Origin of the sequence: Microvirga sp. ACRRW (genome assembly GCF_022346925.1) — a bacterium.
GTDB lineage: Bacteria > Pseudomonadota > Alphaproteobacteria > Rhizobiales > Beijerinckiaceae > Microvirga.
In genome coordinates this window covers 173,015-230,341 of record NZ_JAKRNJ010000002.1, presented here as the reverse complement: position 1 = coordinate 230,341, position 57,327 = coordinate 173,015, and the positions used below count along the sequence as shown (strand labels likewise).

The window sequence follows — 57,327 nt, the reverse complement described above, 5'->3', positions numbered from 1 at the left end:
CGCGCGCGTGTTGGGCGAGAACGTGGACGTCGCCCTCGACGTGCTGGGCGACATTCTCATCAACTCCGCTTACGACGAAGCGGAGCTTGCCCGCGAAAAGAGCGTGATCCTGCAGGAATACGCCGCTGTCGAGGATACGCCCGACGATCTGATCTACGACGCCTTCATGGAAACGGCCTTCGCGGCCCAGCCCGTCGGCCGTCCGATCCTCGGCACGCCGGACACGATCAAGAGCTTCGACCAGGATACGATCCGCGCGTTTCTCGCCCGCGAATACATTCCATCGAAGATGGTGCTCGCCGCTGCGGGCAATGTCGATCACGCGCAGATCGTGGAGACGGCGGAGCGCCTTTTCGGCGCGATGCCCGCCGCCGACATCCGTGAGCCGGAATCGGGACATTACACGGGCGGCGAGCGGCGCATCCAGCGCAAGCTCGAACAGGCCAACATCGTGCTCGGCCTGCCGGGCCTGTCGTTCAAGGACCCTGGCTATTACGGCGCGCATCTCTTTGCTCATATCCTCGGCGGCGGCCTCACGTCGCGCCTGTGGCACGAAGTGCGCGAGACGCGTGGCCTCGCCTATTCCATCGATTCCTTCCACTGGCCCTTCTCCGATTGCGGCCTGTTCGGCATCGGCGCGGGCACGGCCGGATCGGATGTGAAGGAACTCGCCAAAGTCACCCTCGACTGCATGCGTCAGGCCACGACCGACATCAGCGAGATCGAGATGATCCGCGCCAAGGCGCAGATGAAGGTGGCCCTGCTGACGGCGCTTGAGACACCCGGCGGACGGATCGAGCGCATGGCGCGCCAGCTCCTGTCCTGGGGCCGCATCGTCGGCAGCGACGAGATCGTCAAGAAGGTGGACGCTCTCGACCAGGAGCATGTGCGCGAAGCAGGCCGCCGCCTCCTGCAAGGGGCGCCGACCGTCGCGGCCATCGGCCCCATCAAGGGCCTGCCCTCCCTCGATGCCATTACGGCGGGCCTGCGCGGCTGATTTGAGCCCGCGCATTCCGCTACGTTATGTCCATTTCTCCTCAATCCCGCCGCAAAGGGCCTCCATGCGCGTGGTTAACGATAAAAACTGAGTCATGCGGACAAGTGGGGGCTGGTTAAGGCTTCGGCTTGCCCTCAAGCTCCCTGACCGGTACCAATTCGCCTTCGACTTTTGGACCGGACGAAAGAACCGAAGCGGTGCGTATCGTATCTTTCGCCATAGCCTTCCTTCTGGCGGCGTTTTTGGGGCTGGCCTTGCCAACGAGCGGCTGGGCGGTGGAATCCGTGCGCGTCGACCCCAAGGTGAAGGCCATCGACCTCACGCCCGCCATCGAGCGCTACAAGTCGGACGGCGACGAAATCCGCATCTCCACGGCTCCGGGCCGCGACGGCATCGTCCGCCGCATCGCCGTGAAGGCACGCGAATCCGGCACCCGTCCGGACTGGATCGTCTTCGCACTCACCAACGACACCGACGAGCAGGTGGACCGCCTCCTGGTCGCCCCGCATTTCCGGCTCACCAGCTCCGGCGTCATCTGGCCCGACCTCGGCGCTTCGCGCCTCGCCGCCATCACGGCGAGCCAGGGCATTCGCCCCGAACGCGATGACAGCCCGGACGCGGACGTGTTCCTCATCACGCTCGATCCCGGCACCACCGTCACCTTCGTGGCCGAGCTGCGCACCGACAACCTGCCCCAGCTCCATCTCTGGGACGGAGACGCCTACAAGGAGCGCGTGAACGGGCTGACGCTCTACAAGGGCATCATCATCGGCATCGCGGGCCTGCTCGCTCTGTTCCTCACCATCGTGTTCGTGGTGAAGGGCGCCCTCATCTTCCCCGCAGCCGCAGCCCTGGCCTGGGCGGTTCTGGCCTATGCCAGCATCGATTTCGGCTTCTTCCAGCGCGTATTTCCGATCTCCGAGGTCACCGAACAGATCTATCGCGCGGGTGCAGAGGCGGTGCTCGCGGCAACGCTGCTCGTGTTCCTCTTCGCCTATCTCAACCTGAACCGCTGGCATGTGCGCTACAGCCATGTGACAGCCTTCTGGCTCGCCTTCCTGGGCGCGCTCCTGATGCTCGCCATCGTCGATGCATCTGTGGCTTCCGGCGTGGCGCGCATGTCGATTGCTGCGGTGGCAGGCATCGGCTTCGTGCTCGTGATTCATCTGGCGACCCACGGCTATGACCGCGCCATCATGCTCGTGCCCACCTGGCTTCTGCTGATCGCATGGACGGTGGCGGCGAGCTTCACGGTGATCGGCCAGCTGTCCTCCGACCTCGTGCCCCCTGCCCTCGTCGGCGGCCTCGTGCTCATCGTCATGCTCATCGGTTTCACCGTGATGCAGCATGCCTTTGCCGGCGGCGGTTTCGCTCGCGGCTTCGTCAACGACACCGAGCGCCGGGCGCTGGCCCTCGCAGGCGCGGGCGACATCGTGTTCGATTGGGACGTGGTCTCCGACAACATCTTCGTCAGCCCCGAGATCGAGCATCAGCTCGCCCTGAAGCGCGGCGCGCTCGAAGGTCCCGCCTCCGCATGGCTCGACCTGATCCACCCCTTCGACAAGGACCGCTACCGGCTCGCTCTCGACACCGTCATCGAGCAGCGCCGTGGCCGCCTCGTGCAGGATTTCCGACTGCGCTCCTCCTCGAACGCACATCACTGGTTCCGCCTGAAGGCACGCCCCGTCATCGGCTCCGACGGCGAAGTCATCCGCATCGTCGGCACGCTGGCCGATGTGACGACCAGCAAGAACGCCGAAGAGCGCCTGCTGCACGATGCCGTGCACGACAACCTCACGAGCCTGCCGAACCGCCAGCTCTTCTACGACCGCCTCGAGGCCGCGCTGACCTTCGCAAGCCAGGACGATTCTTTGCGTCCGACCGTACTCGTGATCGACATCGACAAGTTCAAGGAAGCTAACGAGCAATCCGGCTATGCCGCCGGCGACTCGATCCTGCTCACGCTCTCGCGCCGTCTCAGCCGCCTGCTGAAGCCGCAGGACACATTGGCGCGCATCGCGGGCGACGAGTTCGCGATCATACTGCTCTCCGAGCGCGAGCCGGACCGCATCATCGCCTTCGCAGATATGGTTCGTCGCATCGTGACGACACCTGTGACTTACTCCGAGCGCGAGATCTTCCTCACCGCCTCTATCGGCATTGCCTTGCATGATCCGCAGATCGCGGCGCGGCGCGAAGAGGTTCTGCGCAACGCGGAGATCGCCATGGCGCATGCGCGCCGTCACGGCGGCGACCGCATCGAGGTATTCCGTCCTACCATGCGCTCGGATCGCAGCGACCATTTCACCATGGAAAGCGATCTGCGCCATGCGCTCGAGCGTGGCGAGATGAAGGTGCTGTTCAAGCCCATCGTGCGCCTCGAAGACCGCACCATCGCCGGTTTCGAATCCATGCTGCGCTGGGATCATCCGCGCCTGGGCCGCATCTCGCCCGACGACTTCATGTCGATTGCCGAAGAGACTGGCCTCATCGTCAAGCTCAGCGTGTTCCTGCTGGAGCAGACCGCGCGGGAACTCGCCATCTGGCAGAGCGCCCTGGAGGTCGAGCCGCCGATCTTCGCCAGCGTGAACATGTCGAGCCATCACCTCCTGCGCCACGATCTGCTGCAGGATGTGAAGACCGTGATCGCCCGTACACGCGTTCTGCCTGGTTCGCTGAAGATCGAGATGACGGAAAATCTCGTGATGGAGAACCCGGAATATTCGGCACAGATGCTGGCGCGCCTGCGCGATCTCGGCGCCGGGCTCTCCCTCGACGATTTCGGCACCGGCTATTCCGCCCTCTCCTATCTGCTGCGCTTCCCGTTCGACACGCTGAAGGTCGACGAATCCTTCGTGCGCCAGATGGCTTCAGGCAACCCGGTCATCCTGCGTTCCATCATCAAGATGGCGCATGAGCTCGGCATGGAGATCGTCGCGGAAGGAGCGGAGAGCGAGTCGGAAGCCATCGAGCTCTACCAGCTCGGGTGCGAATATGCGCAAGGCCCCGTCTTCGGTGAGCCGATGTCGGTCGCGCAGGCCCGTCAGCTCGTGGGCGCCACAACCACGGAAGCCGCGTAAAATCTCAGGCGTGGCCCGCTTCCATGGACAGCATTGCGGGCTCGATGCCGATGCGCCGCAAAGCCATCTCGTAACGGATATCGGCAGGCGTGGTGAAGATCAGCTCCGCATCGGCGGGGCAGTTCAGCCAGCCATTGGCCTGGAGCTCCATTTCGAGCTGGCCCGCACCCCAACCCGCATAGCCGAGGGCGAGCACGGCCTCCCGGGGGCCGCGTCCCTGAGCGATGGCGCGCAGGATGTCGATGGTCGCGGTCAGGCACACGCCGTCATCGATGGGCAGGGTCGATTGCGCGATATGGTAATCGGGCGAGTGCAGCACGAAGCCACGGCTCGTCTCCACCGGGCCGCCCATGAGAACCTGCATGCGCCCCACCTGTTGCGGCAGGTGGATGCGGTCCATCTCGGGCACGATCTCGAGCTGCACCAGGAGGTCCGGCATGTTCACGTTTGCGGCAGGGCGATTGAGAATGATACCCATGGCCCCTTCCGGAGAGTGGGCGCAGACATAGATCACCGCACGGGCGAAGCGCTCGTCCGCCATGCCGGGCATTGCCACGAGCAATTGCCCATCGAGGAACGGGGAGCCGGCGCCATAGGGATCTTGTTGAAAGCTCATATCTCGCAATCTGCCTTGCTGCTGGGCTAAGCCAACCCGATCACGGGATCGTGGATGGCGGACCCGAATAGAAAACGCATAAAGGAAGCGCCTCAGGGAGGCGTCAGTTCCATGACAACGACATTTCGCATTGCCGCATCAGCCATTTTCGTGATCCTGTCCTCCTTCTCCGCGTTTGGACAGTCCTCTCCCGCGTCGACCTCGGCGCAGGGGTTCCATTCGCAGGTGCGGCTTTTGTCCGGCGGCAGGCAGGGCGAAAGCTGGCTTTCCGGCATCGAGATCAAGCTCGACCAGGGTTTCAAGACCTATTGGCGCAACCCAGGCGAATCCGGCCTGCCGCCAAGCTTCGACTGGTCGGCCTCGGAGAATGTCGCCTCCGTGGAGGTGCAATGGCCCGCCCCCAAGCGCCATGAGGATGCGGCGGGCGTGGCCTATGTCTATAGCCGCGATGTCGTCCTGCCAGTTCTGGTGAAGCCCAAGGACACCGGCAAGCCGATCAAGCTGGCGCTCGCCGTCGATTACGGGATCTGCAAGGACATCTGCATCCCGGCTCATGCGGATCTGAGCGTGGCGCTCACGGAATCAGCGCCCCAGCGCGCTGTCATCGAGCAGGCCATGGCCAAGGTTCCACGGCGGCAGGGGCTTGGCGAGCAGGCAGATCTCTCCATCCTCTCGGCTGTTTCGCCCGCTGCGGGCACAACGCATTTCGTCGTCACGGTCCGCGCGCCGGCAGGCACGTCTCCCGCGCTCTTCACGGAAGGGCCGGAGAACTGGTATTTCTCGACCTCCAAGGTCGGCCCCGAGAGCAGCGCCGTGACAACGACACGCTTCTTCACCGTGACGGTGGAAGAAAAGCCGAAGGATGCATCCGGCCCAATTCCCCTCACCCTCACGCTTGTTGCGGGCGAGAAGGCGGTCGAGACGCAAGTGAGTCTCGACGCAGGCAATTCATCGCGCTAGTGAAGGCCATCATATCCTGACGGATGAGCTTCGGAGAATCATGCATGCCTATCCAGGTTGGAGACCGCCTTCCCCAGATCACCTTCCGCGTGATGACCGCGGAAGGGCCCGTCGCCAAGACGACGGACGATCTCTTCAAAGGACGTAAAGTCGTGCTCGTGGCGGTTCCCGGCGCCTTCACGCCCACCTGCCACCGCAATCACCTGCCCGGCTACGTGCAGCGCGCCGAGGAGATCAAAGCGAAGGGCGTGGATTCCATCCTCGTGACCGCCGTCAACGACGTGTTCGTCATGGACGCCTGGGCCAAGTCCTCCGGCGCAGAGGGCATCGAGTTCCTGTCGGACGGCAACGGTGATTTCGCCAAGGCGATCAAGCTGACCATGGACGGCACGGGCTTCGGCCTTGGCGTCCGCTCGCAGCGTTATTCCATGGTGGTGGAAGACGGCGTCGTGAAGGCGATCAACGTGGAAGACACGCCGTCGAAGGCGCAGGTGTCGGGCGCTGAGAACATCCTGAAGGATCTCTGATCCTTCTCAAATCGCAGAACATCAAGCCCTGCTCGCTTGAACGCGAGCGGGGCTTCTTTTTTAAGCTCGCCTCTTCTTGAAGGGCTGCATGGCGGCCACCGCCAGCTCGTCGACGCGAATGTTGATGGGATCGTCAGCGTGGCCCTTCACCCAATGCCACGCCACGTCGTGACGGGATGCGGCCTCGTCGAGCTCGCGCCAGAGATCCTCGTTCTTCACGGGCTTGTTGTCGGCGGTGCGCCAGCCGCGGCGCTTCCAGTTGTGCATCCATTGCGTGATGCCCTGGCGCACATATTGGGAATCCGTGAACAGGTCGACCGCGCAGGAACGCTTGAGCGCGTTGAGTCCCTCGATCGCGGCGCGGATTTCCATGCGGTTGTTGGTGGTGTGAGCCTCGCCGCCGGAGACTTCCTTCTCACTTCCCTTGAAGAACAGGATCGCGCCCCAGCCGCCCGGCCCGGGATTTCCCGAGCAGGCGCCGTCGGTATAAATCAGAACGCGTTCAGCATCGCTCATGCCAGGATCACTCATGCCTCGAGTCCATATTCGCGGGCGTGCTTCACATGGCGATGGAAGTGGAGCTTGCGGTCGTATTCCAGCGGGTCCTTCGGCTTCACGAGCGCGCCCGGCGGCACGTTGAGCCAGTCCACCAGACGCGTCAGCATGAAGCGCATGGCGGAGCCCCGGCACAGAACCGGCAATGCTTCGATCTCCTCAGGCGTCAAACGGCGAACGGCCTGATAGCCCGCAAGTAGCGCCTGGCCCTTCGTGAGATTGAACGACCCGTCCTGCTCGAAGCACCAGGCATTGAGGCAGATGGCGACGTCGTAGGCGAAGGAATCCGTGCAGGCGAAATAGAAGTCGATCAGCCCCGACACTTCGGAGCCGATGAAGAACACGTTGTCCGTGAAAAGATCGGCATGGATGATGCCCGACGGCAGGTCCTTCGGCCATGCACCCTGCAGATGATCGAGCTCGCGCTTTGTGCGCTCCGCCAAGCCGCCGGAAACCGTATCGGCCTGCGCTTCAGCCTGCGCGAAAAGCGGCGCCCATGCATCGAGCGAAAGCGCATTCGGCCGGTTCATCGCGAAATCCTGACCGGCGAGATGCAGCTGCGCGAGCGCTCGGCCTAGAGACTCGCAATGCTTCGCCGTGGGACGGCGCATGGCGATGCCTTCAAGGAAGGTGATGATGACGGCGGGACGGCCCGCGATCCGGCCGAGAGGCTTTCCCTCACGGTTGTTGACCGGCAGCGGGCAGTTCAGGCCTTTGTTCGCCAGATGCTGCATGAGCCCAAGGAAGAAGGGCAGATCGCCTTCCCTCACCCGCTTCTCGTACAGCGTGAGGATGTAGGAACCTTGCGTGGTGTGGAGGAAATAGTTGGTGTTCTCCACGCCCTCGGCGATGCCCTTATAGGAGAGTACCGTGCCGATATCGTAGGTTTCGAGAAAGCTTGCGAGCTCCTCGTCGCTGACTTCCGTATAGACTGCCACTGTTTACTCCGCCGCCTGCTCACGCAACTCGCGCGGCAAAGGAAAGAACACGCTCTCGTCCGCTGTCGACACGCTCTCCACCGACACCGCGTAGCGCTCGGCGAAAGCGTCGATGATCTCTTCCACCAGGATCTCCGGCGCGGAGGCGCCTGCGGTGATGCCGAGGCGGCGGATGTTTCCGAACAGCGACCAGTCGATATCGTCGGCGCGCAGGATCAGGCGCACCACGGGGCAGCCTTCCCGCTCGGCCACTTCGCGCAGGCGCTGCGAGTTGGAGGAATTGGGCGAGCCCACCACGATCATGGCATCGACCTGCGGCGCCACGCGCTTGACCGCGCCCTGGCGGTTCGTGGTGGCGTAGCAGATGTCTTCCTTGTGCGGGCCGACGATGGAAGGAAAGCGCTGCTTCAGGGCCTCCACCATGTCCTGGGTGTCGTCGACGGAGAGGGTCGTCTGCGTGACGAAGGCCAGGTTCTCCGGGTCAGCAGGCTGGAGGCGGGCAATGTCGTCCACGGTCTCGACCAGGGTCGCCGCCCCTGCGGGCAGCTGGCCCATGGTGCCGATCACTTCCGGATGGCCCGTATGGCCGATCAGGATGATGTGACGGCCACGCTTGTGGTGGACCTGCGCCTCCCGGTGGACCTTGGTCACCAGGGGGCATGTGGCGTCGATGGCGAAGAAATTCCGGGCCTGGGCCGCCTCCGGCACCGATTTGGGAACCCCGTGGGCCGAGAAGATGACGGGGGCGTTGGTATCGGGGATCTCGTCGAGCTCCCGCACGAAGACCGCGCCCTTCCGCTTCAGGTTTTCCACCACGTATTTGTTATGTACGATCTCGTGGCGCACATAGACCGGCGCCCCATGGATCGCCAGCGCCTTCTCGACGGCGTCGATGGCGCGGACGACCCCGGCGCAGAAACCGCGCGGGGCGCAGAGCAGGATGTCGAGGGCTGGCTTCGTCATGATCCCGCGATGTGGCGAGACGAGGCGCCTCCTGTCAAGCGGGAGCGACGGTTATTCGCGGGTTGGCTGCTTTGCCTCATTCAGAGAGTGCGACAGCCCTACAGTGTCATTCCCGGCCGGAGCGCAGCGGAGGGGAAGGGAATCCATAGCGCAGCGCTTGAACGTGGATCCCCTTCCCTCGCTGACGCTCGCCGGGGATGACACAACTGGTCTCGGCGCTCCCCTGTCAGACCATCCCTCCCGCAAGGGAGAAGGAATAGCGGCAAGATGCGCCAAGAAAGGCTCGCCCTCGTGGAAAAGACTCCCTAGAAAGGGTGTAACCCCCTCACGAGATTTCGATTGCCCGATGGCCAGCAGCGCAGCCTCCCACGTCAGCTTTCTTCCTCCCATCCTGACCTTCTGCGGGGCGGCGGTGATCGCCGTGCCCGTTTTCCGGTTCCTCGGCCTCTCCGCCGTCCTCGGCTATCTGGCGGCTGGGGTCGCCATCGGCCCCTCGGGCTTAAGTCTGGTCGAGGACCCTCAAACCATTGCCACGGTCGCGGAGCTTGGCGTCGTCCTGCTGCTCTTCATCATCGGGCTTGAGCTGAAGCTGTCCCACCTCTGGTCCATGAAGCGGGACATTTTCGGCTTAGGCTTTGCCCAGTTGGCCATCACCGCGCTCTGCCTCGGTGGGGCATCGCTTGCCGTGGGCCTCAGCCCCAACGCCGCTTTCGTCACGGGCATCGCGGTGGCGCTCTCGGCTACCGCCATCGCCCTTCAGATGCTGGGAGAGCGCAACGATCTCCAGACCGCTTACGGGCAGCGTTCCTTCGCCATTCTGCTGTTCCAGGACCTTTCCGTCGTCCCCATTCTCGCGATCCTGCCGCTTCTCGCCTCCGGCACGGCGGTCGAGGGAGGCTCGGTTACGGACAGGCTCCTGGCCGCCGCTGAAGCCCTTGCCGCCATCGCAGCCGTGGTTCTGGTCGGCCGATACGGGCTGAACCCGTTCTTCCGCATCCTGGCGCGCACCGGCTCCCGCGAGGTGATGACCGCATCGGCGCTGCTGGTGGTGCTGGGCGCTGCACTGCTGATGCAGGAAGTCGGCCTGTCCATGGCCATGGGCGCGTTCCTCGCCGGACTGCTGCTGGCGGAGTCGAACTTCCGGCACCAGCTGGAGGCGGATATCGAGCCCTTTCGCGGCATGCTGCTCGGCCTGTTCTTCATGAGCGTGGGCATGTCCATCGATCTGGCGCTCGTGCGTCAGCAATGGGTGCTGCTGGCAATTGCCGCCCCTGTCGTGATCATCGGCAAGACGCTTCTGATCACCATTCTCTCGCGCCTGTTCGGCGCCACATGGCGCGAAGGGCTGCGGTCCGGCACGTTGCTTTGCACCGCGGGCGAGTTCGCCTTCGTGCTCCTGCCCGTCGCCATGGCCGCAGGACTGATGTCTTCCAGCGAAGCGCAGACCGTGACGGCGCTTGCCGCCATCACCATGCTGCTCGGCCCGATCTTCTCGACCCTGGTCGAGAAGGCCCTTCTCTCGCGGCCGGAGCGCGCGGACGAACATGGCATGGACGATCTTCTCGGGCAGGAAGGCGAAATTTCGAGCCGCGTTCTCGTCATCGGCTTCGGCCGCTTCGGGCAGATCGTGAATCAAGTGCTGCTGTCGCAGAACATCAACGCAACCGTCATCGACAACAATGTGGAGCGTGTGCGCGACGCGGCCCGCTTCGGCCTGAAGATTTATTATGGCGATGGAACCCGTCTCGATGTGCTGCGCGCGGCAGGCGCCGAGAAAGCGGAAATGATCTGCGTCTGCACGGACGAGCCCGAGACTATCGGGAAGATCGCCGAGATTCTTCGCGAGAACTTTCCCAATGCCCGCAGTTTCGTGCGCGCCTTCGACCGCATTCATGCGGTCGAACTCCTGAAGATCGGCGTCGACTATCAGCTTCGCGAAACCTTCGAATCCGCCATCGTCTTCGGCCGCTCGGCCCTCGAGGAACTTGGGATCGAGGCGGAACTCGCCGCCAATTCCGCGCAGGATGTGCGCAAGCGCGATATTGCGCGTCTCTTCCTGCAGAAGGAAATCGGCAGCATGGGCGGTGCCGAACTTGTGGTGGGCGCCAAGATCGCACCCGAACCTCTCACTTCACCGACAGGCAAAGCCAAGGCATTGAGCCCGGAAACGCGCGACATCCTCGGCGAGGGAGTCGTCTGATGGACGCACAATCCGCGGAGCAGACGGCGAAGGCGCGCTCCGAGACACCGGTTTTCGTGCAAGGCTCGACCATGCGCCATGTGCTCGTGATGACCAGCACGGGCGCTGCCGGTCTGGTCGCCATCTTCATCGTCGATCTGGTATCGCTGCTCTACATCTCATGGCTCAACGATCCGAGCATGACAGCAGGCGTGGGCATCGCAACTGTCGTGATGTTCTTCTCGGTCTCCATCAATGTGGGCCTGATGATCCCCATCGGCGCGCTCGTCTCGCGCGCGCTCGGTGCGCGCCATTATGACGATGCGCGGCGGCTTGCGACCTCGGGCAGTCTCCTCATGGCTGCCATCGGCTTAGGTGTCAGCCTGATCGTTCTGCCTTTCCTGCCTCAGATCCTGGGAGCGATGGGTGCGAGCGGCAAGACCTTTCAGGTCGCGCACAGCTTCCTCTGGATTGCGCTGCCGACGAATGTGCTGATGGCAGGCGGCATGGCGTTCTCCACGATCCTGCGCGCGGCAGGCGACGCCAAGCGCAGCATGTACGCGACGCTCTCGGTTGCGGTCGTCACGGTTTTTCTCGACCCGATCCTGATCTTCGGCATGGGATTGAATTCGGACGGCGCCGCGATCAGCATCAATCTCGCGCGAGTGGCTTATCTCGGCGTCGGCTATCTTTATGTCACGCGCGCACACCGGCTGCTTGCAAGGCCCAGCCTGCAATCCGTGCTGCGCGATACGCGGCCCTTCTTCGCCATCGCCGTTCCCGCGATCCTCACCAATCTCGCGGCGCCTGCGGCGAACGCCTTCTTCACCGGCATCATGTCGCAGTTCGGCGATGAGGCGATTGCCGCTTCCGCTATCATCGACCGTGTGGTTCCGGTTTCCTTCGCGGGCGTCTTCGCATTGGCGGGCGCCATCGGCCCCGTTCTGGGACAGAACTGGGGCGCCGGACGCTATGACCGCATGCGGCAGACATTGAAGGACTCGCTGACCTTCATGGTCCTCTATGTCCTGGGCGTCTGGCTGCTGCTGTTCCTGCTGCAGACGCCTATCGTCATCGCCTTCAACGCGCCGCCGCTCACCGCCGAGCTTGTGCGCTTCTTCTGCCAGCTGAGCGGTTTCATCTGGCTTTTCATCAGCCTGGTGTTCGTGGCCAACGCCTCATTCAACAATCTCGGCTATCCCCTGCTCTCTACCTTCTTCAACTGGGGGCGGGCGACGCTGGGCATGATTCCGTTTGCCTATTTCGGCGCTCAGATCGGCGGCCCGAAAGGCGCGCTGCTCGGCATCGGCGCCGGGTCCATCGTATTCGGGATCGCAGCCATCATTACTGCGTTCTGGACAATTCGACGGTTGCAGAGGCAAGCTGTCGTTATCCCCTAGAGGGGTCGAGTGAAACGCCAAGCATTCGAGGAGCCTGCCATGTTCAACTGGTTCGATCTGATGCGACAGGCACAGACCCAAACGGGCTTCGAGGCTCTGGCTCGGCAGTTCCAGCTCACGGGCGATCAGCAGCAGAGAGCCATGGCGGCCCTTATGCCGGCCTTCATCATGGGTCTCCAGCACGCCATGACCGCCAACGACCCCAACCGCTTCCTGCAATCCCTGATGAGCGGCGGCTATCAGAACTTCTGGCAGATGGCGGGACGCGCCTTCACTCCGCAAGCTGAGCAGGAAGGCCGGAGGCTGCTCGACCAGCTCTTCGGCTCCGATGAAGCAAGCAGGCGCGTTGCGCATCAAGCTGCGGATTTCGCCGGCATCGGCGTCGAGACCATGCAGCAGATCCTGCCCCTTTACGCGGGCCTTGTTGCGGGCGGGTTATCGCATTGGATGATGGCGCAATCCCAGGCCGCCCAAACCTTCACGTCGCAAGGCTCAGGCGAGAAGCCCAAACAGGATGCGTCCAATCCCTGGATGGAATTGTGGGGCGGCTGGATGAAGGCCCCGGAGCCGGAGCGCAAGCCTGCCGCCAATCCCTTTCAGGACATGATGACGAGCTTCATGCAAATGCCCCGGCCCGAGAAGCCGCAGGAGCCCGCGCCTTCGTCATCATGGAATGAGATGACGGAAAAGGGACATGAGATGCAGATGCAATATCTCAAGTCCCTTCAAGCAATCCTCAACGAGGCCTGGGGAACCGGCTCCAAGAAAGCCTGAGTAGTCTCAAGCCCGGCTCACAAGGCGAACCACCGGTCGTGTCTGACGTACGGCCTCGGCTCGCGGGGCTAGCGGCGCACGGCGGACACATCGAACCAACACCCAGGACGGCTGGTGGTGAAGCGGCTCCGCGAGCGCGCTCACCACATCGTCCCGCGTGAGGCCGATATCCTTGAGCATGCGCTCATCGAACTCGGCAAGGTTCATGACCTCTCGACGATCCTTGAAAGCTTTCGCGAGGGAGATGAGCGCGCGCGCGAACTGACCCAGAACGGAGGTTCCGGGGAAGGTCGTGGCGGGTGCTGCAGACCGGGTCATGTCGGGTCTCCTATCGCTCTCGAGAGGCTTTCACGATCATTCAGAAAAGCCGGTGAACATTCCAAAAAGTGCCAGAGAAATGCCAAAGATCTTCCATCGATCTTCCACTGGCATTCCACCTTAAGCACTTGATATTATTAGGAAAAATATTTTCTCCTTTACAACCTATACCATTCCCCTTTCATCACTTGAAACGATTGTTTGAGATATGTATCATCATTGAAATTGATAGGGAGGAAGAAGCCATGCATTTGCTCGATATCGACCAGCTCCGGACCTTCGTGGCGATTGCCGATACGGGGTCTTTCACCCGTGCGGCGGAGATCGTGCACAAGACCCAGAGCGCGGTGTCCATGCAGATGAAGCGGCTGGAGGACCGGGTCGGCAAGACCATCTTCGAGCGCGACGGGCGTCTCTCCAAGCTCACGGACGAAGGCGAGCGGCTGCTCGATTACGCGCGCCGGATCGTGCGGCTGAACGCGGAGTGCATGGCCTCCTTCACCGACCACGAGCTGACGGGCCGCGTGCGTCTCGGCCTCCCCGACGATTACGCCGACCGTTACCTGCCGGAGATCCTGGCGCGGTTTTCGCGCTCCAATCCGAAGGCCGAGGTGACGGTGATGTGCGAGCCCACGCACAACCTGATCGAGCGCGTGCAGCACGGCGACATCGACCTTGCCATCATCACGCATGTAGACCGGCGCGGCCCGTCCGAAATCGTCCGCATCGAGCAGCTTCTCTGGGTCACGTCTGCCCGTCACGGCGTGCACGAGGAGACCCCGATTCCGCTTGCGCTAGGCCGCCCCAACTGCGACTGGCGCCACTCGGCCACGGAAGCGCTGGAGAGCGCCGACCGGGCCTTCCGCGTGGCTTATGTGAGCTATCATTCGACGGCTGTCGGCGCTGCGGTTCTCGCGGGCCTTGCGGTCTCGGTTCTGCCGGAAAGCGCCGTGCGTCCCGGCATGCGGATTCTCGGCCCCTCGGACGGCTTCCCCGCCCTGCCCTCGTGCAAGATCGGCCTCATCCGCGCGCGCGGCGAGGAGAACCCGCTCGCGGATGCACTCGGCTTCCACATCAAGCAGTCGCTCGACAATCTCGGCTCGACGCGACCCGTGTACGGTGTCGCCGCCGAGTAAGCGCTACTTCCCGGCGGGCTTTCGTAGCACCAGCACGTTGCCGATGAGCGCGAACACCACGCCGACACCGGCCAGCAGCGTCCACTGATAGCCTTCGAGCAAAGTGGACACGGCAAGCGCGATGATCGGGAACAGCACCGTCGCATAGCCTGCGCGCGCGGCGCCCAGGCGGCGCAGCAGCGTGAGATAGGCCATGAAGGCCAGCACCGACGCGCCGATGGCGAGATAGAGCAGCGAGCCGACATATTTCAGGGTCGGCTCGATGATGAAGGCATTGCCGCGCACGAGATTTAGCGTCAGCAGCACCGCGCAGCCATAGGTCATGCCCCAGGCAGTGGCGGACAGAAGCGGCACGCCGCGGCGCTGCACGACCGTCGAGATCATGTTGCCGGAGCAGAAGAACAGCGTGCCCATCACGCAGAGTCCAAGCCCCTTCAGCGCAGCCGCGTTGAAGCCCGCGCCCGTGATCTCCGGCCAGAACAGGAGCCCGATGCCGGCAACGCCGATCACGCCGCCCAGCGCCACGCGCGGTTCCACCTTCTGCCGGAAGACGATGAAGGCGAGCACCAGGTTGAACACGGAAGCGAGCGAGAACACCACGGAGAGCAGGCCCGACGGCACGCTCAATCCGCCGTAATAGAACGAGATGAAGTTGAACGAGAACAGGCAGCAGCCCACGGCCGCGAAGCGCAGGTGATCGGCAAGCGGAAAGCGCACCTGATGGCCGCTGACGAGCACCCAGCCCCACATGAGCACGGCCGAGAGCAGGAAGCGCCACAGCACCGACATTTCCGGCGCGACGACGCCGAGCTGCGCGCGAATGCCGATCCAGCTGACGCCCCACAGAAAGACGGTGGCGGCATAAAGCCCGAGGGTGGTTCCATCGAAGCGCTTGGCGTCCGGCGCGGACAGCGTGGCAGTGGCCTGGGTCATGGCAATATCTCGAAGAGTCTCAAGCTGCTTCGATTACGCCCGATGGGTCATTCGCACAAATGATGAAATGTCATCGGTTTCTGCCGGAACGGTGATGAAACGTTCCATGAAACGCCCCGGCTCACCCCTGAAACTGCTTGAAAACGGCATGAAACGGCGTTTCAACATTGCCCCGTCACCCGGCAGCGGGTGAGATAGTAAGTCTCCCCCGCCAGAAACTCGCCCCACACTCTCCAACCCACATAGCGGCTGGTCGGCGTAGGCGAAGGCTCCGCCTCGATCCCGAGATGCCGTGCAATCGCCATGGCCCGACGCATGTGCAACGGATCGCTGACGATCAGCACGCGCTTGATCCCGTGCTGCCGTAGAAGCGGCAGCGCGAAGGCCAGATTTTCCTGCGTGGTGCGAGAGGCCTCCTCCAGCAGGATCGCTTCACGCGGCACACCCTGCCCCATGCTCCATTCCCGCGCAGCCTGCGCTTCCGTCAACCGGTCGCCCGGGCCACGCCCACCGGTCATCACGAGCAGACGCACATGCCCCGCACGAAAAAGGTTCACCGCATGGCGGATGCGCTCCTCGAACACAGGCGATGGCCTGTCCGTATAGACCGCAGCGCCCAGCACGATAGCTGCATCCGCCGGCCCATCGCTGGTGCGGGTGGAATAGAGCGCGATTTCCGCCATGGCGCCGATCCCGGCAACCATGAGCAGCGCTGGAACGAGCACCACCGCTCTCTTCAGTCTCCGAAAACGCATTGGCCTCTTTCTTGTCGCATCCGCCCATGATCGCAGGCACTCCCCGACACGTCACCTCGAACCTTGACTGTTTCCTCACATACGGCATAATGTTCTTCTTTTGTTCTTATCGTGATTGCCATGCCCTTTCATTCATCCCTCTCCCCTTTTGAAACCGACGCCCCTGCGAAGACCTCGAGGGGTTCCCGCGAGAAGCTTCCCACTGCCTGCGTTGCCGCCATGCGCGAACTCGTGGAGGGGACCACGTGGCCCTATAAGCGCATCGCCGGGGAGATCGGCGTCTCGATCACCACAATCTCGCGGTATGTGACGCAGGAAGGTTGGCGGCGTCCGCCGGGCGCTGCGGTTCCGGCCCGCACAGGCAGCTATCGCGAGCGGGTCACGCAGAAGCTCTGGAGGCTTACCGAGCGCCATGCGGACGCCCTCGAAGACATGCCTGTGGAACTCACTCAACGCTCTCTCCAACCGCTGGCCCGTCTCACCCGCGTGCTGGGCGATATCGAAAAGCACAACCCGCCGCCCGCGCCGCAACCGCAGCGCATGGAATCCGCCTACGACGAGGACGAACCGCCGCCGCGCACGCTCCACGAATTGCGTGACGAACTCCAAGCCCATCTCGACCGCATCATGGAAGAGGAAGGCTATGGCTGGGAGGTGCGGGAATGGTGGTTTGAGAGCGGCGGAGGTATCTAGCTTTTTATCCCCTGTTTGCATCCTCAGAATCTCTGCAGACCGCTCGCAGCTTGTAAGTCTAGCTCGGCATTCGAACAGTGCATGGCCTGTTGTTGCATCGCTGAATATATGGTAATAATGTTATGTAAAATTATAGGCTTCGCGGGGCTATATCGTGCGTCGTTGGATAATCTTTCCGGTTCTGTTGGCGTTTGGCGCCTCGTTCTCACCTTCCATCGCTGAAGAGCGAGCCATCAATAAAACCGTGGTTTCGGGGAAAACCCTGAAAGTCACGGCCGCATATTTTGTCAACCCTGATTGCTCATCGCCCGAACGCCCAGACATAAGGTTCATCTCGAGTCCATCCGGCGGCACGATTTCACTTAAAAAATCGATCGACTTTCCGAGATTCCCGGAATCCAATCTTCGGTTTCGCTGCAACACGAAGAAGGTTTCTTCCCATCAAATATTCTATCAGCCGGCGCGCGGGTTCATTGGGAAAGACCGCTTTTCATTCAAAGTCATCTATCCGGACGGGCATGTTGTCACCAACAATGCCACGATAGACGTTATTGAATAGAATCCGCGATGGGGAAGCGGGAGACTGAAAGTGACTCCCCTTTGCCAAGCTCTGAATCGCACAAACCTTCTAGCTTATTGATCCGAAGGACGAGCTGCGCTGGGGTTGGGAAAGACTGCTCACGCCGATGACTCAGAAATGAAATGTGTCCTAATTGTCGGATGCCCTGGGCCGGGCGCTTGGTTGCGCTATTCCCACAGCATCGTCTCAAGGCCGAGAGCTTAAGACCTCATCTATCGTCCCGGCAATCGGGACCAACCCTAAGGTTTGTGCTGTGCGCGACTGGCTGGCAGCAGAAATTCGGCATTTTCTCGCCGGTGCCGTTCCTTGATCATCTCGGAAACCGAGCGGCAGATATCCGCGACGGCGCTGTTCCGAAGGAGACCAGAAGCATCTGCACAAGCATGGGATGCGCTTATGAGGTGCACTGAGATTCTGACGTCATCCTGCCAGGAGAAAGATGCCGCCTCCCGCCAAGGCAAGGCTCCAGAGAATATCCAGGTTGATCCAGCCCCGTCTTAAGAATGCGAGCCCTTGATCATAGACGATTAGGCTGACGCCTCCGATGACCGCCATCATTGCTCCCGTGTGAACAGCGAGCGCCGCGAATGAGATCGGAACTGAGGGCGAGGCGGCAAGTTCGACGCCAGTCCCCGGCGTAACGCATAGCGACAGAAGCGCGGGGATCAGCATGAAGCCGGCCCCGTGAGCACTGGCCATCATGAAAGACCACAAGGCCAGACCGGCCAGGCCCGTCTGCATCCCGATGCGGAGAGGAGTGCGGTGGCCGGTGAGAAGGTGTGTCATCGCCCAGACGATGAGAATGATTCCCGCGCCGCGGCCGAGAAACGTCGCATCCACGACCGTTCCGAAGACGATCACCGCCAGCAGAACCGCGCCCACCGCGAGAGCATGACCGAGGGCGATGGGCACAAGGGCCATCAACACAAGTCCCCGGCTTCGCCGATGAAGACCTAGCGCGGCGACGAACAGCCAACCCATGGCTGGATTCAAACCATGGAACGCGCCGAGCCCCGCAAGGGCCAGCCAGGGCCAGAGAGCGGACGAGATCGTGTTCATCCCATGTCACATGTCAGAGGTGCGGCGCCCTTTACGGGTAACAATAAGAATCCGATGAGCAGTCGCCGCCTTCAAGGCGGACCTGGTGCGGCCGGTGCCCCTTGGGCCACTCGATGAAGAAGTCCTCATCGAACGAGATGCCGCCCTCCGGGTCCGCATTCAGCTTCACCATCCAGCCCTCGAAGCCGCGATGATAGAACTGCGTGTCGATGGGACCGTAGAGCGAGTTGGTAAAATACACCCGCCTTCCGTCCCGGCTGATTTCAACCATCTGCGGGCCACCTGTCAGATGTCCGTTCCTGGCCTTGGGATGAGAGGCGCGCGACACGATCCCGCCGATCCGCACTTTGCCGGTGAGCTTGGGGTTCAACGGGTCGGAGACGTCATATTGCTGGAGATCGCCCGTGCCCCAGCATGACACATAGAGAAACCGGTCATCCATAGAGAGGTCGATGTCGGTCACGAGCGGCGGCACCGCGCCGAATCCCTTCAGTATGTCCGGCAAGTCATCCGCGCTGGCGGGCTCGGCCGGGATGGTGATGATCTTCTTGACCGCCCACCGATCGCCCTCACGATACCAGGTCCAGATCGAGGAGGAGAGATCCTTCAGGCTGATCACGCAGTTGACGAACCCGTAGGCCTTCGTCGGGTCATGCGCCGGGCGGAGCTCGAACACGAGCTGATGCTCCTCGCCGAAGTCGATTTCCTGCAGATGCTTGCGCTTCAAGAGATCCCAGAAGTGGAGACGCCGGCCATATCGGGAGCCGAGCAGAACTTCCGGCACGAGGCCGTTCTCGAAGGTGTCCGGCGTTCCCCACTCACTCGTCACCAGCGTGTCGTATCCCAGATGCCACCAGCCGTCATAGGCAAGCTGTTGCGGTCCCCGATCAACTTCCCAGCGCCCGAGCGGTTCAAAGCTCTCGTGATCCATGATGAAGATACCGCCGGGCGCCTTGCCCTCGGCGTTGCCCAGGGCCGTGACGTAGATGCCGTCCGGCCCGCAATGGATCGTGTGCGGCCGGGTATAACCGGTCCGTTCGGCAATCACCTCGGGCTCAATCACCTTCACGATGGTGGGGTTGCGCGGATCGGGTTTGGTATCGAGGATGTGGATGCGCGACGAGCGCAAGCCCGGCACCACCAGGTAGCGCCTTTCCACATGCGGGTGAGGCATGTTGGGGCAGAGACACGACGAACAGGCATTCCATCCGAAGTGATGCAGTTCATCGCCGGTGTTGGGCATGGCGACTGATCCGACAATCTGCGCATAGGACGGAGACGCCGGATCGAGATCGACGACGGCAATGCCGTCGGGTTGCTGCCGATCCGGATCGAACATGGCCACATAGGCCAGCGTCTCGGGCGGCGCCTTCTCGGCCAGGCGCGGGGATGGATAGAAACTCGGATCTGGCTGCCAACGCATCACGACACCCTCCCTGATCGCCCCTGGGTCGACGGCAAGTGTCTTTATCCAAGTATCCTTATTATTGTGCGGATCTCGACATCATATCCCATCCCACAGCATGTGTCGCGTCCAACCTCGGCAACTCCTACGCCGGTTGCGCCAATCTTCCGATGACGCGAAGCAAGGATTGAACCGATACACCGGCCCTACACTCACTCCACCGTCACCTGATCCTTGATCTTCTCGTAGACCGAGCGGCGAACGATCTGGCGCTTGACCAAATCCTCCACCGAGGCGTAGGGGCGGCTTCGAATGATGGCGCGACCGAGCGCGCCTGCGTTGCGCAAAGAATTGAGCTCTTCGAGCGATCCCTTGTTGAGGTCGACGAGATCGCTGTCCGCAGCGGGTTCGGTGGCGGTGCTTGCCACATTCACGGCGCCGGTCATTTCAGGGTGAGACGGCTCGGCTGCAACAGCCTGTCCCGCGACGGATGTTTCCACATCGCTGTTCGGAGCGGCACTTGCGGTATCACGCAGGGATCCAGGCGCGCTTTCCTGCACGGGCGCTTCCGGGACACCGGCGGAAGCCGGTGCGGCTGCGGATGAATCCGCGCTTACAACCTGTACAGATGAGGCCTGATCCGGATGGTCGACGGAAAGTGGCGCGGTTGCATTGTCGTTGTGCTCAAGGGCCGCAAGGGTTTTCTGCGCGACACTGGGATCTTCCACGGATAGGGACAGAGCATAGCCGCCTGCCGCGGCGAAAACGACGACGATGACAGCGCGCAGCAACTGAAAAGCAACGATGCCTCGTGACTTGATGGGCGCTCGAGAGAGATTGCCGATCTGCATGTTTCACACCCGCATATTGTTGCGTCGACGAGCGACGAAGGCAAAACGCTATTCATGCGATATGGCGGATCGGTGGCAAACAATTCTCAGGTTATAGCGTTGGCGCACATGACTTTAAGGGCGATTGAGCCAATAGTTCTGCAGCTCGCGTTCGCTGTCCTTGTCGAACCTGTCCCTGCGCTCCTCCGCGAAGACGGGCGCACCGCGCAGCTGCTCTTCCGTGATGTCGGTGTGATAACCTTCGAGCTCCTTGTCGTAGGTGAGCTTGTCCCACGGAATGGTGTGATGATGGGCGCCCATGCCGAAAAGGCCGCCGAAGGTCACATCCACATAAAGCACGCGCCCGCTCGCCTTCTCGATGATGAGTCGCTTGATGGTGCCGATCTGCTCGTTGGTAGGGCCATAGACCGCCGTTCCCTCCACACGGTCGCTCTCGATGACGGACCGGGGTGGTGCCTGCTTGAGAGGGCCTGAGAGATAGAAGCCGTTCTCCAGGATGCCGGCGGCGACCACCGCGCGGCTGACATCGAGGTTCCATTCTTCGTTCGGACCGATCTCTCGGGCCAGGATCCAGGGGCCGTATTCGGCCGGGAACATCGAGGCCCTCGGCTCGTCGGTATAACCGCGCAATCCGGGCATGCTCGCGGCCTGGAAGACGAAATAAGTTCGCATGACGGCCTCCCTGCGCAAGGTGCGCGGCTTTTGATTCCCTCACACCTTCCGCTAATGCGCGAGATCGGGCCAAGGTTCGCTCCTCACCCGTTTTCCCTTTTCCGCAAGCGATTTACGGCCAAGCCACAGCTCGGCGGGAGGCGGCCCTCAGGGCCCGCCATTGACCTTGCTCCCGGATCGCCTAGCCTGACCCCACGACACAGGAGATCCATCAATGCGGCAAGGATGGCGGCTTTTTCTGTTCGCGGCATTTGCTTGGCTGGCGGCGCAGGCACCGGCTTTTGCTCAAGGGGCTACGACCCTGCGGGTCGGGCATTTTCCCAACATCACCCATGTGCAGGCCCTCGTAGCCCGTGCCATGGAACGGCAGGGCAAGGGCTGGTTCGCGGAACGGCTCGGTCCCAACGTCAAGATCGAATGGTATGTCTACAATGCTGGCCCGAGCGCCATGGAGGCGATTTTCGCCAAGTCACTCGATCTCACCTATGTGGGCCCGAACCCGGCGCTGAACGCCTATGCGCGCTCGCGCGGCGATGAAGTGCGCGTGGTGGCGGGCGCGGTGAACGGCGGCTCGGCGCTCGTGGTGCAAGGCGATTCCACGCTCGCGAAGCCTGCCGACTTCAAGGGGAAGCGTATCGCCACGCCGCAATTCGGCAACACGCAGGATGTGGCCGCTCGCGCCTGGCTTGTCGCGGGTGGCTTGCGCATCACGCAGACGGGCGGCGACGCGCAGGTCGTGCCCACCAGCAATCCCGATCAGCTCTCCCTGTTCCGCAACAAGCAGCTCGATGCAGTGTGGACCGTGGAGCCGTGGGTATCGCGGCTCGAATCGGAAGCAGGCGGCAAGGTTCTGGTGGAGGAGAAGGATGCGATCACCACCGTCCTCGTATCGAGCGCGGAATTCCTGTCCAAGAACCGCGATCTCGCCAAGCGTTTCGTCGCAGCACACCGAGAGCTGACCGAATGGATCAAGCAGAATCCCGACGAAGCGCAGCGCCTTGCGCGCGAGGAGCTGGAGGCTACCTTCAAAGTGGGCATGCCCCCCGAGCTCGTGGCCCGCGCGTGGTCGCGCATGAACATCACGCCAGACGTGACGCTTCAGGCCTTCCAATCCTTCGTCACGAGCGCGCAGGCAGTGGGGTTTCTGCGCGGCACGCCGGACCTCGGCCGCATGATAGAGGCGCCTTGATGGAGGCACCCGCAATTGTCTCAAGCGAAACGCGCCCGGCCAAGATCGTTATCGAGGGCGTGTCGAAATGGTTCACGCCCAAGCGCAATGTCGTGCAGGCGCTCGATAACGTGTCGCTCACTGTTACGAAGGGCGAGTTCGTCTGCCTGCTTGGCCCCAGCGGCTGCGGAAAATCCACTCTGCTCGACATCATCGCGGGTCTGACCAAACCGGATGAGGGCCGCGTGCTCTCAGACGGCAAGGTGATTGAGGGACCCGGCCGGCAGCGCCTCGTGATGTTCCAGGAATCCGCATTGTTTCCGTGGCTCGATGCGCTCGGCAATGTGATGTTCGGCCTCAAGCTCAGGCCCGATCTCACCAATGCGGAGCGCAAGAAGATAGCGAACGAGTATCTCGATCTCGTGGGCCTGGAGAAGTTCAAGCATGCCCATGTGCATGAACTCTCGGGCGGCATGAAGCAGCGCGTGGCGTTGGCGCGCGCACTCGCCCCCGACCCGCATGTGCTGTTGATGGACGAGCCCTTCGCCGCGCTCGACGCCATGACGCGGGACCAGCTCTACGACGATATTCAGCGCATCTGGATGGAAAGCCGCAAGACTATCGTGTTCGTCACGCACAACGTGCGCGAGGCAGTGTGCTTAGGGGACCGCATCGTTCTCATGACGCCCTCGCCGGGGCGTATCTCGCAGATCTTCGACATTCCCCTGCCCCGTCCGCGCGACATCAACAGCCCCGAGCTTGCCACCTATTCCTCGAAGATCGCGGCAGCCTTAAAAGGCACCGCAACCGGAGCGGCGGACGAATGAAGCGTTTTGCCGTGGCTCTTCTTTTCTTCGCCGTCCTTATCGGCGTGTGGGAGCTTGCCGTGCGAAGCGGGCGCTGGTCCGCCGTATTGCTGCCCTCGCCCATCTATGTGGCGGAATATATCTGGTTCGCGCTGCTGGACGGCACACTCATCGAATCCACGTGGGTGACGCTGAAGCGCCTGCTCGTCGGCTATACCGTTGGCGTGCTCATCGGCCTGCCGCTCGGGCTTCTCATGAGCACGTCGCAGTTTCTGGAAGACACCATCGGCGCGCTGGCGCTCGGATTCCAGACGCTGCCCAGCGTGTGCTGGGTCCCGCTCGCGCTCGTATGGTTCGGGCAAACGGAGGGCGCGATGCTGTTCGTCGTGATCATGGGCACCGTATGGTCCGTGATCATCGCCACCGACCACGGCGCGCGCAACATCCCGCCGATTTATGCGCGCGCCGCGCGCACCATGGGTTCGGTAGGTTTTCACAAATGGACGCGGGTCATCCTGCCCGCATCATTGCCGTTTCTCGTCAGCGGCATGAAGCAGGGCTGGGCCTTTGCCTGGCGTTCGCTGATGGCGGCTGAGATCTATGTCACGATTCTCACCGGCTTCGGCCTCGGCCACCTCCTGCATTATGGGCGCGAGCTCAACGCCATGGAGCAGGTGATCGGCATCATGATCGTGATCGTAGTGATCGGCCTTCTGGTGGATCGCCTGCTGTTCTCGCCGTGGGAACGCTTTCTGCACCGGCGCTGGGGCACGAACGTGAAGGAGACCTAGATCGGCCTCACCCGCGCGGGAGCGCCGATCTCGCAGTCGAGAGCCTTGCGATCCCATTTCGCCGCATCGGCGGCGGCGGAATAAGTCGTTTTCAGGAAGTCGAGCAGCACCGCATCCGGATCGCTGGCCTTGCGCAACGTGTCGTAAGGAAGAATGAACTCGCTGAGCGCCTGATCGAAGAATGCGCCTTCCGCCACTTTCGCATCGCGAAAGCCCGGCGGTTCGGGATAGGCGTATGAGTAGAACGCCGCATGCGGATAGGCATCGTTGCCCGGCCAGAATCCAGCACTGCTCACTTCGTCAGAATAGGCTTCCTGAGTCACGTCATCCGGCAATCCCGGCACGCCGCCTGGATGGAGCGGCGCCCTACGCCCCGAAAAGCGCGTAACGGCGAGATCGAAGCTGCCCCAGAAGAAATGCGATGGCGATGCCTTGCCGAGAAACGACGAGCGGAAAAGCTTGAAGACGCGATCCGTCTGCATGAGCACGCGCCAGAAGCGATAGGCCGCATCCGCATCGTAGCTGGCATGGGTGCGGTCCTGCGAGAAACGGATCGGATCCGGCACCTCGTTCGGCATCTCATTGATGGTGACATGCACACCCATTCCGCGCAGCAGGTCGAGAAGCTCCTCGTAGAATTCGGCGACACTGCGAGGCTCTAGCGCCAGAATTCCCTCGTCGCCCCGACTCGTGCGCACGAGAAGCTGATGCGCGATGAAATCGAACTCGATCTCCACGATCTCGCTCCCGGCAGGCATGGGTGAGGTAGTGAGCCCGCGTGCGCTCACGTAAAGCGGCACATGCCATCCGTGATTGAGCCAGGGTGTCAGAGACAGGCGAACTTTGCCGACGATCTGCGTCCAGAGCTGCAGGGTGGCGGCCGTATCGCGCCATTGGGGGTAAGACAGTGAGGGCCAAGCTGCAGCATCCATTGAGCGTCTCCCCTGCGGAACGGATGAGAAGCCTTTGGATATAGGCCAGCTTGGCCCGATGTCATGGAAGAACAGTATTACTGCCCTTCCCTCTTAGCGCCTGCATCACGGCTCTCCGCCTGACCACCGGGAGCGACCGGTGAAGCCGGGCTTGATCCCGGAACCGTGCCGCCGGGCTGCAAAGGCGTCGCAATGCCCGAGGGCGCCTGCGGCGGGTTGGCGGAGGAGAACCATTGCTCGTCAGAGCCGGTGCCCGCAGCCGGTTCACCCGGCCTGCGGCGATCCAAATCTCCTGTTATCGGATCGGCTGCATCCATCGAAACCGAAGAGTCCGTGCCCTGAGCCGATCTCACTCCTCGTGATGTATCCCTGGAGGATGCGCCCATCGCGCCGGAGGAAGCACGGCCTTCCATGCCGCCACGGCTCAAGGACCGGTCGACCACGCCGCTGTCGAGCGGGAACGGCGGCTGCGGACGACGGGGCGCAGGACGCAGCGACCGGTTTGCGCGCGACGAACCTTTCTGCGACAGGCTCCAGGCCAGAGCCGCACCGCCGATGGCAAGCGCGCCGGCGAGAAGACCGAAGGTCATGCCGGTGGGCATGCCGTAGCGGCTCGGCATCATTGCCTGTGGCATGTGCCAGCGAGCGGCCTCGTAGGATGCGATCTTCTCGCGCTCATAGGCACGCCGCAACGATTCCGTCTCCGGTCCGGAAAAGAGACTGTGGGCGGCAACCAATGCGCCGTTCTCCTCCAGGCTGAAGGCATGACGGAGAACGCCGGCGAGTTCCTTGAATTCGAGCGCCCATTGACGGGAGTCCTTGTTCGGTTGCGCGGAGAGCGCAGCGAGCCTGCGGCGGATGTCGCGGTGCTCGTCGTCCAGCTCGTGAAGGTATGTTTCCGTGCGGCCATCCTGCGCGAGCGCCGGATAGAGAACGTGCTGCTTGGCCGCAATGTGGCGCTTGAGCTCGTCCTTCAGATCGGCGAACAGCTCGGCCCTGCTGTTGGGCCCCGTTGGCGTCGCGTCCAAGATCTCGCGGCAGAGCTCTTCGATATTCGCGTGGTCCGACAAAATCATCCGCCACAGGTCCATGACGAGCCTCCTCTTGAGATTGCTTCAGCGGAGAACGGCTTGGAGGGGTGTGCGTTCCGAAACCACCCGGAAGCGCCATCTTTCCGAAAAGATGGTTGAGCGATGATGTTTCACGAGCGGCGCGATTGCCTTTGTGGTTCCCCTCACAAGTGCTATGCCTGCCTGGAGAACGAAATCACGTGAATCGCACATCATGAATCCTTCGAATCCCGCCGACCAGCCGAGCCTTCCCACCTATGACGATGTGAGCGCGGCGGCACAGCGCATTGCTGGCATCGCCCACCGCACGCCGGTGCTCACCTCCCGCACGGCGGATGAGCGCTCGGGAGCCAGGCTGTTCTTCAAGGCTGAGAATTTGCAGCGCGGCGGCGCCTTCAAGTTCCGTGGTGCCTACAACGCCATCGCGCGGCTTGCGCCGGATGCGAAGAAACGGGGCGTGGTGGCCTTCTCGTCCGGCAACCACGCGCAGGCCATCGCCTATGCGGGTCAGCTCCAGAACGTGCCCACCGTCATCATCATGCCGAAGGACGCGCCCGCCATGAAGGTGGCCGCCACCAAAGGCTATGGCGGCGAGGTCGTGCTCTATGACCGTTATACCGAGGACCGGGAGGAGATTGGCCGCAAGTTCTCGGCGGAGCGTGGCCTCACGCTCATTCCGCCTTACGACCATGAGGATGTGATTGCCGGCCAGGGCACCGCCACGAAGGAACTGATCGAAGAAGTAGGCCCACTCGACATGCTGCTCGTCTGCGTGGGCGGCGGCGGCCTGATCGCAGGGTCGGCGCTTGCAGCCCACGCACTCTCGCCCGGATGCCGCGTCTATGGCGTGGAGCCGGAGGCCGGCAACGATGCGCAGCAATCCTTCCGTTCAGGCTCCATCGTGCGCATCCCCGTTCCCGTCACCATCGCTGACGGTGCGCAGACCACTTATATCGGCCAGAAGACCTTCCCGGTCATCCGCGCGCTCGTGACCGACATGGTGACGGTGACGGACGAGATGCTGGTGGACACCATGCGCTTTTTCGCTGAGCGCATGAAGATCGTGGCTGAGCCTACCGGATGCCTCGCCGCGGCGGCAGCCTTGCATGGCATCGTGCCTTGCAAGGGTAAGCGCGTCGGCATCATCATCAGCGGCGGCAACGTAGACCCGAAGGCTTATGCGCGGTTTCTCTCGGGCGGCATAACTTAAGGACCATTGCGCAAGACGATCGCAGTGCCGTCGTGATCTCCAGTCGTGAGCTTGGGGTTGTCCATGAGCGCATTGTCGAGGCTGACGGAGCCGATCACCTTGTAGGCGGTGTTCCGGCTCATCCTCTCGGCAAAATCGTCCCGCGCCTGATTGAAGGACGCGAACCGGTGTCCGGGCCAGCGGAAGGGATCGACCCGCTCACGGCTGAAGGCCGCCGTGAAGAGGTAAGTTTGCCCCACGAGATGCGGCCCGAAGATACGGCCGTGATTGTTGCTGAGCTCGAATATCTCGTTCGAGAAGGCATCGTCCCAGCCCTTGGGCAACTGCGAATAGAGCTGCCCGCCGATCATACCTTGATAGCCGACGGAGTGTCCGAGGCGGATGGGATAGCCTGCCTGCCGCGCCGATGCGATCAGGCGCGCGACGGCATCCGACCGGTTGATGGCGGCGTCATCGACGATGATGACGTTGATCGGCTCGCGCAGGATCTTGCCCCGATAGATTTCGCCGAGCCAGTCCGATGGTATGCCTTGCGCGGTCAGCATCCATTTGCCGATGGAGGGAAAACCCGGCGGAGTTATCGCATCGGCAAAGGCGGGATGCGGCAGGATCTGCGACCGGGCAGGCCCCGTCCACGAAGCCATGCCCGCAAGAAACGCTGCGCAGATGAAGGCTGTGCTGCGGATCGCCATCACGATTCCCCTTGAGGCACGAAGAAGCAAATAATCGCCCGCGTGGTCTGCTCTTCGCACAAGTGAAAATGCCGGTCAGGCGAGGGCTTACTGTCTTCGCGCCCGATGAAGCGCCCGTCCCAGAGCCGGTAACCGTCCTTCGTCTCGGTAACTGTCTCGCCCTTCGTCGCGAAAAGCTCACGGCAATCGTGATCGTCGCAGCACCAGAACGGATACCAGCTATGAGCCATCGCCTGAGACGCGAGAAGAAAGGCCGTTACGGCGGCAATGGCCGGAATCGGCCGGGAGACTCTACGCAAGAGCATGCAGGACAAGCCTTTCTCGGGGACGAAGGTCCCCGGCGGACAAGCTTGCCTTAAAACTTGGGCGCTCGGGCTCCGCGTCCAGTCTTCGGGGCGAGATGAAGAGGCGGGCGGGCGGCCTGCCCTCTTCCGCATCAGGCCGGGGCCCGTTCCCGCAGGGGCTTGGCTTGGGACAGGCTGTTCAATGCGCCGCGTAAGGAATCCGGCTCGACTTCCGACAGTTCAGCCTCGATGTCGGCATGAAGGCCGCGCCAGATCGGCACCGCCGAGGCCAGCAGGCCTCGCCCTTTCTCGCTGAGGTGGAGAAGCCTGCTGCGACGGTCGTCCGGGTCAACCGAAACCTTCACGAGACCGTCGCGCTCAAGCGGCTTCAGGGCAGCGGTCAGCGTCGTGCGGTCCATCGCCAGCAATTGCGCGACCGACCCGATGCTCGGCGGCTTGGGACGGTTGAGAGCATTCAGCAGGGAGAATTGGCCGGACGTGATCCCAAGGGACTGAAAAGCCTCATCGAACAGCCGAGAGAGCGTCCGCGCTGCCCGCTGGGCATGCAGGCACAGGCAAGCGTCGCGGATATGAAGCGTCGTCTCGAAGGAATCTCGGCCGTTTGACATGAAGATATTATGTTGATATCAACGTAAAAAAGCAAGAACAATCGTCAGACTTGTCTGAACGGGGCCTTAGGGAGAAGACCGATGAGCTACGTGGACGGATTCGTGTTGGCCGTGCCTGCCAGCGAGAAGGAAGCCTATCGCAAGCACGCGGCTGAGGCTGCACCGTTGTTCAAGGAGTTCGGCGCAACCCGCATGGTGGAATGCTGGGGCGACGATGTGCCGAACGGCAAGGTCACGGATTTCCGCATGGCCGTGAAGGCCAAGGACGACGAGATCGTCGTGTTCAGCTGGATCGAGTATCCCTCGAAGGAAGTGCGCGACGCCGCCAACGAGAAGATCATGACCGATCCGCGCATGAAGGCCATGGGCGAGAAGATGCCCTTCGACGGCATGCGCATGATCTTCGGCGGCTTCATGCCGATCCTCGACGTCTGAGAGGTGTGACATGGCCAACCGGCATGGCGATTTCATCTGGTACGAACTTCTGACGACCGACACCGATGCTGCTTCTCGCTTCTACGGCGCCGTCCTCGGATGGCAGGCCCGGCCGATGGAGGGGGCGTCCCACGACTACAACAACTTTGCTGTCAACGGCGTGGATGTTGCGGGCTTCATGAAGCTCCGCGAGGGTGCCGAGAAGTCATGCATGCGTCCATGCTGGCTTGGCTATGTTGGCGTCGACGATGTGGATGCGACGGTAGAGAACATCATGAAGGCCGGTGGCGCGCAGTATATGCCGCCCACCGACATTCCCAGCGTCGGCCGGATGGCGATGATGGCAGACCCGCAAGGTGTCGCTTTCTACGTGATGCGCGGTGAATCGGAAGAAACAAGCCCGTCCTTCTCCCAATCCAAGCTCGGGCACTGCCATTGGAACGAGCTTTCCGCCAAGGAGCAGACAGCGGCGCTGGCGTTCTATTCAAGCCTGTTCGGCTGGACAAAGGGCGATGCGATGCCGATGGGCGCCATGGGCGATTACCAGTTCATCGACCATCACGGCCAAACCATCGGCGCAATGATGAACAGGACGGAGGACGGCCCTCCCCCGGCATGGACCTTCTATTTCGGCGTCGATGACATCGACCGCGCCGCAAGTGCCGTGTCCGGCAATGGCGGTATGATCCATTACGGCCCCGCCGAAGTTCCGGGCGGCGTCTACATCATCGTCGCCAGCGATCCTCAAGGCGCCATGTTCGGCCTCGTCGGCCCGCGCAAGGCTTCGCGGGATTGAATATGAGCAGACCGGGTCGGCAACGCTCCGACCCGGCTGTCTTTGGCGGCAACAATCGCTGAGGCTTAGTCCGTGGATTGCAAGTAGGGCTCGACCTTGCCCTTGAGCTTCATGGTCATGGCATTGCCGAAGCGGTCCTTGGCATTGCCCGCGATCACGCGGACCCAGCCCTCGCTGACGCAATACTCGTCCACGTTGGTCTTCTCGACCCCGTTGAAGCGGATGCCTACGCCCTTGGCCAGAAGCTCCTCGTTGTAATAGGGGCTGTTCGGGTTGGTAGACAGGCGGTCGGGAAGCGCGTCGGCCATGGGTAAGGTTCTCCAGGAGGTCTAAATCGGCACGCAACCTAGCCTCTTGGGAGCCGAATGCCAATTCCACAGCCCTTCCCTCGTGACATTGTTCGCCTCGGCCCTATTTCCCTCCCCGACACCCTGAGAAAACAAGAGATTCAGGCGTTTACGGCGACGAAGGAGGGCAATATGGCAGCCGACAATACGGAAGGCATTCACACCGATTTCACGGAAGGCATGAGCTATGGAGACTATCTCCAGCTCGATACTCTGCTCTCGACCCAGAAGCCCCTGACGAACGAGCATGACGAATTGCTCTTCATCACCATCCATCAGGTGATGGAGCTGTGGCTCAAGCTGTTGAACCGCGAACTCGACACCGCCCTCGCCCATCTGCGCGCAGACGAATTGCGGCCCGCCTTCAAATGCACGGCGCGCATCAACCGAATCCAGGAGCAGCTGATCCAGGCCTGGACGGTTCTCTCCACCATGACGCCGTCCGATTATCTCAGCTTCCGTCCAGCGCTCGGCCGCTCATCGGGCTTCCAGTCCTGGCAATACCGCCTCATCGAGTTCAAGCTCGGTGCGAAGGACGAGCTCAAGATGGCGCCGCACCGGCACCGAGGCGATATCGCAAATCAGTTGGAAGCCGCCTATCGCGCGCCGAGCATTTACGACGAGGCGCTTCGCCTGCTTGCCCGGCGCGGCTATTTCGTGCCCGAAGAGGTTCTCACCCGCGACGTGACGCAGCCCTACACCGCGCATCCCGGCGTCGAGGCCGTGTGGGAGGATATCTATCGCCATTCCGGCGAGCATTTCGATCTCTACGAACTCGCGGAAGAATTGGTCGATCTGGAAGATTCGTTCCAGCAATGGCGCTTCCGCCACATGAAAACCGTGGAGCGCATCATCGGCATGCGGCGCGGCACCGGCGGCAGCACGGGCGTGACCTACTTGCGTAAGGCGCTGGAGCGCTATTTCTTTCCCGAGCTCTGGTCCGTGCGCGGCAATCTGTGATCTTCACCGAGGCGTTCCATGCTCGATTTGCGTTCCCACTTCTCTCGTTTTCTCAACGCCGCGCCTGAGCGCCTGCATTTCGCGGCGCATAGCCACCATCCCTGGCCTGACGTGACGCGCGAGGCGCATCTGCAAGCCTGGGACGATGCGGCGCGTCTCATCGACGACAAGTGGGAGCATGTCCTCGGCCCCGTGCTCGATGAATTCCGCGCGCATGCGGCGCGGCACATCAATCTCCCCAATCCAGCCACCATCGCCGTTGCGCCGAACACGCACGAATTTCTCAAGCGTATCCTCTCCTGCTTTCCTGTTGACAGGCCGATCCGCATCCTGACCTCGGACGGCGAGTTCCACTCCTTTACCAGACAGATCGCACGTCTGGAAGAAGACAAGACCGTCGCCGTCACGCGCGTTCCGGTGGAGCCTTTTGCGAGTTTCGAGGATCGGTTCTGCTCCGCCGCGAGCGCTGATTACGATCTCGTCTTCGTCAGCCAGGTCTTCTTCAACTCAGGCTTTGCCGCTGATGTGCGCAGGCTCGTGGAAGCCGTCAGCAGCGATGCCATGGTGGTCGTCGACGGCTATCACGGCTTCATGGCGCGCGCGACGGATCTCGGCACCATCGCGGATCGCGCCTTCTACATTGCGGGCGGCTACAAATACGCCATGGCGGGCGAAGGCGCCTGCTTCATGCATTGCCCGCCAGGATGGGGTTTGCGCCCTCGCGACACCGGCTGGTACGCAGCATTCGGCAATCTCGCGAACGCCAGGCAGGACCAAGTCGGCTACAGCACCGATGGCTGGCGTTTCATGGGCGCAACCTTCGATCCGTCGGGCCTCTACCGCTTCAACGCGGTGATGCGCTGGCTTGCGCATGAGGGCATCACCCCTGCCATCATCCATGCCCATGCCAAGGCCCTTCAGCAGAGCTTTCTAAGGCGCATCGCGGACAGCCACATCTTCCATCAAGCCAAGCTCGTCGTTCCCGAGGACGAGATGCGCCGCGGCAACTTCCTGACTTTTGAGATGCCCACCGCCCAAACCCTCTATCGTGACCTCCAACAACTACGCGTCGTCACCGACGTGCGCGGCCAGCGGCTGCGGATCGGCTTCGGTCTCTACCAGACAGAGGAAGAGATTGAGGAAATGGTACAGCGCCTCAACGAGGCAGGCACCCTTGAGTCCCTTCCTGCGGGCGCGTCATCAGGGCCCTGATAAGTACTCTTAAAGGTGAGTGCTGCACCTTCCGCCGTTCAGGCCGCACCCAGGAGGAGCGGCCTGAACGGCGCTCATGGTGCCTGGAGCAACCCAATTCTATCTGCCCCTAGGTAAGGCCCTTTTCTAAGCAGAGAGGCTGCACTTACTAACAGAAGCAACCTAGGAACTGTCTCTACGACACTCAAACTTGAAATATTATAAAGTTTCTTTAAGAATAAAGACCTTCCGCGCCTGACAGCCCGTCAGCCCTGTTTCAAAGGCCTTTATCCGATGTCTAAGAGCCTACGGTTCTCCAAGCTATCCGCCTCGAAGAAGCTCATTGCGGAAAGCGAGTTCCTGCCGAGCCTGACGGCGACGATCACGGTGCTGACGCCTGGGCTCGACAAGATTGCCGGCACGGATGAAGCCGAGATCTTCACCGCGAATCCTGGAGACATCGACTATGGCGACGAGATTCTCGGCGGTGGCGGCATCGATACGCTCCAGGTGACCGGGACCACGACCGGCGCCTTCAATGTCTATCACATTTACAAGTTCAATAAGTTCGAGAGTGTTGAGGTCATCCTTGGATCTGACCTGCAAGATTGGATCTTCATCGGGTCTAATCAGATGCGGGATGTCCTAACGCTGGATGGGGGTGAGGGCGAGGATTCTCTGCAGCTTACGGACTGGTCCTATAATCTTGTGGGGAAAACCATCACCGGGTTCGAGTGGGTCGACCTCATGCATGAGGACGGAACGACGATCGTCACCGACGATATTGCCCTCGCCGAAGTCATTTACGGCTATGCATCGCTCGACGATCATCTGATCATCACGAGTCATGATCTGAGCGATGCGGAGCGTAAGGCTTATTTCGACAGGGGCATCGATAAGATCACCGATAAAAGCGGACGCGCGACTTTCGATGCGGCACCGACGATGAACGGTTTCGAGGGTGACAGCTTCAGCATTGCCGGTGGTGAAACGGTTATCCTCGACAAAGGCCTGAATGCTTCCGTCGGCACGAACGATACGGATCTGAATGCCCTGTACATCTCCTGCCCCGATGTCTTTCTTGCCGGAATACCTTGGGGCGGCGAATTTCTGATAGTGCCGAACACGGAAGTGTCTCTTCGCGGTGGAATGAGCATTGATAGCGAAATCGTCGTCGATGGCGTGACCATCGGCAGGATCGCCTCAAATTATAAGAGCTGGCGCCTTGTAATCGATCTGTACGATTCTGCCGCGCCCGATCTTGTCCAAAAGCTCCTTCATGCGCTTGCTTTCAAGAGCACTCATACGATGCCGGGTTATGCCGCCAACTTCGAGATCGAGATTGCACTCGAAGACAAGGGCGGCCGTTACTCGTCGTCCAAAGTCGAGGTCGCTGTTGCAGTTCCCATTGAACTCACTAACGGTGCCGACAATATCGTTGGCGAAGCCGATGCCAATGAAATCTTCAGTGCGGATGCGGCCAGCATCAATATCGGCGACAAGCTCGACGGCAGCGCCGGACGCGACACGCTCCAGCTGAAGAGCGGAAGCGGCAATACCTTCAAGCTGACGAATTTTTCCAAGTTCACCGGCATTGAAGTCATTCGCGGCACGGATGACAGTGATACGATTGCTATAAGCGCAAGCCAGATAGCCTCCGTTCTCACCCTGGATGGCGGTGGTGGCTCCAACATTCTGTCTCTGATCGGTAAGACCATCGATCTCAGCGGAAAAACGATCGAGAATTTTAAAAAGATCGAACTCGACTGGAATGTGGAAACGATCACAGTCGATAACCTGGCGACTGCTGCGCGCATTCATGGATACAACTCTCAGAATGACCACCTCATCATCACGAGCGATAACCTCAGCGACGAAGAGCGTGAGGCTTACTTCCTGAGGGGAATCGACAAGATCACCGATAAGAGCGGTTACACGACATCCGCTGTAAGGCCGAATCTGGAAAATCTCGACGAGGGGAGAATTTATGTAACTCCAGGCGGGACCATTCTCATCGACCAAGACTCGGATGCAAGCCTTGGCATGGAAGGTATGGATATAGCCCGCTTGGAAGTTTGGGCTTCCTATACCGTAGCCGACAGCATACTTGGCATCCAGGAGACGGAAGGTGAGATTTACATCGGCGGAGAAACGGCTGCTGGTAGACAAGTCATCGTCGATAGAGAGATCATCGGCCTCATCAAGCCGGATTCGGATCAATGGTATTTGAATATCGAGTTCATCGAGGGTGCGCCCCGCGCCAAGATCGAGAAGCTCATCAGGGCATTGACCTATAGCAACACATCCACCGACCCCTATCGCTCGGTCGAAGACCTGGTCTTCATCAACATCACGGATAAGGGTGGGCGCGAAGACATCATACAGATTGATGTGAGCGTCACTCCCGCTGGCTATAAGGCGATGACGATCGGCTATGACAATATGGTCGGCACCGGCGCCGATGAAAAATTTGTCGCCGCAAACGATCAGATCGGTTCTGGAGATACACTCGATGGCGGCGGCGGCAACGATGTCCTGCAGTTGAGCGGCGGCGGGGTGTTCGAACTTCGGTATATGGCTGTCCTGAAAGGTATCGAAACCATTCGCGGATCCACGGAAATCGATACCATTTATGTCTCGGACGATCACTTGCTGGACGTCAAGGTCATTGAAGGAGGCGGCCCCTCTGCGGATGATATCCTGGTGATCCGTGGAGACAGGCCAGGGGGAGCCGATCTTCGCAATAAAACAATCACGGGCTTTAAATCCATCGTTCTTCAAGGCCCTATGACCATTCGGGCCAACGATCTAGCCACAGCCAAACTCATCCAGGGTTATGGAGAGGTAGGGCACACTCTGTTTCTGACGGATGTCGTTCTGTCCGCGGAAGACAGGCTCGCCCTTCATCGTCAGGGTATCGAGACAATCTTTGCGGCTAACGTGGCAGGCGGTCCTCTCGTTCCTTCGCAACACAACAGCCCGGTGGTCGACAAACTCTATGGCGACCGCGTCCATATGATTGAAGGCAAGAGTGTATTTCTCGATGCAGGTCGGAATGCAACACTTGCAGTCGACGATGGCCTTCTCAAGCGCATGAGTGTCGATGTCATGCTGACCGGCGAACAGCCGGACCGCCTAGGGATCGATACATCGGGCAAGGTCACCCTTTCCGACGGGTTCAAGCCTGGCAGCATCGTGAGAGTAGAAGGGATAGCGATTGGGACACTAGGCATCGGCGCGACCGGCTATTCTTTCTCTATCGAGTTCAACGCCAGCGCGACTCCAGAGCGCGTGCAGGAGCTGCTGCGTGCTTTGACTTACACGACGATTGCCGGTGCCATCTCCACCTCACGCAACGTGAAGATCACCCTCACCGATGCAGGCGAACGCACGACTGAGGTCGAGCTGATGATCGATCCTCCGACATCTGAGGAGCCCGAAGAGTCGAATGAAGCGCCGACTTCTCTCGACCTCGTCGGCAGGTCCGTTCGTGAGAATGCGGCCTCCGGCACGAGAATCGGCGATCTATCGGCCACCGATCCAGAAGGTGGCTCCTTGACCTATGAGATCCTGCGCGGCGACGGCACCTGGGGCAACTCGGACGGACGCTTCGAAATCGATGGCGATGAACTCAAAGTGGCCCATGGCGCCCGGCTCGACTACGAGACGCAGGCTGCTCACACTGTCACCATCCGGGTCACGGATGAAGGCGGCCTGAGCACTCAAAAGACCTTCACCATCGCCGTGACCGACGTGTCTCCCGAACAGTTCAACGGCACCCCCGGCAACGACTCCCTAGTCAGCGGCGACGGCGACGACATTCTCGACGGGAAGGCCGGTGCCGACACGATGGTGGGCGGCGCTGGAGACGACGTCTACCATGTGGATGATGTCGGCGACGTCATCATCGACATCTCCGGCGACGATACGGTCCTCACAACCGTGAACTACGTGGCGCACGAGGGCATCGAAACGATCATCTCAGGCATCGGTGCCGTGCGCCTGACGGGTAATGCCGGCAACAACGCGATCGAGGCTAACGACCACGCCAACGTGATCAGCGGCTTGGGAGGCGACGACAGACTGTATGGCGAAGGCGGCAACGACACGCTCGATGGCGGGTCGGGCAATGACATGCTCAACGGCGGGTCCGGCCGGGACCGGATGATCGGCGGGTCGGGCAACGACATCTACCATGTCGACACCAAGGGCGACGTGATCGTCGAGGCCAAGAACGGCGGCACGGATCTGGTCTACAGCGCGATCAGCTACACGCTCGGCGCGACGCTGGAGCACCTGGTCGGCACCGGCAAGGGGGCGATCAGCTTGACCGGCAACAACCTGGCCAACGGCCTTCTCGGCAATAACGCCAAGAACACGATCAAGGGCGGCGCGGGCAACGATACCGTCAACGGCGGCGGCGGCAACGACGTGCTCTATGGCGGCTCGGGCAAGGACGCGTTCGTGTTCAACACGAAGCCGAGCGCCCGGACCAACAAGGACCTGATCAAGGACTGGAATCCGAAGGATGACGTGATCCATCTCGAGAACCAGGTGTTCACGGCGCTCAAGGCGGGCAAGCTCGCCAAGGGCTCGTTCGTGCTCGGCGCCAAGGCGAAGGACAAGAATGACTTCGTCGGCTACGACAAGACGACGGGCGACCTGTGGTACGATGCCAACGGCAGCGGCAAGGGCGGTCAGGTGGTGTTCGCCAATATCGGCCGGAACAAGAAAATCGCCCACGACGACTTCTTCGCCATCTAAGCAAACATGAGAAACGCGGATCTCGTTTGAGATCCGCGTTTTCGTTTCACAATGATCAGAACCTGATTGTAAGGCCGCCTCTGACGGTATGCTCCTGATCGCGCCGGCCCATGGCGCCGGTATAGGAGATGCTCAGGGTCGTGTTCTTCGAGACCTCCCAGTTGACGCCTGCCTCGACCACGAGGCTATCCTTGTCTATGGGGATGCCCGTCATGAAGAGCGGACGTTCATCTCCCGGAAGGGAGAAGCTGGCTTTGGGCAAAGTATCACCAAAGGCGTGACGCCAGCCGAGCAGCCCCTTGAACGTTATTAGGCCAGCCTCCGTCGGCATTGTGGCAATCAGGCGTGCGCCTAGGGTCGAATAGGTGGTGTCGAATGAATCGACGCGCCCCGTAACCGTATCGAAGCCCTCCACCGCGATGCCGCCACCGGCGACATGCACATGCGCGAGCCCCAGAAACGGTTCGACCATGACGCGATCGTTGATCGGGATCATATAGCCGAGCTCGCCGAATGCCTGGAAGGAATCCAGGGAACTGCTGAACCGGTTCGAGGCATAGGGCGTGGTGAAAGACGTATCCACTTCGTGATGCGCATAAGCCAGACCGCCGCGCAGATTGAGCGCGCCGAAAGCGGCGGAGCCATAGAGGCCGATATGCATGCTCTCCACATGGCCGCTCGCGCTGCTCAGGCCATAGTCAAGGCTTGTCGAGAAGTAGCCGCCGGCGATGCCAAGCCGATAGGGCGTGCCGAAGCCCGTATCCGCGCCGAACACCAGACCTGCCGTGCTGCGCTGCACGGCCAGTGAGGCCTGTGTCGCCTGGGTCGAGCCCCAGGAGCCGATGGCCTTGGCCCACAAGGCCCAATCGCGTGGAACCTGCTGCGTTGCTCCGGTCATCGAAGAGGCGTCGTCCGCCGCCGTGATGTCCGAAGCAATGAACGAAGGCAGTCCGCCGGTCGAACAGCGCAGGCGGCAGAGCACGGCTGCGCGGAAGAGATCGTCATGCACGAGAATCGTGCCCACATCGAAAGCGGTGGGCATCGGTGCAGGATCGGGAATTGAAGGCGACGCAGGATCGTCTCCAGGAGACACCGGATCTCCGCCTGGGGTAACCGGGTTCGCTGGTCGAGGCTCATCAATGCGCGGAAGGCTCAGATAAATATTTTTGCCATCCTTGCTCAGCACGGGCCTGAAGAAGACGAGGTTCGTCGTCACTTCGGAGAACTGTCCCGTGACGCCGCCTTCAGCCGTGAGAATGGTCCAGCGGCTGCCGGGCGTGTAGGCGGCCGATAAAGCATTCACCTGCACTGTGCCGCCTTGGACAGTCGCCGCGCCTCCGGCCACGATACGGTCGCTCTCCTGCGATGCATTGAGATCGATCCTGTAGACCGTGCCATCTGCGATAAGCACGTTGCCGGTGACGGCGAGTGAGCCGATACCGTTCATGCCCGGTGACAGGATGCTGCCAGGGCGCGCATCGATGCCGCCGACGGTGCCGTCGCCACCCAGAAGAGCGCCATCGTAAACGGTCATGGACGAACCGCCCATCACGCCCGACACCATGAGGCCGCCCTCGCGCACATGCCAAGGCATGATGCGATTGCTGGTGCCACTGATCGTCCATGTCGAGCTGCCGGTCTTTTCGTGCATCTCGAAGTTCCGAAGCTCGCTTCGCGAGAGATCGAACCGGCCATCGGTGCTGCCGCTCAAGGTGAAGGTATCGTAGCCCGTACCCGCCTCGATTGCGCCGTCGATCACGGATGTGGAGCTGATCAGGAAAGTGTCGTCACCATTCCCGAGATCGACTGCATCGCCCCCCCGCAGGTTGGAGATACGTCCATGATTTTCGATGCGATCGTTGCTGTTGGCCGGGTCGGTGTTCGTGAACTGGATTGCGCGGCCCTCCGCGCTTTCGATCAAGCCGCCGACCTCATTGATGACCGTCATTCGGCCGCCGTTGCCAAGGCTGACGCCGGCAGCGTCCTTGCCCGAGGCTTTGATTACCCCGCGGTTGACGAGGGTGTTCGTGTTGGCGGTATCACCTGGAACAGGGCCGAAAATCGAGACGCCTCTCGCCTGACGCCCCGTTACCTGGATCGTGCCGGTGTTCAACAGAGTGTTGTTGTCGCCTCTCACCTGCATGCCTTCGATGATAGAGCCGTTTGCGGTGACCGTGCCGTCGTTGATCAGCGTGTTGCCGTCGCCGTAGGCGCGGAAACCCCAGGCCTTGTCCCCGCTCGTAGAGATGTCGCCTTTGTTCGTGAGGGTATTGTTGTCGCCTTGAACGGCTATCCCGGCAGACCACGTGCCGCCATGAATCGTCCCGTTGTTGAGAAGCGTGTTCCGATTGCCCATTGCGAACAGGGCGTCGCCAGAATCGCCGTCCATCGTCACGGTGCCGTTGTTCGTGATGCTGCCGTCATTCCCGCTGAGCAGCATGCCTTCGCCGCTGACAGATCCTAGCATGCGGATTGTGCCATTATTGGTCAGAGAGATCCGATCGCCGTTGCCCCAAAGGCCGGCAGGGCCTTTGCGAGTTCCGCCGATGGTGTTCTCCGTGGTCAAGACGCCTTCATTGAGGACAGTACCGTCATCGAACAAGTAATATGCAGCGGGCATGTCCTTGGTATGGACGCTTCCTGTGCATACGACCTTGTTGCCCGTCGTCACACATGCCGCCAACGCCGGGCGCGGCATGGCGAGCCACGCGGAGAAGAATGTCGGAACAAGGATAGCAATGGTTGTCAGAGCCGTTGACGGCTTGAATGCCTGGGTATTGCTGCAGGGTTTTGTGACATCTGCCTTGTGCGTGAGAACTGTCATGTGCCGGCCCATCCATATTATGAAGAGCTTGGCGATTTAGGCGGCAGAAAAAATCATCACCTACATGAACATGTAGATAGCTGCCTTTAAGAGCTGCATTCATCGCGAGAAGGGCATGAAATCCTCTCGCGATGTGCGGAAATACACACTCGTTCTCTCTTGGAAGGCAGCGGACAGCGTCGCCGAGTGTTCTACGGCAGATCTGAGGGCGCCCACTTTCGCGCCCCCGGAAAGAGCCCCTGAAGGATTCTTCAGGGGCTCCCGTTTCATGAGGAACCCCACCCTTCATCAGAAGCGGATGTTGAAGCCGCCTCTCACCGTATGCTCCTGATCGCGCGCGCCCATGGCGCCGGAATATGAAACGTTCAACGTCACATCCTTCGCCACCTCCCAGTTGAGACCCGCCTCGACGATGAGGCTGTCTTTATCGATAGGGGCGCCTGTGACGAGGAACGGGCGTCCGTCGCCCACATATGAGAACGTCGCCTTGGGCACGATATCGCCAAAGGCGTGGCGCCAGCCGAGCAGCCCTTTGAAGGTAATCGTGCCGGCATCCGTCGGCATGGTGGCGACGAGGCGTGCACCGAGCGTCGAGTAAGTGGTGTCGAAGGAATGCACCTCGCCCGACACGGCGAGATCCGAGCCTTCCTCCCACACATTGCGGCCCGTCACATGGACATGCGCCAATCCTGCGAACGGCTCCAGCATCACTCGGTCGCTGAGCATGATCTCGTAGCCGAGTTCACCGAAAGCTTGGACGGAATCCACCGAACTGTCGGAACGGTTCGTGCCGGAAAAGCCTGTGAAGCGAATGGTGCGGACCATATCGACGTCGTGGTGAGCATAAGCCACACCGCCGCGTAGATTGAACGCACCGAAGGCGGCTGAGCCATAGGCGCCGATATGGAGGCTTTCCACGTTGCCGCCGGATGCGAGCGTGGCGAAATCCAGATCCGTCGAGAAATATCCCGCCGCAAGGCCGAGACGGTATGGCGTGCCGAAACCGCTATCGACACCGAACACGAGACCCGCCGTGCTGCGATCCAGCGCGTAGGATGTCGGGGTTGCGTCAGTGGAGCCCCAGGAGCCGATGGCCTTGGCCCACATGGTCCAGTCGCGAGTCGCCTGCGGAATCGACACCGGAACCCGCGTGGCGTTCACCGGCCTGCCGGGCAGGTCCGCCGCATATCCCGCCGTCACGAATTCCGACGCGACGATACCCGGCAAGCCTTCCGAGCAGCGCAGGCGGCAGAGCACGGCGGATCGGAACAGGTCATCGTGCACGAGGATCGTGCCCATGGCACTGACGATAGGCGCGCCTGAGGTTTGATCGAGCGCGAAGGGAAGCTCATCCTCCGTTACCGGATCGAAGGGTCTTGGCGTGGGTCGGTCGACAGGGAGCGGCCGCTCGATGCGCATGAGGCCGAGATAGATATTCTTCCCGTCCTTGCTCAGCACGGGCCTGAAGAAAGCGAGGTTTGTCGTCACTTCGGAGAACTGTCCCGTGACGCCGCCCTTGGCCGTGAGAATGGTCCAACGGCTGCCGGGCGTATAATCTCCCGGCAGGGCATTCACCTGAACCGTTCCGCCCTGAACGCTCGCGGTTCCCTCGGCCACGATGCGGTCGCTCTCCTGCGATGCATTGAGATCGATCCTGTAGGTCGTGCCATTGGCGATGAGCACGTTGCCCGTAACCGCCATCGAGCCGATGCCGTTCGCACCCGGCGACAAGATGCTGCCGGAGCGCGCATCGATACCGCCAACGGTACCTGAACCACTGAGTATCGCGCCGTCATAAACGATCATGGACGAACCGCCCATCGTGCCCGTCACCATGAGGCCGCCCTCGCGTACATGCCAGGGCATGGTGTCGTTGTTGGTTCCGGTGACGGTCCAGGTGGATGTGCCGATCTTTTCGTAAGTCTCGAAGTTGCGGTATTGCGCGCCATCGCCGATCAGCGCTGCGTCGAAAGATGCGTCAATCGCGCCGCCCAGCGTGAAGGTATCCATATCCGCGCCTGCATCGACGACCCCTGTTATGCGGGATGTCGAGCCGATCAGAAGGGCGTCGTTGCCGGCACCGAGCTCGATGGCTACTCCGCCGCTCGACGTGCTCAGTACGCCGAAATTCTGGATGCTTTCATTGCCTGCGCCGGATTGAATAGCCTTGTCATTCCAAGCACGGATGATACCGGCGCTTTCGTTCACGATTGTCGTCGTCTCGCCTGCCTTGCTTGCGACCCAGACGCCATAGGCCCGCTCGCCCGATGTATCGATGGTTCCACGGTTGACGATGGAATTGCCAGTGCCTGCGTCGACCTTGATGCCACGCCCTTCGACGCCCGATGTCGTTACGATTCCCGTGTTGAGAATGGCATTGTTGTTGCCATAGGCGCGGATCCCGTTCGCTACGGCGCCTGAGGTTGCGATGTCCCCGGCATTGGTGAGCGTATTTCCGTTGCCATAGACCGAGAGGCCCTCGGAGCCGTTTCCTCCGGTGACGACCGTGCCGCTATTGGTCAGCCTGTTTTCATTGCCCTCGGCAAACAAGCCCAAGGCCGCGCTGCCGGTTGTCGTATCGATCCTTCCGGTATTCAGAAGGGTGTTGCTGTTTCCGAGAGCGTGAAGCGCACTGGCGGAACTGCCGGCGGTCGAGATGCTGCCGTTGTTGGTGATGGTGTTCCGGTCTCCAAGCACTTCCATCGCATCGAGCGAGGCGCCGCTGGAGGAAAGTGTCCCGTTATTGGTGAGGCTGGTCTCGTTGCCGACGCCGACGACTCCGTAACCAACCTTGCCGCTGACCGAAGCGCTGCCCTCAATGACCACGCTGCCTCCGCTCGTCACCTCCGCAATCGGTGCATCTGTGGCCGTCGTCGTTCCCGAGCAGGTGACGGTCGAACCTGTGCTCGTACAGCCCGCCTGTGCCGGCTGGTGAAATGCCACCGTTGACAGGAGAGTGATAGAAAACGTGGCGGTTGCCGTTCTGGCGATGGAGGAAGAGAAGGAAGATGGGGTGCCGGTCAGGTCGCGCTTCAAAAAGATCATGCTTCAGCCCGTTGTGGTTCCGTTCGACTTTTGCCATCTAGGCTGCGGACTTCGCCTACCACCTCTCCAAACATGGAGGTTTTATTTCTTAAATGCGGAAAATATTTTTCCCTTGAAACGGAACCTTTTGCGCAGTTTCTGTGAGGGGGCTGCTTCCTATGGTCTCGATCCAGCTTTTCGCTCTTGACGGGATAGAGTTGCGTAGCGTCCAGTCTAAGATCAACAAATCGGCTGCGGGGGAGTCCGATGCGCCATTTCTTCATTGCTGCTATTCTCGCCGGCCTGTCGAGCCAGGCGCTCGCCCAGGAAGCGGCTCCTGCGGCCCAGGGCTTGCAGCTCACGGTGCGCCCCTCGGGCTATGATGCGCAGAGCGAGGCCCAGAAGCGGCAGGAGAAGCTGCTCAAGCGTCTGGAGCAGAGTGATCACATGATCCGCTCCATCTGCATCAATTGCGGGGATTCCTGGAAGCACCAGATCTATGAGCCCTTCAATCCCTATGCCTCCTTAAAGCCCTCGGCGCGCCCATCGGAAAGTGTCGGGAACTGATCCATGCACAGGGCCTGCTCCCGCTCTTCCATGGGCATTTCTGCAACCTCGGACACTATTGAGGCGCATGCAGGCGTTTTGTATATCTGTAGGAACGCAAGGGGGGCCTCGCGTTATCATCTCGAAAAGGGGTGTCACCGAATGGTGACGTGAGACCTGGATGGCGTGGGTTTATCTGACACTGGCAGGTCTTCTGGAAATCGGGTGGGCCATCGGGCTCAAATATACCGATGGGTTCACGCGGCTGGTGCCGTCGGTCCTGACAGCTATCAGCATGGTGGCCAGCGTCCTGCTCCTCGGGCTCGCGCTGAAGACGCTTCCCGTCGGGACAGGCTATGCAGTCTGGACCGGGATCGGAACCGTCGGTACCGCCATCCTCGGCATCGTGCTTTTGGGCGAACCTATCACCGCGCTTCGCCTGGGCTGCATCGGGCTGATCGTCGTGGGCATTCTCGGCCTCAAATTCGCCGCTGCGTGAGAAAAGCCGAACCGATGCATTCCTCCCCACGCAAGACCTATTCCTCGTCCCGCTGGCTCAAGATTTTCGTGGCATTGATCTGCCTGATCATTCTTGGACTCGAAGGCTGGAGAGACTGGACCGAGCGGCAGGACGAATTCACCCGCATCGAAGGCGAGATGAGGAACCTCGCCAAATCGCTGACGCAGCACGCCGAGGACACATTCAATCTCGCCGATGCGATCCTGGTCGACATCGTCGATCGGATCGAGCGGCAGGGAACGTCCCCTCAGGACATGGCGGGAATGCAGGCGTTCTTTTCCGAGCGCATCCAGACCCTGCAGGCGTTGAAGACTCTTACGGTCTTCAGCGAGAACGGATTCGTCCTGAGCAGCTCTCTGCCCGGCCACACTACGGTCAATGCCCAGCATTATACGTTCTTCAGGCATCATGCCGCTTCCCTGGACAGGAAGTGGTTCTTCGGCCCGCTCATTCACGATCCGATCGGGGGCGACAGGGTGCTGACCTTGTCCCGCCGCCTTAACAAGCCTGATGGCAGTTTCGGCGGTGTGGTGCAGATCAGCATTCCGCCCCGCTACTTCGCAAACTTCTTCAGCCGCATCGATGTGGGTTCCGAAGGCTCCATCGTGATGATCAGCACGGCGGATGGAAAGATCCTGTCCCGCTATCCTTTCATCGAGCGCGCCATCGGCCTTAAACCCGACGCATCCGAATGGCTGCTGACGGGCAGCCCGTATGGATCGGGGGCTTACGTGTCTCCCATCGATGGGGTCTTGCGCCTCGCAGGCTATCAGCGAAATCATGTCTATCCGGTCGTTCTCCTGTCATCCGTCAGCCAGCAGGAGGCGTTGAGAAGCTGGATGGTGGAATTCCAGATCCGCTCGCTCCGAGTAGCCGTGCTTGTCGTCCTCATCATTGTTCTAGGCTGGAGGCTTGCCAGGGAATTGCGCCGCCGCGAGCAGGCGGAGGCTGAGCTCGCCGTGCTTGCGACGACAGACGGACTGACGGGTCTTGCCAATCGCCGGACCTTCGACAGCCGGCTCGAAACCGAATGGCTGCGCGCCTCGCGCGATGCAACGCCGCTCTCGCTTTTCCTGATCGATGTCGATCAGTTCAAGGCCTACAACGATCTCTATGGGCATCAGCAAGGCGACGACTGCCTACGCAAGGTGGCAAAGGTCATCGCGGAAGCCATGAGGCGTCCCAGCGATTTCGTGGCCCGTTACGGCGGCGAAGAAATCGTCGTCGTGCTGCCGGACACGAATGACGAGGACGCCGCTAAAGTCGCTGAGGCGATCCGTGCAGGTGTCGAGGCACTAGCCGTTCAGCATCAGGCGAACCCGCCATCCCACATCCTCACGATCAGCATCGGCAGCGTGACGCAATCGCCCGCCTTTAATCGGTCCCACACCGGTCCCGCCGATCTGATCCACATGGCTGACAAGGCGCTTTACCGCGCCAAGCAAGGCGGCCGCAACCGCGTCGCCATCGCGCAGGCTGCATAAGCGAAAGCGAAGAGGGTGCGCCGGACCTGCAAAAAGCAGATCCTAACCTGCACGAGAATACCCTGCTGAAGGCGAGAGCAATTGCGCTCCCGCCTGCGTTTTCACGTCAGCTCAGATGACGAAGAAATCGTTATAGGCGATCTTCTTGTTCTTGCCGATGTTGGCGAACATCACTTGGCCGCCGGCCTTGCTGCCGTTGCTATCGTACCAGAGGTCGCCCGTCGTCTTGTTGTAGCCGACGAAGTCATTCTTGTCCTTCGCCTTCGAGCCCAGCACGAACTGGTCCTTCTTGAGCCAGCCGGTCTTCTTCAGCGCCTTGAAGTACTTGTTCTCCAGATGGATCGTGTCGTCCTTGTAGTTCCAGTCCAGGATCTTGTCCTTGTTGGTCTTGGAATTCGGGTTCGTGTTGAACACGAACACATCCTTGCCCTTGCCGCCGGTAAGCTTGTCATTGCCTTTGCCGCCGTAGATCATATCCGGACCGGCCGTGCCTTTGAGGGTGTCCTTGCGCGCGCTGCCCCGGATAATATCAATCTCGTCGCGAACAGCGATGGTGAAGACCTCGTGGGTCACGCCCCCCTGACTGTCGGTCGTAACGACCTGAATATTGTGCGAGGCCGCTTTCTCGAAATCGAGAAGGCCCGCAACGATGAGCTGGTTGTTCACGATGGCGAAGGCGTTTCCGCCATCGGCAAGGCTATAGGTGATGTCCACGCCTTTTACGTTCGTGGGGCTGAAAGTGCCGACGACGCTGCCGAGAGCCGCATTCTCTCCAATGGCGAGCGCGCTGAGAGCAGGCGTGAGGATAAAGTCATCGTCGATGATGAGGCCAGAAGCACTGCTCTGATCGTCTCTGATCGAGGAATTCATTGGGTCCTTGAGCTTGACCGAGAAGCGCCGGTCGCCTTCTGCTATCTTATCGGCCTTGATCTTCACGGTAATCGTAGCTGTGAGCGATGTTCCGCTGAAGGCTACAGTGCCGGACTTTGTCTCCACATCGCCGTCATCGAGGCCGGTCAGTTCCCATCGAGCCGTGGGGCTGCCGTCCGTGCTGCTGCGCGTGACCGTGAAAGTGAAATCGGTCCAGCCGCTGTGACTGCCTTCGAACTTCCTGCTGTCTTTCGCCTTGATGGAGAGTTCCGGCAACGCGGCGACATCAAACTTGCGGTCGCTGAATTGGATAAACTGAATGTTCTTCAATGTATCCGTCCCATCGCGTGCCGTCTTGTCGGCAACCCTGTAGCTGCCATTGGCCAGCTTCGTGATGATGTACTCCGCGGTGGTACCGGAGAAGACGGCGGTGTCCGTTCCCGTATGGCCGTCGAGGATGTCGTTGCCCGCGCCGCCGGCAAGTCTGTCGTCACCGGCTCCTCCCCAAAGAATGTCGCTGTCGGCGCCACCATTGAGGGTATCGTTGTTGTAGCCACCATCAAGCTTGTCGGCGCGGCTTGTTCCATCCCAGACGAGACCAGTCACATGCTCGGGGCTTGAATAGCCCGCCTTGACGATGGCATCGGCGGGCTTCCCTTGCGTTGTGTAGTCTGTCGGCGGAACGTATGCAGGTTCCGTAGTCGTCTGGTAACTCCAGAGGAATGCGCCATCGAGCCATTGGCCGCCGTAATTTTTCATTACGTAGTAAAGCGCTTCGTAGCAGAGGCGCTGTTCTTCGTAATCCGTTCCGTTTTCGTGCCGCAACCAACCGGGACTCAGGTTCGTGCCGTTGTAGCTGCCATAACCGATTTCGGTGAAGATGACCTTCTTGCCCCAAGTTTCGGATAACTGCTTCCAGGTATCGACCACTGAGGTGGTGCCGTAGACTTCCTTCGAATTCCAGTTGACCGGAGGCTTGACCCAAGAATCGATCAGCTCGTTCAAAGTCGGATCGTAATTGCCGTCGGCAGCCATGCTGAAATAAGCGTCGACGCCGATATAATCGAGCTTGTCCCAGAACTCGATCTTTAACGCCTCGTCGTCGGTGGCGGCGTAGGTCAGCTTGCCCGTGAAAACCGCGCGCACCGCATCGATGATCTCGACCCATTTCTCCGTATAGCTCTGACCATTCGCGCAGGTCTTGTTAGGATCCGTCATGCTGCGCATTTCGGTGCCGATCACGAAGGCGGAGGCTCCGCCGGCCTGTGCGACCTTGGCGTATTCCACCATCATGTTCTTGTAGTTTTCGAACCATAGCAGAGGATCCGTCGGCGCAATCTTCGCGCGCCAGGCGTCCTCCGATGTCGTGTTGCGATCGTCACGCTCCACATGAGGCTTGAGCACCACATTCAGCCCACGCGCTGTGGCGTCTCGAATGGCTTGCAGCACGTTCGGAAAACCGTCGCTCTCGCCGCGCCATGGCTCATCCGGGTTCGGGCTCGCGTTGAGGTGCACGTCGTTGCTCGTGCCCGTGGATTGAAAGAAGTTAGGAATGAGGGTGATAGTGTTCGCGCCGTTGGACTTGATGAGGTCCATTGCGGCCAAGCCGCTGGTCGTTTGAAAATTGCCACCCCAGTAGGAAGGAAGGCTGATGCCTTCCCAGGTAAAAATGCCTTCGTCCGCCGCCATAATCCGCCTCGTTCAATGCAATATCAATTGAATCGAGATAACGTATCTAATCAGGGCTTTTCGCTCAAGCTCAGCAGGGAACGAAAAAGCCCCCGGAGACGATCCCCGGAGGCTACAATCAATTTCCGTCGGAGTTGCGCTGCTCAGATCTGCCGCACGGCGCCCTTGGCGGCGCTGGTGGCGAGCATGGCGTAGGCCTTGAGAGCGGCCGTCACCTTGCGCTTGCGCGGCTCGGCGGGCTTCCAGCCCTTGGCGTCCTGCTCGGCGCGGCGGCGCTGCAACTCGGCATCGTCCACGGCGAGGTTGATGCTGCGGTTCGGGATGTCGATCTCGATCCGGTCGCCGTCGCGCACGAGGCCGATGGTGCCGCCCTCTGCCGCTTCCGGCGAGGCGTGGCCGATGGACAGGCCCGAGGTGCCGCCGGAGAAGCGCCCGTCCGTGATGAGTGCGCAGGCTTTGCCGAGCCCCTTCGATTTCAGGTAGCTCGTGGGATAGAGCATCTCCTGCATGCCGGGGCCGCCGCGCGGGCCCTCGTAGCGGATGACGACCACGTCGCCGGCCTTCACCTTGCCATTGAGGATGCCGCTCACCGCATCGTCCTGGCTCTCGAACACGACGGCCGGACCGGAGAAGACGAGGATGCTCTCGTCCACGCCCGCCGTCTTCACGATGCAGCCGTCGAGCGCCAGATTGCCGGAGAGCACGGCGAGGCCGCCATCCTTCGAGAAGGCATGTTCCTTGTCGCGAATGACACCGCCAGCGCGGTCCATGTCCACGCTGTCGTAGCGGCTTGCCTGACTGAACGCGGTCTGCGTCGGCACGCCGCCGGGGGCTGCGCTGAAGAACTCATGCACCGCGTGGCTGTTGGTGCGGCGCACGTCCCATCGGTCAAGCGCCGATTTCATGCTTTCCGAGTGAACCGTCGGCACTGAAGTGTCGAGCAAACCTGCGCGGTCGAGTTCGCCGAGAATGCCCATGATGCCGCCGGCGCGGTGCACATCTTCCATGTGCACGTTTGAGATGGCAGGCGCGACCTTGCACAGCACCGGCACGCGGCGCGACAGGCGGTCGATGTCGTCCATGGTGAAGTTGACTTCAGCCTCGTAGGCCGCAGCCAGCAGGTGCAGCACTGTGTTGCTCGACCCGCCCATGGCGATATCGAGCGTCATGGCGTTCTCGAAGGCGGCGAAATTCGCAATCGAGCGCGGCAGTACGTTCGCGTCGTCCTGCTCGTAATAGCGGCGCGCGAGATCGACGATGAGATGGCCCGCTTCCACGAAGAGTCGCTTGCGGTCCGCGTGCGTCGCCAGCGTCGAGCCGTTGCCCGGCAGCGAGAGGCCGAGAGCCTCCGTGAGGCAGTTCATGGAATTGGCCGTGAACATGCCCGAGCACGAGCCGCAGGTGGGGCATGCCGAGCGCTCGATGGCCTGAATGTCCTCGTCCGCGATCTTGTCGTCGGCAGCGGCGACCATGGCGTCCACGAGGTCGAGCTTCTTGGTCACGCCGTTGAGCACGACTTTGCCCGCTTCCATCGGACCGCCGGAGACAAAAACCGTCGGGATGTTGAGGCGCAGCGAGGCCATCAGCATGCCGGGGGTGATCTTGTCGCAGTTGGAGATGCAGACCATGGCGTCCGCGCAATGGGCGTTGACCATGTATTCCACGGAATCGGCGATCAGCTCCCGCGACGGCAGGGAGTAGAGCATGCCGTCATGGCCCATGGCGATGCCGTCATCCACCGCGATGGTGTTGAATTCCTTGGCGACGCCGCCCGCCTTCTCGATCTCGCGGGCGACCAGCTGGCCGAGGTCCTTCAGGTGGACATGGCCCGGCACGAACTGGGTGAAGGAGTTAACCACGGCGATGATCGGCTTGCCGAAGTCGGAATCCTTCATGCCCGTGGCCCGCCAGAGGCCGCGAGCGCCCGCCATGTTGCGGCCGTGGGTGGTGGTGCGAGAGCGATAGGCTGGCATGGGTTTATCCCGGTCTTCAGAGTTCTTGAGCCTGCCTTGTTCGAACGAAACGAGGCGACATGCAAGCGCTTTTGCTGCCGCCTTTAGGCGCAGAATGCATCCCAGGCAGGCGTTTTCGCGCAATTTTATTATCTGCCGAGCTTAGGCCCAGGCCTGAACCGAACCGGCCAAGCCCCGTTTGCGTTGGTCCCGCAACGTCAATGGAAAGGGCCAAGATCATGGTGCCGAAGACCGATTGGGATGCCACAGCCCACCTGCAATACGAGCCGATGGGAACGCCCAGAGGCACCACGCCACCTCACGGCAGCGACGTGATGGAGTTCGCTTCCCTTCGCGAGGCCATTCACTGGGCCATGACCAACGAGGCTCCAGCTGGCATGCATGCGGTGATCCGCACCGCCTCAGGCGAGGTGATCGAGCCGAGCCAGCTGGAGGAGCTTTGGGCCAGCCTCCAGGGCCCCTAAATCCAGCCCAGGCTCAAGGCCCCCACGGCGAGATAGCGGCCTGTCTTGGCGAGCGCTACAAGCAGGATGAAGATAGGTAAAGGCTCGCGCAGCACGCCCGCCACGATGGTGAGCGGGTCGCCGATCACCGGCATCCAGCTGAGCAGCAGTGTCCAGCGGCCATAGCGGTGATACCAGCCTTCCGCCTTGGCCATCTGCTCGCGTTTGACCGGAAACCACCGCCGGCCTTCGAAGCGGGTAAAGAAACGCCCCAGGAACCAGTTCACGACAGAGCCGAGAATGTTGCCGATGCTCGCTATGAGTATCAGCATCCACCAAGCGTGGCGATCGGCCAGCAGCATGCCGAAGAGCACCGCTTCCGACTGAAACGGAAAGATCGTGGCCGAGAGAAAGGCTGCGGCGAAAAGAGCGCTGTATTCGGCGAGATGCGGCATGAAATCCAGGGAGGCATTGCGGGCTTTCCGCCTTACCATGCTTCCATTAACGCCCCAAACCCGGCTTCGGCGCGAAAAAGCCCAACCTCCGGTTCAGCTTGCGCTGCATAGGGATCGTGCTCTACCAACGGGCCGCAGCCTGCTCAAGCCTGCCTTTTAGTTGCGGAACCTCTTCAGGATAAGCCTCTTGGAACAGTTCGACGTTGTGGTGATCGGCGCCGGTGCCGCCGGCATGATGTGCGCGGCCGAAGCCGGAAAGCGCGGACGCTCCGTGCTGATCATCGACCATGCCGATAAACCAGGTGAGAAGATCCGCATCTCCGGGGGCGGACGGTGCAACTTCACCAATCTCAACGCTGCGCCCGCCAATTACATCTCGCAGAACCCGAGCTTCTGCATCTCAGCCCTGCGGCGCTACACGCAACGGGACTTCATCGCTCTCGTGGAGCGTTACGGCATCGCCTATCACGAAAAGACGCTCGGCCAATTGTTCTGCGACGGCTCTTCACGGCAGGTCGTGGATCTGCTGCTCAACGAGATGAAGCAGGCAGGGGTCGAGCTGCGGTTGCAGACATCCGTGACGCAGGTAGAGAAAACGGATGACGGCTTTCGTCTCGCGCTCTCGAACGGTGCCTTGCAATGCCACTCGCTCGTCGTTGCATCGGGTGGCAAGTCCATTCCGAAGATGGGGGCCACCGGTTTCGGTTATGACCTCGCGCAGCAATTCGGCCTGAACATCGTCGAGACGCGTCCGGCGCTCGTTCCGCTCACTCTGGAGCCGACGATGCTGGAGCGGCTTTCACCCTTGGCCGGAATCTCCGTCGATGCGATAGCCGCCTGCGGCAAGACGAAATTCGCTGAGGCGATGCTGTTCACTCATCGCGGCTTGAGCGGCCCGTCGATTTTGCAGATCTCATCCTATTGGTGCGAGGGCGCGGAGATCACACTCTCCATGCTGCCGGGCGTGAATCTTTTCGAGGAATTACGCAAAGCTCGTTCGCAAAACGGCAGGCAAGCTTTGCAGACCGCTCTCTCGACATTTCTTCCCAAGCGCCTCGCTCAGCTGATCGCTGAAACGGAGAAGGGGCCGGCGAACCTCGCCGATTATTCCGACAAGCATCTGCGGCGTATCGACGAGGCGGTGAACCAATGGCGCTTCAAACCGGCGGGATCGGAAGGCTACCGAACCGCGGAAGTAACCCTGGGCGGCGTCGATACCCGCGAGCTCGACTCTAAGACAATGGAAGTGAAATCCGTGCCTGGCCTCTACATGATCGGCGAGGTCGTGGACGTGACCGGCTGGCTCGGCGGCTACAATTTCCAGTGGGCCTGGTCGTCCGGCTGGTGCGCAGGCCAGGCGGCCTGACCCTATTCAGGAAAATAAGCTCGGCAGTCTTGACGAAAAACAATTGCAACTAAATAATATTTCAAAAGAGCCACTCAAGGCTGACGCAAAAGTATATTCGGGGGCTTGAGGGTGAAACAAATGCTCAAGATTGCCTTTGCTGCTGCTGTCGGAACGACCCTGCTCTTCGCCTCGGGAGCCCAAGCTCTCGAAACGCAGAACGGCCTCGCCTTCAATGGCCTGGCGTTTAATGGCCTCGCATTCAACGGATTGGCCTTCAACGGTCTCGCCTTCAATGGCATCGCGACCGACGGCGTTGCAGAAGAGCTGCGCTCTGCGCCAGCCCTTCAGGCAACTACTGTCATCCTGAAGGATGGCGAGCGCGTCTCGCTGAAGTGAGAAAGCAGCAGGTCCTCATGAAGAAGCGAGGGCCTGCTTCTCCGTCATGAGACTTAGATTTTACGGCATCGTTGTCTGTGCCCTGTCGGCTCTGTGCATGTCATCCGCGGCCTTCGCCTTGAGTGGCCGTCTTGAGGTGACGGGAGGCGAGTTCAAGTTGCGTCTCGACGATGGACGGGTGCTGGAGAAAAACGCTCTCGTGGGCCATCGCATCGTCCTGAATAACGGCGCGCATGAACAGCCGGTCCTTATCGACGCGGTCATGGAGGAGCTATCGAGGGACGGCCAGGGCATCGTGCTTTACCGCCTGCTTATCGAAGATCCCGCCACGAAAACGCTTCACAATATCTGTCAGGCCGATGCGCGCGGAAGACAGCTCGGCTTCCCCATGCCACGGCAAGGCGGTTTCGATCTCACATGCACCAGCGGCGCAGAGGGGAAATGCATTCTCATGGGCTATCGCCCCTGGGACGAGCGGAGCGACGTGCCGATGCGCGCACTGCATCGGGCCTGCATCCATGCCATCCGTGCGGATTATGGCGGAGACAGCCGTCCCTCGACACGGGACGGAACGCTCATCGACATTTACGACCGTCATGGCATCCGGGAGGCGGAGAAGGAAAGTCCTATGCCCTTTGAAGCGGCTTGGGGCGAGAACGGAGCCTTGTGTGTCACGCGTCCGCGCATTGCAGGGAACGTGACGCTCGACGAACTCGCAGCCCGTTATCCGAGACTTGCAGGAAATGTGGGGGCAGAAAACTGCACGGAAGAAACAATGCAGCGCAATCCGCAGGCTCTTCTGTTCAACCGCTCCGCTTCAGCTGGCCCTTAAGCGCGACGTTTCGCCTTTCTCGAAGTGGTGCCTTGAAACGAGCGGCCTCGGGAGCAGTTGATGAGACGCTCCACGGATCGCCCTTGATCGCGCCGTGCAGATGGCTTCCTCATCTCTGGAGATACCGCATGCAGACACGTCAGCTCGGACAATTGAAGGTCTCGGCCCTTGGCCTCGGCTGCATGGGAATGTCGGAATTCTATGGCGGGCGGGACGAGGCGGAATCCATCGCCACGATTCATCGCGCCATCGAACTCGGCGTCACCTTTCTCGACACAGCCGACATGTACGGCACCGGCCACAACGAGGAACTCGTGGGTCGCGCGATCTCGGATCGGCGCGCTAAGGTGGTGCTTGCCACCAAGTTCGGCAATGTGCGTGGCCCCAACGGAGAGCGCCTCGGCATCAGCGGCAAACCGGATTATGTGCGCCAAGCCTGCGAGGCGAGCCTCCGGCGCCTGAAGGTCGATGTGATCGATCTCTATTACCAGCACCGCGTCGATCCCGACACGCCCATCGAGGACACCGTTGGCGCCATGGCCGATCTCGTGCGTGAGGGAAAGGTGCGCTATCTCGGTTTGTCCGAGGCCGCTCCCCAAACCATTCGCCGCGCACACACCGTTCATCCCATTACGGCGCTGCAAACGGAATATTCCCTCTGGAGCCGCGATCCAGAAGATGAAATTCTTGGTGTCGTGCGCGATCTCGGCATCGGCTTCGTGTCCTATTCGCCACTTAGTCGCGGCTTTCTCACCGGTCAGATCAAAAGCATCGACGATCTCGATCAGGATGATTTCCGCCGCTCCGCCCCGCGCTTTCAGGGCGAGAACTTCCAGAAGAACCTCGATCTCGTGCGGGAGATTGAAATCATGGCGCGCGAGAAGAGCTGCACGCCCGCACAGCTCGCACTCGCCTGGGTGCTGGCGCAGGGAGACGACATTGTGCCGATTCCAGGCACGAAACGCCGCAAATATCTGGAAGAGAATGTCGGCGCCCTCGACGTTGCCCTGACGAAGGCGGACCTGGAGCGGATCGACAGCATCATCCCGCCCGGTGCTGCCGCTGGAACCCGCTATGCAGCTGCAGGCATGCAGACAGTCGGGCGTTGAAAGAAAAAGCCGCGGCAACATGGCTGCCGCGGCTTTCCATTATGGGAGTATGACTTTAGGTCAGATGGCGAAGAAGTCGTCGTGGGCGATCTTCTTGTTCCGGCCGATATTGGCGAACACCACCTGGCCGCCCTTGCCGCTGCCGTTGGCATCGTACCACAGGTCGCCCGTCGTCTTGTTGTAGCCGACGAAATCGGTCTTGTCCTTGGCCTTGGCGCCGAGCACGAACGAGCCCTTGGCCAGCTTGCCGGCCTTGAGTGCCGTGAACACCTGGTTCTCGAGATGGATCACGTCGTCCTTCGGATTCCAGTCCTTGATCACATCCTTGTTGGTCCGGGCGTTCGGCTTCGTGTTGAACGCGAACACGTCCTTGCCCGAGCCGCCATAGAGCACGTCGTTGCCGCCGCCGCCGTTGACGGTGTCGTTCCCCGCGCCGCCCTTGATCGTGTTCTTGGCATTGTTGCCGAGGATGCCGTTGGCCAGGCTGTTGCCGGTCAAGCTGAGTGCCCCCTTGCCGGTGCCGACCAGGTGCTCCAGGGTCGCGCCGAGCGTGTAGCTGATCGCGGAATAGACCAGATCCGTGCCGCCGTTCTTGGCCTCGACGATCACGTCGCCCTTGGTGTCGACATGGTAGATGTCATTCCCGGCCCCGCCGATCATCCGGTCCCGGCCCTTGCCCCCGTTGAGCTCATCGTTGCCCGATCCGCCATCGAGCGTGTCGTTGCCTGCGCCGCCGTAAATCACGTCGTTGCCGGCCGAGCCGGTGACGTTCTCCGGGTTCACGTCGTCGACGGCGACGGTGAAGGTCTTCTGGCTGCTCAGGCCGGCCTGGTCGGTGACGCGGATAGTGACAGCGTGCGTCTTGGCCTGCTCATGGTCGAGCAGCAGGCCGTTGGCGACCTTCAGCTGCGTGCCCTCGATCACGAAGCGCCCGTCCGTCGTGCCCCACGTCCCATCAGACCGCTGAATCTCGTAGGTCAGGGTATCAAGTGCCGCATCGGTGGCCGACAGGTCGCCGATCTTCGTGCCGGTGGCCGCGTTCTCGAGAACGGACATGCCAGCAAGAGCGGGATTGGTGGGAGCGTCGTTCGGCAGGACTTCGACATTCGCAGAGAATTCGACTTCCCTGTGTGCGACATCCGTCAAGGTGATCGAAACCTTGCGCGGGTCGCCACCGCCGTGCGCCGAGCCATTGGTGTATGTCAAAGCGCGAATGAGCTTTTGAACGCGCGCTGTCGTCGCATCCCCATTGAACTCGAAGCTCGCGAGGGGACTGCCTAATCCATACACTTCGCCGATCTTGATGCCATCGACGAGCACGAAACGCTGGTCCGGATACTCAGTCCCTGCGGCAAGGCTGATTCCGCTCGCGAGATCGATATTGATCTTATCATCCGCGGATAGGGTCGAACCGCCCCCGGCCCTGACACTCATATGGCGCAAAAGACCGCTGTCGACCGTCAGCACGGAGTCACGGCCGACGTCGAGGAAAGTGGCAACACCAACGACCGTGGTGACTTTCGCCTCTCCAAAAGCCGCGATTTCCGGCGCGTCGTGAATTGTCGTAATCGTATCACCAGTTGCGTCCTTCGCGATGACCGTCTCGAAGCCCTGGCGGTGCAATTGAAGCCGCTGCGCATCCGTCAGGGTGCCGCTTGTGAGTTCAATAGTATCGCTATCCGAATAGTAGCTCGTCACGAGCATTGCGGTATCGACATCGTCGACCTTCAGGACAGACCCACGAGCGTCCTGAATCTGGATCTCCTTGAAACCTGAAATATCCACATTGGTGAGATCGATGCCCGCGCCAGACAAGAACAGTCTATCGTTTGTTCCACCGCCGCCTGCGATTTTCCTGACGCCCGCAAGTTGGGACCCGTCGATATAGATCCTGTCGTTGGCGGCCGTGCCCTGAATGGTCTCCACGCTGACGAAGCGGACCATTTCATTGATGTAGAAATCGCCGCCGCCGACCAATTGCAGGGTATCGTCACCATCTCCGCCATCGATGACGTCGTCGGCAGAGAGCCGCCGCTCGTCGGTCTCGAACGCGTCAGCCGCATCCGTGCCGGTCACCTGATCGCTCACCCAGAGATAACCGTTGAAGAGCGTATCCTCGTCTTCCAACAAGATGGCAATGGCGCTTCCAAGAGTGAACCCGTCTTCTCCGAAGGCATCATTGTACATGAGAGCGCGGAGCAGCGTCTGGATGTGGCTGGCTTTTGCGAGCGTGTTGAATTCAAACTCGATATAACCGAAGTCTCGGTATGTGATGGATCCGATATTCGTATCGCCGGTGGCATCGCGGATGATGACGCTGCCGTCGCTTGCGACTTGAACTTCTCCCG

At 61.1% G+C, this 57,327-nt stretch carries 50 protein-coding genes (2 of these 50 only partly in view); 27 read left to right on the top strand and 23 right to left on the bottom strand.

Annotated elements, in window-relative coordinates:
• Positions 1-997, top strand: partial view of a pitrilysin family protein gene (locus tag MHY87_RS05315; RefSeq protein ID WP_239350138.1) — the 3' portion only. The gene continues 287 nt to the left of window position 1, outside the view; 997 of the gene's 1,284 nt are visible here — the last part of the coding sequence; the start codon falls outside the window, past its left edge; its stop codon occupies positions 995-997.
• 197 nt (positions 998-1,194) lie between these two features.
• Positions 1,195-4,077, top strand: coding sequence for an EAL domain-containing protein (locus MHY87_RS05310; RefSeq protein WP_370644843.1), 2,883 nt, complete (start codon positions 1,195-1,197; stop codon positions 4,075-4,077).
• Between the two features lie 4 nt (positions 4,078-4,081).
• Here MHY87_RS05310 and MHY87_RS05305 read toward each other — a convergent pair whose 3' ends face one another.
• A complete protein-coding gene (locus MHY87_RS05305) occupies positions 4,082-4,693 on the bottom strand; it encodes a YqgE/AlgH family protein (protein WP_239350136.1) in 612 nt (203 codons plus the stop codon).
• Between the two features lie 111 nt (positions 4,694-4,804).
• On the opposite strand from MHY87_RS05305, the gene MHY87_RS05300 reads away from it, so the two are divergent.
• Positions 4,805-5,653 carry a protein-disulfide reductase DsbD domain-containing protein gene (locus MHY87_RS05300; RefSeq protein WP_239350134.1) on the top strand — a complete coding sequence of 283 codons (849 nt, stop codon included), beginning with the start codon at positions 4,805-4,807 and terminating at the stop codon, positions 5,651-5,653.
• A 44-nt stretch (positions 5,654-5,697) separates the two neighbouring features.
• Positions 5,698-6,180 (top strand): peroxiredoxin, encoded by a 483-nt coding sequence (locus MHY87_RS05295; protein ID WP_239350132.1) that lies wholly within the window; start codon positions 5,698-5,700, stop codon positions 6,178-6,180.
• 60 nt (positions 6,181-6,240) lie between these two features.
• On the opposite strand, the gene rnhA is transcribed toward MHY87_RS05295, so the two are convergent.
• Genes rnhA through ispH form a run of 3 tightly spaced genes read right to left on the bottom strand, consistent with a single transcriptional unit; the run spans position 6,241 to position 8,636 of the window.
• Positions 6,241-6,696 (bottom strand): ribonuclease HI, encoded by a 456-nt coding sequence (gene rnhA / locus MHY87_RS05290; RefSeq protein ID WP_239350130.1) that lies wholly within the window; start codon positions 6,694-6,696, stop codon positions 6,241-6,243.
• An 11-nt stretch (positions 6,697-6,707) separates the two neighbouring features.
• On the bottom strand, positions 6,708-7,673 hold the full coding sequence (locus MHY87_RS05285; RefSeq protein ID WP_239350128.1) for a homoserine kinase: 966 nt from the start codon (positions 7,671-7,673) through the stop codon (positions 6,708-6,710).
• A 3-nt stretch (positions 7,674-7,676) separates the two neighbouring features.
• A complete protein-coding gene (gene ispH, locus MHY87_RS05280; RefSeq protein ID WP_239350126.1) occupies positions 7,677-8,636 on the bottom strand; it encodes a 4-hydroxy-3-methylbut-2-enyl diphosphate reductase in 960 nt (319 codons plus the stop codon).
• 346 nt (positions 8,637-8,982) lie between these two features.
• Here ispH and MHY87_RS05275 point away from each other — a divergent pair, with 346 nt between their 5' ends.
• From MHY87_RS05275 to MHY87_RS05265, 3 genes are read left to right on the top strand one after another with little or no spacing between them, the layout of a single operon-like run.
• Positions 8,983-10,836, top strand: coding sequence for a monovalent cation:proton antiporter-2 (CPA2) family protein (locus MHY87_RS05275; RefSeq protein ID WP_239350124.1), 1,854 nt, complete (start codon positions 8,983-8,985; stop codon positions 10,834-10,836).
• Positions 10,836-12,215, top strand: a complete 1,380-nt coding sequence (locus MHY87_RS05270; RefSeq protein ID WP_239350122.1) for an MATE family efflux transporter — start codon at positions 10,836-10,838, stop codon at positions 12,213-12,215. Before MHY87_RS05275 ends, MHY87_RS05270 begins: the two co-directional genes overlap by 1 nt.
• Before the next feature lie 9 nt (positions 12,216-12,224).
• The gene (locus tag MHY87_RS05265; RefSeq protein WP_239350120.1) at positions 12,225-12,989 is read left to right on the top strand and encodes a DUF937 domain-containing protein; all 765 of its coding nucleotides are present in this window, start codon (positions 12,225-12,227) and stop codon (positions 12,987-12,989) included.
• Positions 12,990-12,995: 6 nt separating this feature from the next.
• Here MHY87_RS05265 and MHY87_RS05260 read toward each other — a convergent pair whose 3' ends face one another.
• Positions 12,996-13,307 carry a DUF1127 domain-containing protein gene (locus MHY87_RS05260; RefSeq protein ID WP_239350118.1) on the bottom strand — a complete coding sequence of 104 codons (312 nt, stop codon included), beginning with the start codon at positions 13,305-13,307 and terminating at the stop codon, positions 12,996-12,998.
• A gap of 245 nt (positions 13,308-13,552) precedes the next feature.
• Between MHY87_RS05260 and MHY87_RS05255 the strand changes: the two genes are divergently transcribed.
• Positions 13,553-14,443 carry a LysR substrate-binding domain-containing protein gene (locus MHY87_RS05255; protein WP_239350116.1) on the top strand — a complete coding sequence of 297 codons (891 nt, stop codon included), beginning with the start codon at positions 13,553-13,555 and terminating at the stop codon, positions 14,441-14,443.
• Between the two features lie 3 nt (positions 14,444-14,446).
• On the opposite strand, the gene MHY87_RS05250 is transcribed toward MHY87_RS05255, so the two are convergent.
• Positions 14,447-15,376: a DMT family transporter gene (locus MHY87_RS05250; protein ID WP_239350114.1), complete on the bottom strand. Its 930-nt coding sequence runs from the start codon at positions 15,374-15,376 to the stop codon at positions 14,447-14,449.
• 161 nt (positions 15,377-15,537) lie between these two features.
• The gene (locus MHY87_RS05245) at positions 15,538-16,131 is read right to left on the bottom strand and encodes a YdcF family protein (RefSeq protein ID WP_239350112.1); all 594 of its coding nucleotides are present in this window, start codon (positions 16,129-16,131) and stop codon (positions 15,538-15,540) included.
• 219 nt (positions 16,132-16,350) lie between these two features.
• Between MHY87_RS05245 and MHY87_RS05240 the strand changes: the two genes are divergently transcribed.
• Entirely contained in the window at positions 16,351-16,824 is a 474-nt protein-coding gene (locus MHY87_RS05240; protein WP_239350110.1) for a hypothetical protein, read from the top strand.
• 154 nt (positions 16,825-16,978) lie between these two features.
• Entirely contained in the window at positions 16,979-17,383 is a 405-nt protein-coding gene (locus MHY87_RS05235) for a hypothetical protein (RefSeq protein WP_239350108.1), read from the top strand.
• Positions 17,384-17,824: 441 nt separating this feature from the next.
• Here MHY87_RS05235 and MHY87_RS05230 read toward each other — a convergent pair whose 3' ends face one another.
• The 4 genes from MHY87_RS05230 to MHY87_RS05215 form a co-directional block, all read right to left on the bottom strand.
• Positions 17,825-18,463, bottom strand: a complete 639-nt coding sequence (locus tag MHY87_RS05230) for a hypothetical protein (RefSeq protein ID WP_239350106.1) — start codon at positions 18,461-18,463, stop codon at positions 17,825-17,827.
• Between the two features lie 31 nt (positions 18,464-18,494).
• Positions 18,495-19,889: a selenium-binding family protein gene (locus MHY87_RS05225; protein WP_239350104.1), complete on the bottom strand. Its 1,395-nt coding sequence runs from the start codon at positions 19,887-19,889 to the stop codon at positions 18,495-18,497.
• A gap of 191 nt (positions 19,890-20,080) precedes the next feature.
• Positions 20,081-20,719: a helix-hairpin-helix domain-containing protein gene (locus MHY87_RS05220; RefSeq protein ID WP_239350102.1), complete on the bottom strand. Its 639-nt coding sequence runs from the start codon at positions 20,717-20,719 to the stop codon at positions 20,081-20,083.
• 114 nt (positions 20,720-20,833) lie between these two features.
• Positions 20,834-21,391, bottom strand: coding sequence for a PRC-barrel domain-containing protein (locus MHY87_RS05215; RefSeq protein ID WP_239350100.1), 558 nt, complete (start codon positions 21,389-21,391; stop codon positions 20,834-20,836).
• Positions 21,392-21,605: 214 nt separating this feature from the next.
• On the opposite strand from MHY87_RS05215, the gene MHY87_RS05210 reads away from it, so the two are divergent.
• From MHY87_RS05210 to MHY87_RS05200, 3 genes are read left to right on the top strand one after another with little or no spacing between them, the layout of a single operon-like run.
• Positions 21,606-22,580 carry an ABC transporter substrate-binding protein gene (locus MHY87_RS05210; RefSeq protein ID WP_239350098.1) on the top strand — a complete coding sequence of 325 codons (975 nt, stop codon included), beginning with the start codon at positions 21,606-21,608 and terminating at the stop codon, positions 22,578-22,580.
• On the top strand, positions 22,580-23,386 hold the full coding sequence (locus tag MHY87_RS05205; protein ID WP_239350096.1) for an ABC transporter ATP-binding protein: 807 nt from the start codon (positions 22,580-22,582) through the stop codon (positions 23,384-23,386). Before MHY87_RS05210 ends, MHY87_RS05205 begins: the two co-directional genes overlap by 1 nt.
• Positions 23,383-24,156 (top strand): ABC transporter permease, encoded by a 774-nt coding sequence (locus MHY87_RS05200; RefSeq protein WP_239350094.1) that lies wholly within the window; start codon positions 23,383-23,385, stop codon positions 24,154-24,156. Before MHY87_RS05205 ends, MHY87_RS05200 begins: the two co-directional genes overlap by 4 nt.
• Here the strand turns inward: MHY87_RS05200 and MHY87_RS05195 are convergent.
• Positions 24,153-25,088, bottom strand: a complete 936-nt coding sequence (locus MHY87_RS05195; protein ID WP_239350092.1) for a DUF5996 family protein — start codon at positions 25,086-25,088, stop codon at positions 24,153-24,155. The two genes, MHY87_RS05200 and MHY87_RS05195, sit on opposite strands and share 4 nt — an antisense overlap.
• A gap of 77 nt (positions 25,089-25,165) precedes the next feature.
• Positions 25,166-26,179, bottom strand: a complete 1,014-nt coding sequence (locus MHY87_RS05190; protein ID WP_239350090.1) for a hemerythrin domain-containing protein — start codon at positions 26,177-26,179, stop codon at positions 25,166-25,168.
• Between the two features lie 193 nt (positions 26,180-26,372).
• On the opposite strand from MHY87_RS05190, the gene MHY87_RS05185 reads away from it, so the two are divergent.
• Positions 26,373-27,368: a threo-3-hydroxy-L-aspartate ammonia-lyase gene (locus MHY87_RS05185; RefSeq protein WP_239350088.1), complete on the top strand. Its 996-nt coding sequence runs from the start codon at positions 26,373-26,375 to the stop codon at positions 27,366-27,368.
• On the opposite strand, the gene MHY87_RS05180 is transcribed toward MHY87_RS05185, so the two are convergent.
• The 3 genes from MHY87_RS05180 to MHY87_RS05170 form a co-directional block, all read right to left on the bottom strand.
• Positions 27,365-28,060, bottom strand: coding sequence for a hypothetical protein (locus MHY87_RS05180; RefSeq protein ID WP_239350086.1), 696 nt, complete (start codon positions 28,058-28,060; stop codon positions 27,365-27,367). The two genes, MHY87_RS05185 and MHY87_RS05180, sit on opposite strands and share 4 nt — an antisense overlap.
• Entirely contained in the window at positions 28,060-28,365 is a 306-nt protein-coding gene (locus MHY87_RS05175) for a hypothetical protein (RefSeq protein WP_239350084.1), read from the bottom strand. Before MHY87_RS05175 ends, MHY87_RS05180 begins: the two co-directional genes overlap by 1 nt.
• 131 nt (positions 28,366-28,496) lie before the next feature.
• On the bottom strand, positions 28,497-28,973 hold the full coding sequence (locus tag MHY87_RS05170) for a MarR family winged helix-turn-helix transcriptional regulator (RefSeq protein WP_239350082.1): 477 nt from the start codon (positions 28,971-28,973) through the stop codon (positions 28,497-28,499).
• A gap of 81 nt (positions 28,974-29,054) precedes the next feature.
• Here MHY87_RS05170 and MHY87_RS05165 point away from each other — a divergent pair, with 81 nt between their 5' ends.
• Positions 29,055-29,408, top strand: coding sequence for a DUF1428 domain-containing protein (locus tag MHY87_RS05165; RefSeq protein WP_239350080.1), 354 nt, complete (start codon positions 29,055-29,057; stop codon positions 29,406-29,408).
• A gap of 10 nt (positions 29,409-29,418) precedes the next feature.
• The gene (locus MHY87_RS05160; protein WP_239350078.1) at positions 29,419-30,204 is read left to right on the top strand and encodes a VOC family protein; all 786 of its coding nucleotides are present in this window, start codon (positions 29,419-29,421) and stop codon (positions 30,202-30,204) included.
• 65 nt (positions 30,205-30,269) lie between these two features.
• Here MHY87_RS05160 and MHY87_RS05155 read toward each other — a convergent pair whose 3' ends face one another.
• A complete protein-coding gene (locus tag MHY87_RS05155; protein WP_239350076.1) occupies positions 30,270-30,512 on the bottom strand; it encodes a DUF3297 family protein in 243 nt (80 codons plus the stop codon).
• A gap of 171 nt (positions 30,513-30,683) precedes the next feature.
• On the opposite strand from MHY87_RS05155, the gene kynA reads away from it, so the two are divergent.
• The 3 genes from kynA to MHY87_RS05140 all read left to right on the top strand — a co-directional run bounded on the left by kynA (position 30,684) and on the right by MHY87_RS05140 (position 37,466).
• Complete coding sequence (kynA, locus tag MHY87_RS05150; protein WP_239350074.1) at positions 30,684-31,511, top strand: tryptophan 2,3-dioxygenase; 828 nt, start codon at positions 30,684-30,686, stop codon at positions 31,509-31,511.
• An 18-nt stretch (positions 31,512-31,529) separates the two neighbouring features.
• A complete protein-coding gene (locus MHY87_RS05145; protein WP_239350072.1) occupies positions 31,530-32,723 on the top strand; it encodes an aminotransferase class V-fold PLP-dependent enzyme in 1,194 nt (397 codons plus the stop codon).
• Positions 32,724-32,996: 273 nt separating this feature from the next.
• A complete protein-coding gene (locus MHY87_RS05140) occupies positions 32,997-37,466 on the top strand; it encodes a cadherin domain-containing protein (protein WP_239350070.1) in 4,470 nt (1,489 codons plus the stop codon).
• Between the two features lie 55 nt (positions 37,467-37,521).
• Here MHY87_RS05140 and MHY87_RS05135 read toward each other — a convergent pair whose 3' ends face one another.
• Both MHY87_RS05135 and MHY87_RS05130 read right to left on the bottom strand, forming a co-directional pair.
• Positions 37,522-40,032, bottom strand: coding sequence for an autotransporter outer membrane beta-barrel domain-containing protein (locus MHY87_RS05135; RefSeq protein ID WP_239350068.1), 2,511 nt, complete (start codon positions 40,030-40,032; stop codon positions 37,522-37,524).
• 546 nt (positions 40,033-40,578) lie between these two features.
• Positions 40,579-43,335, bottom strand: coding sequence for an autotransporter outer membrane beta-barrel domain-containing protein (locus MHY87_RS05130; RefSeq protein ID WP_239350066.1), 2,757 nt, complete (start codon positions 43,333-43,335; stop codon positions 40,579-40,581).
• A gap of 246 nt (positions 43,336-43,581) precedes the next feature.
• Between MHY87_RS05130 and MHY87_RS05125 the strand changes: the two genes are divergently transcribed.
• The 3 genes from MHY87_RS05125 (at position 43,582) to MHY87_RS05115 (ending at position 45,864) form a co-directional block, all read left to right on the top strand.
• A complete protein-coding gene (locus MHY87_RS05125; RefSeq protein WP_239350064.1) occupies positions 43,582-43,881 on the top strand; it encodes a hypothetical protein in 300 nt (99 codons plus the stop codon).
• A gap of 160 nt (positions 43,882-44,041) precedes the next feature.
• Positions 44,042-44,359 (top strand): quaternary ammonium compound efflux SMR transporter SugE, encoded by a 318-nt coding sequence (sugE, locus tag MHY87_RS05120; RefSeq protein ID WP_239350062.1) that lies wholly within the window; start codon positions 44,042-44,044, stop codon positions 44,357-44,359.
• A gap of 14 nt (positions 44,360-44,373) precedes the next feature.
• Positions 44,374-45,864, top strand: coding sequence for a sensor domain-containing diguanylate cyclase (locus MHY87_RS05115; protein WP_239350060.1), 1,491 nt, complete (start codon positions 44,374-44,376; stop codon positions 45,862-45,864).
• A gap of 111 nt (positions 45,865-45,975) precedes the next feature.
• Here the strand turns inward: MHY87_RS05115 and MHY87_RS18840 are convergent, their stop codons facing one another.
• Together MHY87_RS18840 and ilvD are read right to left on the bottom strand one after the other, a co-directional pair.
• Positions 45,976-48,423: a hypothetical protein gene (locus MHY87_RS18840; protein ID WP_304611110.1), complete on the bottom strand. Its 2,448-nt coding sequence runs from the start codon at positions 48,421-48,423 to the stop codon at positions 45,976-45,978.
• A 143-nt stretch (positions 48,424-48,566) separates the two neighbouring features.
• Positions 48,567-50,396, bottom strand: coding sequence for a dihydroxy-acid dehydratase (ilvD, locus tag MHY87_RS05100; RefSeq protein ID WP_239350058.1), 1,830 nt, complete (start codon positions 50,394-50,396; stop codon positions 48,567-48,569).
• 218 nt (positions 50,397-50,614) lie between these two features.
• Here ilvD and MHY87_RS05095 point away from each other — a divergent pair, with 218 nt between their 5' ends.
• Complete coding sequence (locus MHY87_RS05095; RefSeq protein ID WP_239350056.1) at positions 50,615-50,860, top strand: hypothetical protein; 246 nt, start codon at positions 50,615-50,617, stop codon at positions 50,858-50,860.
• On the opposite strand, the gene MHY87_RS05090 is transcribed toward MHY87_RS05095, so the two are convergent.
• Entirely contained in the window at positions 50,857-51,294 is a 438-nt protein-coding gene (locus MHY87_RS05090; protein WP_239350697.1) for a YqaA family protein, read from the bottom strand. The two genes, MHY87_RS05095 and MHY87_RS05090, sit on opposite strands and share 4 nt — an antisense overlap.
• Positions 51,295-51,481: 187 nt before the next feature.
• Between MHY87_RS05090 and MHY87_RS05085 the strand changes: the two genes are divergently transcribed.
• From MHY87_RS05085 to MHY87_RS05070, 4 genes are all read left to right on the top strand, one after another.
• Positions 51,482-52,660, top strand: coding sequence for an NAD(P)/FAD-dependent oxidoreductase (locus MHY87_RS05085; RefSeq protein ID WP_239350054.1), 1,179 nt, complete (start codon positions 51,482-51,484; stop codon positions 52,658-52,660).
• A 120-nt stretch (positions 52,661-52,780) separates the two neighbouring features.
• Positions 52,781-53,038, top strand: coding sequence for a hypothetical protein (locus MHY87_RS05080; protein WP_239350052.1), 258 nt, complete (start codon positions 52,781-52,783; stop codon positions 53,036-53,038).
• Positions 53,039-53,084: 46 nt separating this feature from the next.
• The gene (locus MHY87_RS05075) at positions 53,085-53,870 is read left to right on the top strand and encodes an ADYC domain-containing protein (RefSeq protein ID WP_239350050.1); all 786 of its coding nucleotides are present in this window, start codon (positions 53,085-53,087) and stop codon (positions 53,868-53,870) included.
• Positions 53,871-53,998: 128 nt separating this feature from the next.
• Complete coding sequence (locus MHY87_RS05070; RefSeq protein WP_239350048.1) at positions 53,999-54,979, top strand: aldo/keto reductase; 981 nt, start codon at positions 53,999-54,001, stop codon at positions 54,977-54,979.
• Positions 54,980-55,039: 60 nt separating this feature from the next.
• Here the strand turns inward: MHY87_RS05070 and MHY87_RS05065 are convergent, their stop codons facing one another.
• Positions 55,040-57,327: the 3' portion of a hypothetical protein gene (locus MHY87_RS05065; protein WP_239350046.1), read on the bottom strand. Its footprint extends 172 nt past the window's final position; the window shows 2,288 of its 2,460 coding nt (coding positions 173-2,460); its start codon lies beyond the right edge, outside the window; it ends in the stop codon at positions 55,040-55,042.

Coding starts and splice junctions, on each gene's coding strand:
- MHY87_RS05305 (WP_239350136.1), bottom strand. CDS start 4,693: ATGAGCTTTCAACAAGATCCCTATGGCGCCGGCTCCCCGTTCCTCGAT.
- MHY87_RS05300 (WP_239350134.1), top strand. CDS start 4,805: ATGACAACGACATTTCGCATTGCCGCATCAGCCATTTTCGTGATCCTG.
- MHY87_RS05295 (WP_239350132.1), top strand. CDS start 5,698: ATGCCTATCCAGGTTGGAGACCGCCTTCCCCAGATCACCTTCCGCGTG.
- rnhA (WP_239350130.1), bottom strand. CDS start 6,696: ATGAGCGATGCTGAACGCGTTCTGATTTATACCGACGGCGCCTGCTCG.
- ispH (WP_239350126.1), bottom strand. CDS start 8,636: ATGACGAAGCCAGCCCTCGACATCCTGCTCTGCGCCCCGCGCGGTTTC.
- MHY87_RS05275 (WP_239350124.1), top strand. CDS start 8,983: ATGGCCAGCAGCGCAGCCTCCCACGTCAGCTTTCTTCCTCCCATCCTG.
- MHY87_RS05270 (WP_239350122.1), top strand. CDS start 10,836: ATGGACGCACAATCCGCGGAGCAGACGGCGAAGGCGCGCTCCGAGACA.
- MHY87_RS05260 (WP_239350118.1), bottom strand. CDS start 13,307: ATGACCCGGTCTGCAGCACCCGCCACGACCTTCCCCGGAACCTCCGTT.
- MHY87_RS05255 (WP_239350116.1), top strand. CDS start 13,553: ATGCATTTGCTCGATATCGACCAGCTCCGGACCTTCGTGGCGATTGCC.
- MHY87_RS05250 (WP_239350114.1), bottom strand. CDS start 15,376: ATGACCCAGGCCACTGCCACGCTGTCCGCGCCGGACGCCAAGCGCTTC.
- MHY87_RS05245 (WP_239350112.1), bottom strand. CDS start 16,131: ATGCGTTTTCGGAGACTGAAGAGAGCGGTGGTGCTCGTTCCAGCGCTG.
- MHY87_RS05240 (WP_239350110.1), top strand. CDS start 16,351: ATGCGCGAACTCGTGGAGGGGACCACGTGGCCCTATAAGCGCATCGCC.
- MHY87_RS05230 (WP_239350106.1), bottom strand. CDS start 18,463: ATGAACACGATCTCGTCCGCTCTCTGGCCCTGGCTGGCCCTTGCGGGG.
- MHY87_RS05220 (WP_239350102.1), bottom strand. CDS start 20,719: ATGCAGATCGGCAATCTCTCTCGAGCGCCCATCAAGTCACGAGGCATC.
- MHY87_RS05215 (WP_239350100.1), bottom strand. CDS start 21,391: ATGCGAACTTATTTCGTCTTCCAGGCCGCGAGCATGCCCGGATTGCGC.
- MHY87_RS05210 (WP_239350098.1), top strand. CDS start 21,606: ATGCGGCAAGGATGGCGGCTTTTTCTGTTCGCGGCATTTGCTTGGCTG.
- MHY87_RS05205 (WP_239350096.1), top strand. CDS start 22,580: ATGGAGGCACCCGCAATTGTCTCAAGCGAAACGCGCCCGGCCAAGATC.
- MHY87_RS05200 (WP_239350094.1), top strand. CDS start 23,383: ATGAAGCGTTTTGCCGTGGCTCTTCTTTTCTTCGCCGTCCTTATCGGC.
- MHY87_RS05195 (WP_239350092.1), bottom strand. CDS start 25,088: ATGGATGCTGCAGCTTGGCCCTCACTGTCTTACCCCCAATGGCGCGAT.
- MHY87_RS05190 (WP_239350090.1), bottom strand. CDS start 26,179: ATGGACCTGTGGCGGATGATTTTGTCGGACCACGCGAATATCGAAGAG.
- MHY87_RS05185 (WP_239350088.1), top strand. CDS start 26,373: ATGAATCCTTCGAATCCCGCCGACCAGCCGAGCCTTCCCACCTATGAC.
- MHY87_RS05180 (WP_239350086.1), bottom strand. CDS start 28,060: ATGGCGATCCGCAGCACAGCCTTCATCTGCGCAGCGTTTCTTGCGGGC.
- MHY87_RS05175 (WP_239350084.1), bottom strand. CDS start 28,365: ATGCTCTTGCGTAGAGTCTCCCGGCCGATTCCGGCCATTGCCGCCGTA.
- MHY87_RS05170 (WP_239350082.1), bottom strand. CDS start 28,973: ATGTCAAACGGCCGAGATTCCTTCGAGACGACGCTTCATATCCGCGAC.
- MHY87_RS05165 (WP_239350080.1), top strand. CDS start 29,055: ATGAGCTACGTGGACGGATTCGTGTTGGCCGTGCCTGCCAGCGAGAAG.
- MHY87_RS05160 (WP_239350078.1), top strand. CDS start 29,419: ATGGCCAACCGGCATGGCGATTTCATCTGGTACGAACTTCTGACGACC.
- MHY87_RS05155 (WP_239350076.1), bottom strand. CDS start 30,512: ATGGCCGACGCGCTTCCCGACCGCCTGTCTACCAACCCGAACAGCCCC.
- kynA (WP_239350074.1), top strand. CDS start 30,684: ATGGCAGCCGACAATACGGAAGGCATTCACACCGATTTCACGGAAGGC.
- MHY87_RS05145 (WP_239350072.1), top strand. CDS start 31,530: ATGCTCGATTTGCGTTCCCACTTCTCTCGTTTTCTCAACGCCGCGCCT.
- MHY87_RS05140 (WP_239350070.1), top strand. CDS start 32,997: ATGTCTAAGAGCCTACGGTTCTCCAAGCTATCCGCCTCGAAGAAGCTC.
- MHY87_RS05130 (WP_239350066.1), bottom strand. CDS start 43,335: ATGATCTTTTTGAAGCGCGACCTGACCGGCACCCCATCTTCCTTCTCT.
- MHY87_RS05125 (WP_239350064.1), top strand. CDS start 43,582: ATGCGCCATTTCTTCATTGCTGCTATTCTCGCCGGCCTGTCGAGCCAG.
- sugE (WP_239350062.1), top strand. CDS start 44,042: ATGGCGTGGGTTTATCTGACACTGGCAGGTCTTCTGGAAATCGGGTGG.
- MHY87_RS05115 (WP_239350060.1), top strand. CDS start 44,374: ATGCATTCCTCCCCACGCAAGACCTATTCCTCGTCCCGCTGGCTCAAG.
- MHY87_RS18840 (WP_304611110.1), bottom strand. CDS start 48,423: ATGGCGGCGGACGAAGGCATTTTTACCTGGGAAGGCATCAGCCTTCCT.
- ilvD (WP_239350058.1), bottom strand. CDS start 50,396: ATGCCAGCCTATCGCTCTCGCACCACCACCCACGGCCGCAACATGGCG.
- MHY87_RS05095 (WP_239350056.1), top strand. CDS start 50,615: ATGGTGCCGAAGACCGATTGGGATGCCACAGCCCACCTGCAATACGAG.
- MHY87_RS05090 (WP_239350697.1), bottom strand. CDS start 51,294: ATGCCGCATCTCGCCGAATACAGCGCTCTTTTCGCCGCAGCCTTTCTC.
- MHY87_RS05080 (WP_239350052.1), top strand. CDS start 52,781: ATGCTCAAGATTGCCTTTGCTGCTGCTGTCGGAACGACCCTGCTCTTC.
- MHY87_RS05075 (WP_239350050.1), top strand. CDS start 53,085: ATGAGACTTAGATTTTACGGCATCGTTGTCTGTGCCCTGTCGGCTCTG.
- MHY87_RS05070 (WP_239350048.1), top strand. CDS start 53,999: ATGCAGACACGTCAGCTCGGACAATTGAAGGTCTCGGCCCTTGGCCTC.